Origin of the sequence: Streptomyces sp. NPDC048171 (assembly GCF_043202655.1) — a bacterium.
GTDB lineage: Bacteria > Actinomycetota > Actinomycetes > Streptomycetales > Streptomycetaceae > Streptomyces.
This window is the reverse complement of the sequence record NZ_JBIDAU010000001.1, coordinates 554,938-612,353: the sequence shown is the minus strand read 5'-3', so window position 1 is coordinate 612,353 and position 57,416 is coordinate 554,938. Positions and strand designations below refer to the sequence as shown.

The window sequence follows — 57,416 nt, the reverse complement described above, 5'->3', positions numbered from 1 at the left end:
GAGCATCGGGTTCTGCTCGTGCAGGCGGTGCACGGCCTGGAGGAGGCGCAGTTCGTTCTCGTGCGGCTCCTGCCGGGACTCGGCCAGCGCCACGCGGACCGACAGCTCGGTGATGTCGGGCAGGAACTCGTGCAGCGGCGGGTCCAGGAGGCGGACGGTGACCGGGAGTCCGTCCATCGACTCGAAGAGCTGGACGAAGTCCTGCTTCTGGAGCGGCAGCAGCTCCTTCAGGGACTCCTCGCGCACGGCCTCCGTGTCGGCCAGGATGAGCCGCTCCACCAGCTCGCGCCGGTCACCGAGGAACATGTGCTCGGTGCGGCACAGGCCGATGCCCTGGGCGCCGAAGCGGCGGGCCCGCAGCGCGTCCTCGGCGTTGTCGGCGTTGGCCCGCACCCGCAGCCGGCGCTTGCGGTCGGCGAAGGCCATGATCCGGTGCACGGCCTCGACCAGTTCGTCGGCGTCCTCGGCGCCCGCGTGCATACGGCCCTCGAAGTACTCCACGACCGGGGAGGGCACGACCGGGACCTCGCCCAGGTAGACCTTGCCGGAGGAGCCGTCGATGGAGATGACGTCGCCCTCCTCGACGACGTGCCCGCCGGGCACGGTCATCCGGCGGCGCTTGGTGTCGACCTCCAGCTCCTCGGCGCCGCAGACGCAGGTCTTGCCCATGCCGCGCGCGACCACGGCCGCGTGGGAGGTCTTGCCGCCGCGCGAGGTCAGGATGCCCTCGGCGGCGATCATGCCGTCCAGGTCGTCGGGGTTGGTCTCGCGGCGCACCAGGATGACCTTCTCGCCCGACCGGGACCACTTGACGGCGGTGTACGAGTCGAAGACCGCCTTGCCGACCGCCGCGCCCGGCGAGGCGGCGATGCCCCGGCCGACCTTCTCGACCTTGGCGTCCTCGTCGAAGCGCGGGAACATCAGCTGCGCGAGCTGGGCGCCGTTGACGCGCTGGAGGGCCTCGGCCTCGTCGATCAGGCCCTGGTCGACGAGCTGGGTGGCGATGCGGAAGGCGGCGCCCGCCGTGCGCTTGCCGACGCGGGTCTGGAGCATCCACAGCTGGCCGCGCTCGATGGTGAACTCGATGTCGCAGAGGTCCAGGTAGTGGTTCTCCAGCGTCTCCATGATCCGCATCAGCTCGTCGTACGACTTCTTGTCGATCGACTCGAGCTCGGCGAGGGCGACGGTGTTGCGGATGCCCGCGACGACGTCCTCGCCCTGCGCGTTCTGGAGGTAGTCGCCGTAGACGCCCTGGTGGCCGGAGGCGGGGTCGCGGGTGAAGGCGACTCCGGTGCCGGAGTCGGGGCCGAGGTTGCCGAAGACCATGGAGCAGACGTTGACCGCGGTGCCGAGGTCGTGCGGGATGCGCTCCTGGCGGCGGTAGAGCTTGGCGCGCTCGCCGTTCCAGGAGTCGAAGACGGCCTTGATGGCGAGGTCCATCTGCTCGCGCGGGTCCTGCGGGAAGTCCCGGCCCGCCTCGGTCTTGACGATCTTCTTGAACTTGGTGACGAGCTTCTTGAGGTCGGCGGCCTCCAGCTCGGTGTCGACCGCGACCTTCTTGGCCGCCTTGGCCGCCTCCAGCGCCTCCTCGAAGAGGTCGCCGTCGACGCCGAGGACGGTCTTGCCGAACATCTGGATCAGGCGGCGGTAGGAGTCCCAGGCGAAGCGGTCGTCGCCGGCCTGCTTGGCCAGGCCCTGCACCGACTTGTCGGAGAGGCCGATGTTGAGGACCGTGTCCATCATGCCGGGCATGGAGAACTTGGCTCCGGAGCGGACCGACACGAGGAGCGGGTCGTCCGCCTGGCCGAGCTTCTTGCCCATCTTCACTTCGAGGGCGTCGAGGTGCGCACTCACCTCGTCACGCAGTGCCGCCGGCTCCTCGCCGCTGTCGAGGTAGGTCTTGCAGGCCTCGGTGGTGATCGTGAAGCCGGGAGGGACCGGAAGGCCCAGGTTGGTCATCTCGGCGAGGTTCGCGCCCTTGCCACCGAGGAGGTCCTTGAGGTCCTTGTTGCCCTCGGTGAAGTCGTAAACGAACTTCGTCGCGTTCGTTACCTGAGGTTCTTTGTTTTCCGACACGGGTCTCGACTCCTCGAGGACGCGGTGGCTGCCCTGACGGCGAGGAATCTACCCAGATCAAAGGCCCCTGGGTACGTCCACTTGTGCGTCATACGCCTGTAACCACCCGTCCGCCAGCGGATCGAAAGTCAAGGCTTGGCAAGCGACCGACCGCTTGTGTTTTCACTTCTTGAACGAATGAACCCTCCAGGGCCCTGCGTTACGCTCACATGAGCGGCAATCTTCACGTCTGAGTTCGATCGATGAACGATCAAGAGGTGGCACTGAGTGCCACACCTTGGAGAAGTGGAGTCGCCCAAGATCCGCTCATCTGAGCGCCACCGCTATCAGAGGTGGCGAGAATCACGCTGCCACAGGCCGCGGTTTTTCACCATGCGGACGGGTGAACGGACCGCCCGCCGCGGACGTACGTCACTGCGGCGGGTCCGGCCCCCTCGCCGGGCCCGCCGTCCACCGGGATTCGTACGGAAGGACCTCCGGGTGCCCGTCTTCACGCGCTTTCGTCAGCCACCGACCCCGGCCGATGAGCCGCACGAGGACGACGAGGCACACGAGCTCACCGAGTCGCACGAGCCGGACGAACCGCGCGAGCCCGACGTGGTCGAGCCCGACGACCCCGGGGAGGCCATCGAAGCCACCGACGGCACCGAAGCCGCCACCGGGGCCGACACCGGCACCGAAGCCGCCCCCGGCGCGCAGCCCGCCGCCGAGCCCGGGCCGGCCGCCCGCACGTCCCGCCTCGCCCACTGGCGGGCCTGGCGCACCCGTCACCCCCGTGCCGCGCTCGTCCTGCGCCGGACGACGACCGTCGTCGCCGCCGTGCTGGTGCTCGGGGCCCTGCTGCTGCCGAACACCTTCGTCGCGCTGGAGCCCAGCCGGTTCGCGCGGATTCCGGCGGAGGCGGTCATCGCGGCGGTGCTGCTGCTCTGCCTGCCGCGCGCCGCACGGCTGGTGGCGGCGGCGCTCTTCGGTGTCGGCCTGGGCGTGCTGACCGTGCTGAACCTGCTCGACATGGGCTTCACCGAGTACCTGGGGCGGGGCTTCAACGTGGTCCTCGACTGGGGGCTGCTGGACGACGCCCAGTCGTACGTGGCGGACTCGATGGGCGGCGCGGCGGCGGCCTGGGCGGCCGTGGGCGCGGTGCTGCTCGTCCTGCTGCTGCTGGTGGTGATGGCCCTGGCGGCGGTCCGGCTCGGGGAACTGCTCGCCGCGCACCGGGAGCGGGCGGCCCGGGGCGCGCTGATGGCGGCCACCGTGTGGATGACCTGTGTGGCGCTGGGTGTGCAGACCTTCGGCGTGCCGGTCGCCACCCGGAGCGCCTCCGGGGCGCTGGAGGCGCAGGCCCACCGGGTGGTGGACACGCTGCGCGACGAGGCGGCGTTCGCGAAGGAGGCGAAGGCGGACCGGTTCGGGGCCACGCCCGGCGCGCAGCTGGTGCCCGACCTGCGCGGCAAGGACATGATCTTCACGTTCATCGAGAGCTACGGCCGCAGCGCCATCGAGGACCCGGTGATGGCGCCCGGCGTCGACCGGACCCTGGACGAGGGCACGAAGGCGCTCGCCGAGGCGGGCTTCAGGGCGAAGAGCGGCTGGCTGACGTCGGCGACGTACGGCGGCAGCAGCTGGCTCGGCCACTCCACGTTCATGTCGGGCCTGTGGGTGGACAACCAGCAGCGGTACCGCACCGTCAGCGCGGGCGACCACCTCACCCTCACCAAGGCGTTCCAGAAGACCGGCGACTGGGACACGGTCGGTGTGATGCCGGGCGTGCAGAAGGCGTGGCCGGAGTCGGAGTGGTTCGGCCTCGACAAGGTCTACGACGCCTTCGACGTGGGCTACCGCGGGCCGAAGTTCAGCTGGTCCACCATGCCGGACCAGTACGCGCTGGAGGCGTTCCAGCGTCTGGAGCACGGCAGGGAGCGGGACCGGCCGCTGATGGCGGAGGTCGTCCTGACCTCCAGCCACCAGCCGTGGGCGCCGCTGCCCAGGATGGTGGACTGGGACGAGGTCGGCGACGGATCGGTCTACGACGGCATCGAGGCGTCCGGAGTCGAGGCGTCGGACATCATCGCCGACTCCACCCGCTCCAAGGAGGAGTACGGCAAGTCGATCGAGTACTCGGTGACCAGCCTCACCCAGTGGCTGGAGCGCTACGGCACCGACGACACGGTCCTCGTCTTCCTCGGCGACCACCAGCCGCTCGCCCGGGTCAGCGGGGACAAGGCGAGCCGGGACGTGCCGGTGTCGGTCGTCGCCAAGGACCCGAAGGTGCTCGACGCCATCGACGACTGGAACTGGACGGAGGGGCTGAAGCCCGCCGAGGACGCGCCGGTGTGGCGGATGAGTTCGTTCCGCGACCGCTTCCTGACGGCGTACGGCTCCACCCCGCACCCGACCACGGGCTGATCAGCCGCCGGAGGTGTCCAGCTCCGCGTCCTCGCCGACGCCGGCGCAGTCGTACGGGTCCTTCAGCCAGCCGTCCGGCAGGACCACCCGGTTGTTGCCGGAGGTGCGGCCGCGCGGGCCGTCGGCGCCGGTGGGCCAGGGCTGGTCCAGGTCGAGTTCGTCGAGGCCCGCGCGCAGCGCCTCCAGGGAGGAGGTGATCGCGAGGCGCTTGCGCATCTCGGAGCCGACCGCGAAGCCCTTGAGGTACCAGGCGACGTGCTTGCGGAAGTCGATGACGCCGCGCGCCTCGTCGCCGATCCACTCCCCCAGCAGCGTGGCGTGCCGGACCATGACGTCGGCGACCTCGCGCAGGGCGGGCCGGGCGAAGGAGTCGGTGCGGCCCTCGAAGGCGGCGACCAGGTCGGCGAAGAGCCACGGCCGCCCGAGACAGCCGCGCCCGACGACGACGCCGTCGCAGCCGGTCTCGCGGACCATGCGCAGCGCGTCCTCGGCGGACCAGATGTCGCCGTTGCCGAGCACCGGGATCTCCGGGACGTGCTCTTTGAGCCGGGCGATGGCGTCCCAGTCGGCGGTGCCGCCGTAGTGCTGGGCGGTGGTGCGGCCGTGCAGGGCGATGGCGGTCACGCCCTCCTCGACGGCGATGCGGCCGGCGTCGAGGAAGGTGAGGTGGTCGTCGTCGATGCCCTTGCGCATCTTCATGGTGACGGGCAGGTCGCCGGCGCCGGTGACGGCCTCGCGGACGATGGCGCGCAGCAGGTTCCGCTTGTACGGGAGGGCCGAGCCGCCGCCCTTGCGGGTCACCTTGGGCACGGGGCAGCCGAAGTTCAGGTCGATGTGGTCGGCGAGACCCTCCTCCGCGATCATGCGGACGGCCCTGCCGACGGTCACCGGGTCCACGCCGTACAGCTGGATCGAGCGCGGCTTCTCGGTCGCGTCGAAGTGGATGAGCTGCATGGTCTTCTCGTTGCGCTCGACCAGCGCCCGGGTCGTGATCATCTCGCTCACGAACAGGCCCTTGCCGCCGCTGAACTCACGGCACAGCGTGCGGAACGGCGCGTTCGTGATCCCGGCCATCGGTGCGAGCACCACGGGCGGTGCGACGGTGTGCGGGCCGATCCGCAGGGGTGCGGCGGTGGTGCCGGGGGCGGGCGTGGTGAGCGTGGACATTCCTCCATTGTCACGTACGCCGGGCAGTGCTCGGCGGGGCCTCGGACCGGGGATCATGTATTGGTCATTAGTTAGCCGCACTATCGAAACGGGCGTACGATGGCGGTCATGCCGGAGCTCACCCACCGCCGACGCATGCTCGTGCTCGCCATCTGCTGCATGAGCCTGCTGATCGTGAGCATCGACAACACCATCCTCAACGTGGCCCTGCCCTCCATGCAGCGCGACTTCGGCGCGAGCACGTCGGGGCTCCAGTGGGCGGTCGACGCGTACACGCTCGTGCTGGCCGCGCTGCTGATGCTGGCCGGCTCCACCGCGGACCGGATCGGCCGCAAGCGGGTCTTCATGACCGGGCTTGTGGTCTTCACCCTCGGCTCGCTGCTGTGCTCCCTGGCGCCCGACCTGTCCTCTCTGGTCGTCTTCCGGATGATCCAGGCGGTGGGCGGTTCGATGCTCAACCCGGTCGCCATGTCGATCATCACCAACACCTTCACCGACCCGCGGGAGCGGGCCCGCGCGATCGGGGTGTGGGGCGCGGTGGTCGGCATCTCCATGGCCGCCGGGCCGCTGGTGGGCGGGGTGCTGGTGGAGTCGGTCGGCTGGCGTTCGATCTTCTGGGTCAACCTCCCGGTGGGCCTCGCCGCGCTGCTGCTCACCCTGCGCTTCATCCCCGAGTCCCGGGCGCCCAGGGCCCGCCGGCCCGACCCGCTGGGCCAGCTGCTGGTGATCGTGCTGTTCGGCTCCCTGACGTACGCGATCATCGAGGCGCCGAACGCCGGGTTCACGGCGGTGCTGCCGTTCGCGGCGCTGGCGCTGGCCGCGCTGGCCGGCCTGCTCGTGCACGAGCCGCGTCGCGCCGAGCCGCTGATCGAGCTGCGCTTCTTCCGGTCGGCTCCGTTCAGCGGCGCCACCGTCATAGCGATCAGCGCGTTCGCGGCGCTGGGCGGCTTCCTGTTCCTGTCCACGCTGTACCTCCAGAACGTGCGGGGACTGAGCGCCCTGGAGGCCGGGTTGTGGATGCTGCCGATGGCCGTCCCGACCTTCCTGTGCGCCCCGCTGTCCGGGCGGCTGGTCGGCAGCCGGGGGCCGCGGCTGCCGCTGCTGATCGCGGGCGGCGCGCTGACCGTGAGCGGGGCGCTGTTCGCCGCCTTCGAGGCCGAGACCTCCGACGTCACCCTCTTCGCCGGCTACGTCCTGTTCGGCATCGGCTTCGGCTTCGTCAACGCGCCCATCACCAACACGGCGGTCTCCGGCATGCCCCGCGCCCAGGCCGGGGTGGCCGCCGCCGTCGCCTCCACCAGCCGCCAGCTGGGCCAGACGCTGGGCGTGGCGGTGGTCGGCGCGGTGCTGGCGACGGGGGTGGGCGCCTCCTCGTACCGGGACACCTTCGTCTCGGCCTCCCGCCCCGGCTGGTGGATCCTGGCCGCCTGCGGCCTCGCGGTCCTCGTCCTGGGCGCCGCCACCACCGGCCGCTGGGCCCGCCACACGGCGGAACGAACCGCCGAGCGACTCAGGTCACCGGAGGCACAGGAGGCGGCGCGGGCGGAGGCCTGACGCGCTCCACAGGGGCGCGGAGAACCGCGCGCCCGGCCCGCACGCCCGTACCCGAGCGAGAGACACAGCACCCCCTCGTCCCCGGCCCTCCTCACGCCCCGAAGGGGCGCGGGGAACTGCGCGACCAGCCCCCACCCACCCGCAGACGGCGACGTACCCGCCCCTCCCCTACCCCCTCCGCACACACCCCCGGCCTCAGCGCAGCGGAATCGGCAACCGCTCCGCCAGCATCGGCCAGTACTTGAGGACCGCCTCCTCCACCTCCGGCAGCGCCCGCTGGCCCGCCAGGGCCAGGACGATCGCCGCCGCCACGCCCGTCCACGCCACCGGGCCCAGCGGCGTGCAGCCGAAGAGGCGGCTCACGCCCGGGGTCTGGACGAGGGCGACCAGCGCGGCCGCCGAACCCAGGGACGTGACCTGGACCAGGCGGCTGTCGCGGCGGTCGGCGAGGGTCTGGGCGAGCTGGGTGCCGACCACGGCGCACAGGGCCATCGTCGTGGAGCGGCGGTCCGTGCCCGGCGTGAAGCGGCCGAAGAGCCAGGCCGCGGTCGCCCCGAGCGCCGTGGTCAGGGCCCGGTGCCGGATCTGCCGCAGCAGGGGCTCGCCCAGCACCGCCGTACCCAGCGGCGCACCCGCGTCGGCGGCCTCCTGCTCGGGATCTCCCGTGCGCGTCACCGCGACCGCCATCGCCGGGAACAGGTCGGTGAAGAGGTTCACCAGCAGCATCTGCCGGGTCGACAGCGGCGAGGAGCCGCTCAGCACCGTGCCGAGGATGCCGAAGCCGACCTCGCCCGCGTTGCCGCCGATCAGGATCGCGATGGCGTCGGCGACGCTGTGCCACAGCGCCCGGCCCTCGCGGACCGCCTCCACCAGCACCAGCAGGTCGTCGCCGGTCACCACCAGGTCGGCGGCGTTGCGGGCGGCGGCCGAGCCGCGGGCGCTGATGCCGACGCCGATGTCGGCGGCGCGGATGGCGGCGGCGTCGTTGGCGCCGTCGCCGACCATGCCGACGACCCGCCCGGCGTCCCGCAGCGACTCGACGACCTGGAGCTTCTGCTCCGGCGCCACCCGGGCCACGACGTCCGCGTCGCGCAGCATCCGGGAGCGCGCCGTACGGTCGGCGGCGGCGAGTTCGTCGCCGGTGACCACGACCGCGTCCTCGGGCCAGCCCAGGTCGACGGCGATGGCGTGGGCGGTCTGCGGGTGGTCGCCGGTCAGCACCACGGGCCGTACGCCCGCCTCGCGCAGCCCGCGCACCAGCGCCGGGGACGTCTCGCGGGGTACGTCGGCCAGCGCCAGCAGCCCCGTGAACTCCAGTTTCGCCGGCTGCTGTTCGAGAACGTCGGCCGCCTTCTCGCCCCGGCGCAGGGGGCGGGAGGCCACCGCGATGATGCGCAGTCCGTCGCGGGCCAGGGCCTGCGCCACCTCCAGGGCGTGCGACGGCAGGTCGGCGCAGGCCGGCAGCACCGTCTCCGGGGCGCCCTTGACCACCAGCGTCTCGGGGCCGCCGGCCCGGTCCCGTCCGACGGCGGCGGCGTAACCGCGCGAGGTCTCGAAGGGCAGACCCTCCACCTGCGTCCACCCCGGGTCGTCACCCGCCGCGTCCAGGACCGCCTCGTCGGTGGCGTGGGTGGGCCGCGCCCCGTCGCCGTTCAGCCGGGGGACGGCGCGCGCGGCGGTCCGTACGGCGTCGGCCGCCTCCGGGTCGCCCACCCTGCGGACCGTGCCGTCGGCGCCCGCGACGCGCGTCAGCCGCAGCCTGTTCTCGGTGAGCGTGCCGGTCTTGTCGAAGCAGATGGTGTCCATCCGGCCCAGCGCCTCCAGCGTGCGCGGGGTGCGCACGAGGACCCCGCGACGGCTCAGCCGCCGGGCCGCCGCGAGCTGCGCCACCGTCGCCACCAGCGGCAGCCCCTCGGGGACGGCGGCCACCGCGACCGACACCCCGCCGGCGACGGCCTGCCGGACCGGCGCCCCGCGCAGCAGCGACAGACCGGTGACCGCGGCCCCGCCCGCCAGGGTGAGCGGCAGCGCCTTGCGGGTCAGTTCCTGGAGCCTGGCCTGCACCCCGGCCGCGGCGGGCGTCCGGGCGGCGAGCGCCACCGCCCGCGCCGCCTCGGTGTGGTCGCCGATGTCCACGACGACGGCGCGGGCACGGCCGGCCACCACGGTCGTGCCCTCGAAGACCATGCAGTACCGCTCGGCCACCGGGGCCCTGGGCGCCGGGTCCACGCTCTTGCCCACCGGCAGCGACTCACCGGTCAGCGCGGACTCGTCCACCTCCAGACCGTCCTCCCACAGCAGCCGGGCGTCGGCCGGGACGACGTCGTCCGTCTTCAGTTCGATCACGTACCCCGGGTGCAGCCGGGACGCGTCCATGATGCGTGGCAGCCCGCCCTCCCGTTCGGGCTCATCGGTGACCCGGGCCTTCTGCGTCTGCTCGGCCAGCAGCCCGGACAGCGCCCGCTCGGCGCGAAGCCGCTGGAACCCGCCGACCAGTGCGTTCAGGTCGAGCGCCCCGACCACCAGCAGGGCGTCCACGACCGACCCGAGGATCGCGGAGGCCGCCGAGCCGACCGCGAGCACCGGGGTGAGCGGATCGTCCAGCTCCCCGCGGACCGCCCGGGCCAGCTCCCACGACCAGAACGCCGGGACCAGCACCGGCACCCGGCCCGCCCGGTCGGCGACCGCGCGCAGCCGGGCCGCGGCCTGCTCGACGACGGTCGCGGCGGGCTCGCCCTCCCGTTCCAGACGGTCCCGTACGGCGTCCAGGTCCAGCGCGTGCCACGCCACCCGGGCCCGGGGATGCGGGGCGCGGGCCATCGCCACGCCGACCGCCGCACGCGTCCCGGACAGCAGGGCCGCCGCCGCGCTCGCGTCGACCGGCGCGTGCCGCAGCCCGGACAGCGCGATGAAGCTCGGCCTGCCCCGGCGCCGGCCGCGCGCCTCGCCGACCGCCACCAGCAGCCCGGACAGCGCGGCGCCGGACCGGGCCAGCGTCTGCGAGCGCCGCCCGATGGCACGGGCCGCGGGCACCGCCCGCAGCAGCCGCCACACGTCGGCGAGCCCCTGCGGAGCGATCACGTCCGCGCCCCACGCCACCGGGGAGTCCGCGTCGGCCAGGGCGACCGCCACGTCCCCGGCGAGCAGCCCGGCCAGCACCGAGTCGTCGTCCTCGGGCCGCGGGCGTACGACCGTGACGACGCCGCCCTCGGGGCGCAGTTCGGCCACGACGTCGGCGAGCGGGCGCCGCGCGTCGACGACCTGGTCCGCGAGGCCGGTGAAGTCGGCCAGCGCCGGGTCCTGGACCATCACCACGCGCAGGCCGGCCCGCCGGGCCGCGTCCAGCACGTCCTCGGTCCACGGGTCGGCGCCGTCGTCCGGCAGCCTCAGCGCGCTCGGGTGCAGCACGACCGTGCGGGCCATCTCCAGCTGCCGCAGCCGTCCCGGGTCGCGCACCAGCACACCGGTACGGGAAAGGGCCGCGCTCAGTACGGCGCGGAAGGCGGCGGGACCGTACCGCGCGGCCTTGGGCGAGCCGGCCAGCACGGCCTCGGCCGCCTCGGCCACGTCGTGCTTGACCAGCAGCGTCGCCGCGGCGCCCGCGACGCTGCCGGCCGAGGCGTGGGCGGCGTAGTCCTGGGCCGGGGAGGTGCGCGGCGCCGGGCGCAGGGTGAGGTCGGCGGGCAGGCTGCCGCGGCCGGGGGCGCAGAGCTGGTCGTGCACCACCTCGAAGGCCGCCGTCCGGGCCACCGCCTCCGTCAACTGGCAGGCGCGCAGGGCTCCGTCGAGGACCAGCGAGGTGGGGCTCTGCCCGGCGCCGTGCACGGCGGCGTTGGCGGCGGCCAGCGCCACGTCCATGCGGTGGTCGCCCATCCGCTCGCGCAGCCAGGCGCGGAAGGCCGGGTTCTCGCGCAGCAGTGTCGCAACGGCGGTGATCAGGCGCGGCGAGGGCGGCAGCCGCAGGCGCGCGCCGGTCACGGCGGCGGCGATGCCGAGGAGGTCGGCGCCGAGGGCGGTCGCGGCGACGCGCACCGAGGCCGGGTCGCCGGGGTGGGCCAGTTCGTCCACCTGGTCGCCGATGTCCTCCCGGTCCCGTCCGTCCGTCCGGGTGAGTCCGTGCCGCTCGGCGACTTCGGTGACGCGGTCCACGACCGAGTCGCTCAGCCCCTCCTCGGTCGCGGTCACCACCAGTCTGGCGAGGCCCGTGTCCCAGTAGGCGACCAGCACGTCCGGGTGTTCGGCCACCTCCGCGGCCACCCTTCGCGCGACGCGTTCCGTGCCGCCCGCCAGGCGCACCTCGTCGGACTCTGCCGGGGCGAGGGCGAGGTGGGCCCGGGGTCCGGCCCGCCAGTCCCGGGTGCCGCCGGGCAGCGCGGACCGGGCGACCCGGGCCGCGCGGGCGGCGAAGTCGGCGCCTCGCACACCGGCCCGCGCGGTGCCCGCGACCGCGCCGGCGGCGGCGCCGACGGCGGGTGCGGTGGAGCGGGCGAGCAGCCGGGGGCCGGCCAGTACCAATCCGGTGACGGCGTCCTGGGACCGCGTCAGAAGTGCGCCGACCATGGCCGTGGCTCAGCTCGTCCTGGAGGTGCGCGAGGCGGCCGTCCTGCGGCCGCCGGCCGAGCCCGAGGCGGGGGGACGGCTGGACGACGTCTTCTTTCCCGAGCGGCTCCTGCTCCGCGCGGGTGACGCGGTCTTCTTCGCGGGGGCCTTCCTGGCGGCGGTCTTCTTGGCGGTCGTCTTGCCGGCGGCCGTCTTCTTCGCCGTGGCCTTCTTGGCCGTGGCCTTCTTGGCGGTCGCCTTCGTCGCCGCGGCCGACTTCTTCGTCGCCGCGGTCGCCTTCTTCGCCGCGGCGGACTTCGTGGCCGCCGACTGGGCCGTGGCCTTCTTCGCGGTGGTCTTCTTCGCCGCCGCCTTCTTCGCCGCGGCCGACTTCGAGGCGGCCGACTTCGAGGCGGCCGACTTAGAGGCGGTCGAGTTCGCCGCCGCGGTCTTGGCGGTGCTCTTCCTGGCGGCGGCGCTCTTCCGGGCGGCCTCAGTGGCACCGGTACCACCAGTGCCCCGCCCGGCGACCCCGTTCCCGTTCCGCCGCCGTGACTGCGTCAGCCAGGCCACCGCCGCTCCGGTGAGCGCCACCGGCCACTCCACCAGTCCGGCGACGCCCAGCACCCCCGCACCCGTGTACACGATCACGCGCCGGCCGCGCGGCGACACCGCGCCGATCCGTTCCAGCGCGCCCTCGGCGGCCTTACCGACCGTCGTGGCACCCGGCACCTTCTGTACCGCGGAAGCGGCCGCGTGCAACGGCCGCGGGAGTGTCTGCGCCGACTTCTGCTCAGCCATGACTCTTCGTCCTCGCCCTGTCCGTGCGGTGGGAAACCCTGGGAACATCACCTTCCGCACAACTCCGCGTTCCCGCACCTCGGGCGTCACCCCGACGGCGTCACCGCGCCACCGACGGATCATTTGGTCCAGACCTCTTGACGAAAGGTCTGGACCACACCACTGTCATGCCTACGACAGCCCCACACCTCACCGCACCCCCCACCGGGAGGCCCGGCATGATCCGCCCCAAGGTCCGCCGCAGGATCCGTCTACTGGCCGCCGCGCTGGCGGCCGCCGTCCTGGCCCCGCTGGGGGCCACCACCGCGTCCGCCGCACCCGCGCCCACCCCCACCGCCGCCCCCGCGGCCGACACCTGCGCGGTGAAGTCCAAGCCCGTCGGCAAGGTCCTCCAGGGCTACTGGGAGAACTGGGACGGCGCCGCCAACGGCGTGCACCCGCCCTTCGGCTGGACGCCCATCACCGACTCGCGCATCGGCGCCCACGGCTACAACGTGCTCAACGCCGCCTTCCCGGTGATCCGCTCCGACGGAACGGCCCTGTGGGAGGACGGCATGGACACGGGCGTGAAGGTGGCGACGCCCGCGGAGATGTGCGCGGCCAAGGCGTCCGGGCAGACGATCCTGCTCTCCATCGGCGGCGCGACGGCCGGCATCGACCTCAACTCCACCGCCGTCGCCGACCGTTTCGTCGACACGATCGTGCCGATCCTGAAGAAGTACAACTTCGACGGCATCGACATCGACATCGAGACCGGCCTGACCGGCAGCGGCAGCATCGGCCAACTCTCCACGTCCCAGGCCAACCTGATCCGCATCATCGACGGCGTGCTCGCCCGCATGCCCTCGAACTTCGGCCTCACCATGGCCCCGGAGACCGCCTACGTCACCGGCGGCAGCGTGACCTACGGCTCCATCTGGGGCGCGTACCTCCCCATCGTCAAGAAGTACGCGGACAACGGCCGCCTGTGGTGGCTGAACATGCAGTACTACAACGGCAGCATGTACGGCTGCTCCGGCGACTCCTACTCGGCCGGCACGGTCCAGGGCTTCACCAAGCAGACCGACTGCCTCGACAAGGGCCTGGTCATCCAGGGCACGACGATCCGGGTGCCCTACGACAAGCAGGTACCGGGCCTGCCCGCACAGCCCGGCGCGGGCGGCGGACACATGTCCCCGTCCCTGGTGTCCCAGGCCTGGAACCACTACAACGGCGCCCTCAAGGGCCTGATGACGTGGTCCCTCAACTGGGACGGCTCGAAGAACTGGACCTTCGGCGACAACGTGAAGTCACTGCAGGGCCGCTGAGCCGGGAAGGGCGAGCAGGGAAGCCCGAACCGAGACCCCAGGCCCCCGGAACCGAAACGCCCACCCCCCTCCCGACCGAGTCGGGTGGGGGGTGGGCACAGTCCGGCGGTCAGCAGCCGACGAGCCTCGAAGCGAGGTATCCCTCGATCTGGTCCAGCGACACACGCTCCTGCTTCATGGTGTCCCGCTCCCGCACGGTCACCGCGTTGTCGTCCAGCGTGTCGAAGTCCACCGTCACACAGAACGGCGTCCCGATCTCGTCCTGACGCCGATACCGGCGACCAATCGCGCCCGCGTCGTCGAACTCGATGTTCCAGTTCTGCCGCAGCGCCTGCGCGAGCCCCTTCGCCTTGGGCGACAGCTCGGGGTTGCGGGACAGCGGCAGCACGGCGACCTTCACCGGGGACAGCCGCGGGTCGAGCCGCAGCACGGTGCGCTTCTCCAGCTTGCCCTTGGCGTTGGGCGCCTCGTCCTCGATGTACGCGTCGAGCAGGAAGGCCAGCATGGCCCGGCCGACACCGGCCGCCGGCTCGATGACGTACGGCGTCCAGCGCTCGCCGGCCTCCTGGTCGAAGTAGGAGAGGTCCTGGCCGGAGGCCTTGGAGTGCGAGGAGAGGTCGTAGTCGGTGCGGTTGGCCACACCCTCCAGCTCGCCCCACTCACTGCCGCCGAAGGAGAACCGGTACTCGATGTCGGCGGTGCGCTTGGAGTAGTGGGAGAGCTTCTCGGCCGGGTGCTCGTACCAGCGCATGTTCTCCTCGCGGAGACCCAGGCCCGTGTACCAGTTCCAGCGCTGCTCCATCCAGTACTCCTGCCACTTCTCGTCCTCGCCCGGCTTGACGAAGAACTCCATCTCCATCTGCTCGAACTCGCGGGTCCGGAAGATGAAGTTGCCGGGCGTGATCTCGTTGCGGAAGGACTTGCCCATCTGGGCGATGCCGAACGGCGGCTTGCGGCGCGAGGTGGTCTGCACCTGGGCGAAGTTGGTGAAGATGCCCTGGGCGGTCTCGGGCCGCAGGTAGGCGACGGAGCCGCTGTCCTGGGTCGGGCCGAGGTGGGTGGAGAGCAGACCGGAGAACTGCTTGGGCTCGGTGAAGGTGCCCTTGTTGCCGCAGTTGGGGCAGTTGAGGTCGGCCAGGCCGTTCTCGGGAGCCTTGCCCTTCTTCTCCTCGTAGGCCTCCTCCAGGTGGTCCGCGCGGAACCGCTTGTGGCAGGAGGTGCACTCGGTCAGCGGGTCCGTGAAGGTGGCGACGTGACCGGAGGCCACCCAGACCTCGGGGGCCAGGATCACGGAGGAGTCGAGACCGACGACGTCCTCGCGCGAGGTGACCATGTAGCGCCACCACTGGCGCTTGAGGTTCTCCTTGAGCTCGACACCGAGCGGGCCGTAGTCCCAGGCGGCGCGCTGACCGCCGTAGATCTCACTGCAGGGGAATACGAAGCCACGGCGCTTGCTCAGGCTGACGATGGTGTCGATCTTGTCGGCGGCCACGGTGCTCTCTTCATTACGACGACGGGCGACGAAGCGAGATGCTTCCAGAGAATGCTTCAGGTTACCGGCGTGGACTGCCCCTCAACCAAATCGGGTCCGCGTCCGCCTCCGAAACATCATTGTTGACAACCGTTTCCATATTCGTTGAAAATGGGTGTCATGAACGCTCGACGACGCCGTATATCCGGCATAGCAGTCACCGCGGCCACCGCACTCGGCCTCGGTACCCTCTCCGCCTGCTCCAGCGACAGCTCCGCCGCGGGCAACACCGACAAGTTCGACGTCGTCGCGTCGTTCTACCCCTTGCAGTACCTGGCCGAGCAGATCGGCGGGGACCACGTGAACGTCACCACGCTCACCGAGCCCGGCCAGGAGCCGCACGACCTGGAGCTGAGCGCCAGGCAGACCGCGGAGCTGGGTGAGGCGGACGCCGCGCTCCACCTGACCTCGCTCCAGCCGGCGGTGGACAAGGCCATCGACCAGTCCGACGTCAAGACCAAGATCGACGCGGCCGAACTGACGAAGCTCGAGGACCACGGGAACGTCGAGCACGACCACGGGGGCGAGGAGCACTCCGAGGAGGAGCACTCCGAGGAGGGTCACGCCCTCGACCCGCACGTCTGGCTGGACCCGGTGAAGTACGGCGAGATCGCCGAGGGGGTCGCCAAGGCCTTCGAGAAGGCCGACCCGGACAACGCGGCCGACTACCGGAAGAACGCCGACGCCCTGGCCAAGAAGCTGGCCGGCCTGAACACCGCGTACAAGGACGGCCTGGCCGACACCGACACCAAGGTCTTCTTCACCAACCACGCCGCCTTCGGCTACCTCGCCGAGCGCTACGGGCTGACCCAGGAGGCCATCAGCGGCGTCGATCCGGAGAGCGAGCCCAGCCCGGCGCGGATCAAGGAACTCCAGAAGGAGGCCAAGGCCGACGGCGTCACCACCGTCTTCTACGAGACCCTGGTGTCCGACAAGACCGCCAAGACCCTCGCCAAGGACGCGGGCCTGAAGACCGGCGTCCTGGACCCGCTGGAGGGCATCACGGACAAGTCCAAGGGCGACGACTACGTCGAGGTCATGGAGTCCAACCTCAAGGCGCTCCAGACCGCCCTCGGCGCCAAGTGACCATTCCGACCGATACGGAGGGCACCGTGAGCGACGAGCCCGTCATATCCCTGCGCGGCGTCCGCGCCGAACTCGGCTCCCGCCCCGTCCTGCGCGGCATCGACCTCACCGTGCGCCGCGGTGAGGTCGTGGCCCTGCTCGGCGCCAACGGCTCGGGCAAGTCCACGGCCGTGCGCACCGTCATCGGACAGGTGCCGGTCACGGCCGGGCAGATCGAGCTGTTCGGCACCGCGCGGCGCCGATTCCGCGACTGGGCACGCGTGGGGTACGTCCCGCAGCGCACCACGGCCGCGGGCGGCGTCCCCGCCACGGTGACCGAGGTGGTCTCCTCCGGCCGCCTCTCCCGTACCCGCTTCGGCATCCTGCGCAAGGCCGACCACGAGGCCGTGCGCGGTGCCCTGGAGGTGGTCGGCATGGCCGACCGGGCCAAGGACTCCGTGGACGCGCTCTCCGGCGGCCAGCACCAGCGGGTGCTGATCGCCCGCGCGCTCGCCGCCGGCCCGGAGCTTCTGATCATGGACGAGCCGATGGCCGGCGTCGACCTGGCCAGTCAGGAGATCCTGGCCGAGACGCTCCGGGCACAGGTCTCCGCCGGTGCCACCGTCCTGCTCGTCCTGCACGAACTGGGCCCCCTGGAGCCGCTGATCGACCGGGCGGTGGTCCTGCGGGACGGCTGCGTCGTGCACGACGGCCCACCCCCCGAGGCGGTCGGCCAGCACGCGCTGCCCGGCCACGACCACGTACACCCGCACGCGCCGGCCCACGCCGAGCCTGCCCGCACCGGCCTGCTGAGCTGAGAAGTCCTGATGGAAATCCTGAACTACGCCTTCATGCAGCGGGCCCTGCTGGCCTCCGTCCTGGTCGGCGTCACCGCGCCCGCCATCGGCATCTACCTGGTCCAGCGCCGCCAGGCCCTGATGGGCGACGGCATCGGCCACGTCGCGATGACCGGCGTCGGCCTCGGCTTCCTGCTCTCCTGGTCCCCGGTGTGGATGGCGACCCTGGTCTCGGTGCTCGGCGCGGTCCTGATGGAGCTGATCCGCTGGTACGGCAAGACCCGCGGCGACATCGCCCTCGCGATGCTCTTCTACGGCGGTATGGCCGGCGGCGTGATGTTCATCAACCTCGCGCCGGGCGGGTCCAACGCCAACCTGACCTCCTATCTCTTCGGCTCGCTCTCGACGGTCTCCGAGTCCGACGTCACCGCGATCTGCCTGCTGGCCGCCTTCGTGGTCCTGGTCACCCTGGGCCTGCGCCGGCAGCTGTTCGCGGTCAGTCAGGACGAGGAGTTCGCCCGGGTCACCGGCCTGCCGGTGCGCGCGCTGAACCTGCTGACGGCGGTCACGGCCGCGGTGACGGTGACGGTCGCGATGCGCGTCGTCGGGCTGCTGCTGGTGTCGGCGCTGATGGTGGTGCCGGTGGCCGCCGCACAGCAGCTCACCCGCAGCTTCGCCGCCACCTTCGCGATCGCCGTCGCGCTCGGCGTCACCGTGACGATCGGCGGTACGGTGACTTCGTACTACCAGGACGTGCCGCCCGGCGCGACGATCGTGCTGCTCACCATCGCCGCCTTCATCCTGCTGACCGCTCTGGCCGCCCCGCTGGCCCGCAGACGCGCGCGGACGCCGGCCGCGGTGCCGCGGGACGGAGATCCGGCGGGGTGCGACATTCCGGCCACGAGGGGGGCCGGCGACGCGAACGACCTCTGACGGACGGCCGGGCTGGCACAATGGCCCGGCAAGCCGCAGATGTGAGGAGGAATCCGGTGACGACCGCTGGACCGCCCGTGAAGGGCCGCGCCACCCGGCAGCGGGCCGCCGTCTCGGCGGCTCTCCAGGAGGTCGAGGAGTTCCGCAGCGCACAGGAGCTCCACGACATGCTCAAGCACAAGGGCGACTCGGTGGGGCTCACCACGGTCTACCGCACCCTCCAGTCCCTCGCCGACGCCGGCGAGGTCGACGTCCTGCGTACCGCCGACGGCGAGTCCGTCTACCGCCGCTGCTCCACCGACGACCATCACCACCACCTGGTCTGCCGCGGCTGCGGCAAAGCGGTGGAGGTCGAGGGACCGGCCGTGGAGAAGTGGGCCGAGGCCATCGCCGCCGAGCACGGCTACGTCAACGTCGCCCACACCGTGGAGATCTTCGGCACCTGCGCCGACTGCGCGGCTGCCTCCGGCGGCTGAGCCGCCGGGTCCGGGGCTGCGCCCCGGACCCCCTTTTCCGGCCTGTTTTCCGGCCTGACGGCCTCGTCCTCGATCGCCGGACGGGCTCAGTTCCCTCCGCTCCGGCCCTCCATGGCCAGAAGCTCCTCGTTGGGGATGGCGCCGCCGAACCGACGGTCGCGGGAGGCGAACTCCAGGCACGCCCGCCACAGGTCGCGCCGGTCGAAGTCGGGCCACAGCACGTCCTGGAACACCATCTCGGCGTACGCGCTCTGCCAGAGCAGGTAGTTGGACGTGCGCTGCTCGCCGCTGGGCCGCAGGAACAGGTCCACGTCCGGCATGTCCGGGTAGTACAGGTACTTCGCGAGGGTCTTCTCGTTGACCTTCGACGGGTCGAGCCTCCCGGCCCGCACGTCCTCGGCGAGGGCCTGCGCGGCGTCGGCGATCTCGGCGCGGCCGCCGTAGTTCATGCAGAAGTACAGCGTCAGCCGGTCGTTGTCCTTGGTCTGCTCCTGGGCGACCTGGAGCTCCTTGGCCACGGACTTCCACAGCTTCGGCATCCGGCCCACCCAGCGCACGCGGATCCCCAGCTCGTCGAGCTGGTCGCGGGTCTTGCGGATGAAGTCCCGGTTGAAGTTCATCAGGAAGCGCACCTCGTCCGGCGACCGCTTCCAGTTCTCGGTGGAGAAGGCGTACAGCGAGATGTTCTTCACGCCCATCTCGATCGCGCCCTGGAGCACGTCGAGCACCCGCTCGGCCCCGACCTTGTGCCCCTCGGTCCGCGGCAGCCCGCGGTCCTTGGCCCAGCGCCCGTTGCCGTCCATGACGATCGCCACATGCTCGGGGACCAGCTCACCGAGGCCCGGGGGCCGCGCGCCGGACGGGTGCGGCTCCGGCGTCCTGTACTCCCGGCGCTGCCGCCCAAGGATCCCGCGTACCGCCATGTGTCTCTCGTCTCCTCGTACTGTGTTTCTGCGTGGTTCTGCCTAGGACTTCTCGACGTACCGCAGGGAGCGCAGGCCCCGCTCCAGGTGCCAGTGCAGATAGGCGGACACCAGGCCGCTGCCCTCCCGCACGTACCGCGGCTCGCACGCGTCCGCGGTCCCCCAGTCTCCCGTGAGCAGCGCCCCGAGCAGTTCCAGGGCCTGCGGCGAGGGTACGACGCTGCCGGGCACCCGGCAGTCGGCGCAGACGGAACCGCCCGACCCGACCGAGAAGAACCGGTTCGGACCGGGCAGGCCGCACTTCGCGCAGTCCCCGAAGGTCGGCGCGTACCCGTTCACCGCCAGCGAGCGCAGGAGGAACGCGTCGAGCACGAGGTTCGGCGCGTGCTCGCCCCTCGCGAGGGTGCGCAGCGCGCCGACGAGCAGCAGGTACTGCTGCACCGCCGGCTCGCCCTCGTGGTCGGTGAACCGCTCGGCCGTCTCCAGCATGGCCGTCCCGGCGGTGTAGCGGGCGTAGTCCGTGACGATCCCGCCGCCGTACGGCGCGATGGTCTCGCTCTGCGTGCACAGCGGCAGCCCGCGCCCGACCAGCTCGCTGTTCTTGGCGAAGAACTGCACGTCGACATGTGAGAACGGTTCGAGGCGGGCCCCGAACTTCGACTTCGTCCGCCGCACCCCGCGCGCCACGGCGCGTACGCGTCCGTGACCGCGCGTGAGCAAGGTGATGATCCGGTCCGCCTCACCCAGCTTCTGGGTGCGCAGCACGATGCCGTCGTCGCGGAACAGACTCATGCCGCCCATTCTCGCGCATGCCCCGGGGGGCCTCGCCACGACCGCGGACATCGGGGTGCGCCGCGGAAAACCTGTTGGCGGCCCACGCCGGGCGCTGCTAGTTTCCCGGTGGCCGTGCGACAGAGCGAGGAGGTGGTACCCGTGAACGTTTCGACGTGGGTGCTCCCCTCCGGGGTCACGGTCGGGCGATAGGTCGTCCGGGAGCGCCGTTCAAGCGCACTCCCGAAAGGCACGACCATGCACTTCACTTCCGAACGACGCCTCGACGACGGTGTCGTCGCCCGCGCGTTCACCCTCGGCGAGATCCCCGGCACCCTGTGGACGCCGGAATCCGAGTCCGCCGCACCGGTTCCGCTGGTCCTCATGGCCCACAACAACGGCATGGCCAGGACGGAGCCCCGGCTGGTGGCCCGGGCCCGGCACACCGCGGCGGCCGGCTACGCGGTGGCCTCCATCGACGCCGCCGGATGCGGTGACCGACCCCGTTCCGCGGCCGACGAGCGGGTACGCGCCGACCTCCGCCGGGCGATGCGGGCCGGGGAGCCGGTCGACGAGATCTTCGAGTCGCTGGTCGGCCCGCTGGTCGAGAACGCGGCACCGGAATGGCGGACCACCCTGGACGCCCTCCTCGCGCTGCCCGGGATCGGCGGCCCGGTCGGGTACTCGGGGTGGATGGCCCTCGGCATCCGCCTCGCGGTGGACGAGCCGCGCGTCGCTGCCGCCGGCTTCTTCGCCGGCGGTTTCGTGCCCCGCGCCCAGCGCGAGGAGGCACGGCGGGTCTCCGTTCCGCTGCTGGTCCTGCTGCAGTGGGACGACGAGGGGAACCCCCGGCAGCGGGCCCTGGACCTCTTCGACGCCTTCGGCAGCAAGGAGAAGACGCTGCACGCCAACATGGGCGGGCACACCGGCACCCCGTGGTTCGAGGTGCAGGACGGGGACAGGTTCTTCGGCCGGCACCTGAAGTAGGCCTGCGGCGGGGGTGGTTCCTCGGGTAAACCCCCGTACGAAGAGGGTTGTTGACCGGATGTGGGCGGCTCCGGCGATCCGTGAGGCTCGTCGTATGACGCAGCGCAAGCGAATCGTCCGCGACGCCGCCCTCGTCGGCGTCTCCACCGCACTCCTCGGGATCACCGCGCCGTTCACCGCCTCCGCCGCGACCGCGGACCCGGCCGGGACCCTCACCTGGACGGACTGCGGCGGGGGCGCCGACCCCCGTCAGCAGTGCGCCACGCTCCAGGTGCCCATGGACTACGCCGATCCCGGCGGCCCCCGTATCGACATCGCCGTCTCGCGCATCCGGAGCGAGGATCCGGACGCCCGGCGCGGGACACTGCTCCTCATCCCCGGCGGGCCGGGCGGGTCCAGTCTGGGCGACCCGTCGGGGAAGGGGCAGAAGCTGCCGCGCGAGGTCCGGGACGCCTACGACCTCGTGGGGTTCGCGCCGCGCGGGGTCGCCCCCTCCGCCTCCGTCGACTGCGGGCTTCGGACCGCCGACCTCGCCACCTCCAGGCTCCGCCCCTGGCCCGCCCCCGACGGCTCGATCGACGCGAACCTCGACACCGCCCGGCGCATCACCGGCGCCTGCCTGCGCAACGGCGGCGAACTGATGCGGCACCTCGGCACCGCGAACGAGGCCCGCGACCTCGACCGTCTCCGGGCCGCGCTCGGCGAGCGGAAGATCTCCGCGTGGGGGGTGTCGTACGGGACGTACGTCGGCGCGGTGTACGCGCAGCTCTTCCCGCACCGCACGGACCGCGTCGTGCTGGACAGCAACGACGACCCGGACCCGACCCGCGTCGCCCGGGCCTGGCTGGCCGGGCACGAGCAGGGCGTGGAGGACACCTTCCCGGACTTCGCCGCGTGGGCGTCGCAGCCGGGCAACCCGGACCGCGTGGCACTCCGGGCCGCCGACGTACGGCCTCTGTTCCTGCGGCTCGCCGACCGGTTGGACCGTACGCCGATCCCGTGGCCGGGGGCCAACCCGGAGGAGCTGAACGGCAACGTGCTGCGCCAGACGATGCTGGACAGCCTGTACCGCCCCAGCAGCTATCCCACGCTCGCCAAACTGATGCGGGCCGCGGCGCAGGGCACGGTGCCGCCCGCGCCCCCGACGCCGCCCGAGTCCGTGCTGCAGAACGTCACCGCCGTGGGCGTCGGGACGATCTGCAACGACGTCGCCTGGCCGAAGTCGCCCGCCGTGTACCGCAAGGACGTGGCCGAGAGCCGCGTCAAGTACCCGCTCACCGCCGGGATGCCCCGCAACGCGATGGTGTGCGCCGCCTGGCCCCACCCGCCGCGCGAGGCGCCGGTGCGGATCACCGGCCGGGGGCCGTCCAACGTCCTGCTCGTCCAGAACGAACGGGACGTGGCCACCCCGCTCAGCGGCGCCCGGAAGATGCGGGAGGCGCTCGGCCGGCGCGCGGTCATGGTCACCGTCGACTCCACCGGCCACGATGCCTACCTCGCCAACGGCAACGCCTGCGGCGACCGGACCGTCTCCCGCTTCCTCGCGACGGGTCAGCGGCCCTCCGCCGACCTCTACTGCGAGGGCTGAGACGGGCCCGCCGTCCCGCCGCCGCCGGTGGCCACACCGCCGCGCGGCTCGGGTGCGGCGAAGGGCTGGGTGTCCGGCTCGCACGTCGTCCCGGCCGGCGGGAGGACGCCGTCCACGAGGTAGCGGCTCACGTGATCGCCCACGCAGGCACCGGGGTTGAGCAGCGCGGTGTGTCCGTAGCCGTGGTGGGTGAGCAGCCGGGCGCCGGCCAGCTCCTCGGCCATGGTCTCGGCGTTCGTGAACGGGGTCGACGGATCGTAGGTGGTGCCGACCACGAGCGCCGGGTGCGCCGTCGGACGGTCCCACGGGCCCGTGTAGCGGTCGGGGGAGATCGCGGGCCAGGTGGCGCAGGGTTCCGCGGCCCAGGTCCAGAAGCGCCCCGCGTCGCCCGAGCGTGCGGCGGCCTCCTCCTCCAGCGCGTGCATGCTCGCCGGGTCACGGGGGTTGGGGCTGTCGCCGCAGATGATCGCGGCCGCCTGCTCGTCGCCCTGGTACGGCGTCGGCACGGGCGGCGCCACGGCGGGCGCGGCGGCCGCCTCGGGGGCCTGCCCCTGCCACAGGGCCTGGAGCCGGGCGGCCAGCTCAGCCCAGCCGGGGTCGACGACGTACAGGCTGTTCACGACGTCCCCGATCGTCCTGGCGTACGTCCACGACTCCACCGGCTCGTCGCGCAGGCGCCGCGTCAGGTCCTCGAACTTGTCACGGGTGGCCTGCGCGGTGCCGGCCGAGAACGGGCAGGTCCCGGCGGTCGCGGAGCCGCACAAAGACAGGAACCGCTCCAGCGTCGCCGCCGCCGTGCGGTCCGCGCCGGTGCGCAGGAAGGTGGGGAGCAGGGCCTGCTCCGACCCGTCGTTGGTCCACGCGGAGGGGGCGATGTTGCTGTCGAGCACCAGGGCGCGGACCTTGTCCGGGTACAGGTTGGCGTAGGTGGCGCCGAGGATCGTGCCGTAGGAGATGCCCAGGTAGGTGAGGAGGTCCTCGCCGAGCGCCTCGCGGAGCCGGTCGAGGTCGTGGGCGGTGTCGGCGGTGGAGACGTGGCGCAGCAGCTCGGCGTCGCGGGCCTCGCAGGCCCGGCCCAGCTCCCGGAAGGCGTCGATCCAGGCGTCCCGCTCCGCGTCGCCCACCGGGAACCCGGCGGGGTGGGTCGCGGTCCAGGTCTCGGCGTCCTCCGCGTCGGCGAAGCAGTTCACGGCCGTGCTGTTGCCGACGCCCCGGGGGTCCCAGCTGACGATGTCGAACCGCTCCCGGACCTCGGCGGGGAAGGACTCGTAGTTCTGCGGCATCTGCACGGTGCCCGGTCCGCCGGGGCCGCCGGGGTTGAACAGCAGGGTGCCCACGCGCCGGGCGGCGTCGGTGGCCTTGCGCCGCACCACGGCCAAGTCGATGGTGCGCCCGCCGGGGTTCGCATGGTCCAGCGGCATCTTCGCCGTCGCGCAGTCGTACCGTCCGTCCTCGGGGCAGGGCCGCCAGTCCAGCTCCGGGGCGGAGACCGCGGGTGCCGGGCCGCCGGCCACGGCGAAGGGGGAGCCGGTCAGCACGGTGGAGCAGGTCAGCGCCGCGACGGCGACCGCGGCACACCTCCTGAGGCGGCCGGCTATCGGGCCAGTGAGTCGCATTGCCACGTCCTTTCGCGCTCGAGCGCCCGACGTCGCCCGGACCTGGCTGCCGGCGCGCGTCCGTGACCACCTGACCGCGTCGGTGACCGCCCCGCGAGCCGACCGCGCCCGAACGGGCCGCCGGCAGTCCCCGCCGTAGTGCCGGGCCGGGGCGTGGAAGGCCCGTCGTCCGTCGGTCCACGGCGGGGTGGCGAAGGCCGGCGGTGCCGTGCCGGAGACCGGCCGGCGCCGGAGGTCATCCGACGCCGGGGATCACCAGCCCCGACTCGTAGGCCACGGTGACCAGTTGTGCGCGGTCCCGCACCCTCGGCAGGGATCGGCGGTCAGGACGTGGGCGGCGACCGCGGTCTGCACGCCGATGAGGGTGATGCCGTGCGCGAGTTGCCCGGCACTGCCCCGGGTGACGTGCGGGCGCCGTTACTCCCCCGGGAGTACCGAGGGGGCGGTCAGGCCTGGTCGACCATCCAGTTGCCGTCCTCCTCGTCGTCGACGCGCACCTCCAGTTCGCGCAGGCCCATGCCCGCGTCCCAGAGTTCCCGGAAGCGCTTGAGGCGGTCCCGTACGTAGTCCTGGCGCGCGGTGAGGCGGGTCCGCACGTTGACGTCGCGCAGGTCCTGTTCGATCTCGAACGACACCTCCTCGTCGTAGAGGATGAAGTCGTTGGTGGTGCCGCGCTGGAGGTGCGGGGGCAGTTCGGGCAGGACCGCCACGCGGACGTCGATGCGGCGCAGTTCCTGCTCCTCGCACAGCCGCAGCAGCCGGTCGTCGAGTTCGCGGGCGCTCTCCAGCAGGAACAGGCGGCGTACCGTGACGCCCTGTTCGTCGATGGCCGCCTGCTGGGCGTCGAGGTAGCGTCCGGCGGGCTCGCTGTTCCAGAACTGCCGGTCCACGGAGGTGCTGGTGGCGAGGATGGACTGCTCGGCGGCCCGGGTGAGGGTGAGCATCCAGTCGTGGTTCTCGCCGGGGCACTCGGCGCTCAGGTTGGTGAGGTCCGCCATGTGGCCGACCACCCGCTCCATCTCCAGGTGGACGAAGGTGTGCAGGATCGAGGGGCTGGGCAGCAGGACGTCGGCGAAGCCCTTGGCCAGGTCGGGCACGCTGTCGATGCGGACCGGGTCCAGCGGCGTCCCGGACTCGCCGGACCGGTGGTCCCCGTGGGTGACGTGGGTCTCGACGAGCTGCTTGACGTCCTCGGTGTACTGGGTCAGACCGGACTTCAGCTCGTCGTCGTACTGGTTCAGCCCGTCCCGTACGGCGGCGGTGTTCTCGGCGAGGGCGCTCTCCACCCGGCGGGTGTGCTCCTCCAGCCGCTCGTGGGCCGGGCGTGGGGCCAGGCCGAGCACGTACTGGACGAGTACCGCCGCGCCGGCGCAGAGGACGGCGGCCGCGAACTGCCGCAGGGTGCCGTCGTCGGGGCTGAGCAGTGCCGTGACGCTCCAGAAGAGGGCGCCGACCACAAGGGCGACCAGCAGCATGCGCGCCCATGGGGACTCGCCCCTCGGGTCGGCCGGGCCCGGGGTGCGGGCCGTGTCGTCGGGTCGGGGTGACTGTGCCGTGCTCATCTCGCTTCTCCCCCCGTTGGGATGCGCGTCGGATCGGGGTGCGGGGATGTGCGTGGGAGGCTCTGGGTCCGGTCAGGGAGCCGGCTCCACCTCCCGGTGGGGTGCGGGGATGGCATGCAGGGTGAGCTGGTCGCGGATGCGCTGCACCAGCGCCTGCCACTGCCGGGTGAAGCCGGGCCGTTCCTCCAGCGGGTCCCACAGCGGAGCCAGGTCCCGGGTCACCCGGGCCCGTGGCATCCACAGGTGCAGCAGGTGGTCCACGGCCGGACGCAGCGCCCGTACGACGGCGCCGGCGTCCTGCGCGGGTGAGGCGCCGAGCCGGATGCCGTCGAGCATGCGGACGACGGTGGTGAGGAGCCAGTCGTGCAGGGCGAGGTCGTCGCAGAGCGCGGCGAGGTCGGCGCCGTCGGTGCCCTCGGGCACCCGCAGGCGTACGGTGCGCAGTTCGTCCTCGGCGAGGGTGAACCGTTCGAGGGAGGGTGCGTCCCCCGGGTCCGCGGGCAGGGCCACCCAGCGCAGCCGGGTGGGCCGGGAGCGGAAAGGCGGCCGCTGGTCGAGCAGGGGGTGGCGCAGCAGCCGGGTGAGCAGCCCGTCGGCGATCAGGCCGACGTCGAGGTCGCCGTGGCGTCCGCCGCCGAGCACGCCCTGCGCGACCGCCTCGTGCGGGAGCCTGCCGAGCGGTTCGACCACTCCGGGCCGCACCAGGTACTCGCCCCAGGGCCGCCGCTGGTCGGGACCGGCGGCGGGGAGCCGGCAGTGCGCGGAGGTCTGCAGGACCCGCCCCTCGGTGAGCGCGGCGTGGGCGGTGACGGTGCCCACCGCGCGGACCCGGGCGCCGTTGGCGCTGGGCAGCGGGCAGTCGACGCCGGTGAGGGTGTCGGGGGAACGCGCGTAGAGGCCCGGGCGCTCGGAGAGCAGGACGCGTTCGTCGGCGCGCAGGCCGAGGAGCTGTGCGGCGGAGCGGATGTCCAGGGCCTGCCGGGCGGGCAGCAGGCAGGTGCGGATCTCGCCGCAGGCGAGGACGGCGGGCGGGGTGCTCTGCCGCGGCGCCATCTCAGGGCGCCGCGTAGAAGACGTAGGAGACGCGGTCGGCGACCGAGTCGGGGACGGCCGTGCGCTCGTTCCCGGAGCGCTCGGCGACCTGCGCCAGCGCCCCCGGGTCGACCTCGATCTGGTCGAGGATCACGCGCACCGCGTGCTCGACCGGGAGGAAGCGGTTGGGCACGACGGAACAGGTCCGGTAGGCGGAGAAGGGGTCGGCGCGCGGGTTGAGCCGGAGCAGGGAGGGCAGTTCGTCCCAGTCCTCGGGGAAACCGGTGCCGGTGTGCGGCTGCGGGAAGAGGACGGCCTCGCCGGCGTCGCGCAGCAGTCCGAGGCGGGCGAGCTGCCAGACGGCGGCGAGGAAGGGGCAGGACCAGGTGCGGCGCCCGTCGGCGTCGTCGTTCCACAGTTCGACGTCGAGGAAGACGGAGTGGCGGCGGGCGGCGGTCTCCCGGGGCGGCTGCCAGGGAACGGCCCGCTTCATCGCCTGCGGGGCGCGGGCGACCGGGGCCCGTTCGCCGTTGGCGAGCCAGCCGGTCCGCGCGGTGGGCGGGCGCATGCCGTAGCTGCCGGGAGCGGGCGACTCCACGATGCGGCCGGCCACCGCCTCCGCGACGGGCGTCTTGCCGGTGACGGCGCAGCCGGACTCGCGGGCCAGGTAGTCGACGGCGAGCCCGGCGCGTTCGGCCTCCGCGAGGAGCATGGGGACCACCTCGGCCGGGGTGGAGAACCGGCTGAAGTAGTCGTCGATCAGGAAGCAGGTGCTGATCCGGGCCCGCTTGCCGCCGGTCCGCGCGCCGGCCGCGGCCCGCGCCGCCTCCACCCAGGGCCGCACCTCGGCGAAGTGCCGGCGCAGCCGCTCGGGCCCGGCCTCGAAGTCCTCCATGTAGAGATGCCCCAGCTCCAGCGAGAGATGAGCCAGCGGCACCGACTGCGTACGCGCCTCGGCGGCGGTCTCCCGGAACACGGCGTCGCTCACGGCCGCCCCCAGTGCACGTCGTCCGTCAGGCGGCGGGCGATCTCCTCCAAGGCCTCCAGCGTCTCCTTGTTCGCTATCTGGGTGGAGAGGACGTCCTCCTCGGTGATCAGCTGTTCGCGCCACTGGAGTATGGGCTCCAGCGGTACGACGCCGAGGACGACGCTGTCGCCGATGCGGTGCTCGGCGGCGAGCCGGCGCAGTGCCTCGTCGCAGGCCTGCATCCAGGCCGCCTGGGCGGGTGAACCCTGGGACCACAGCGGCGACTCGGGGTCGGGTACGGCGGCCCGTACGAAGCGGATGGCGGCGCGCAGGGCGTCCTCGTCGTGGCCGCGTTCGACGCCGCCGCCGATGATGCCGTGGTCGGCGTGGACCAGTCCGGAGGCGGCGATCACGTGCTGGCGGGTCCAGCGGTGGAAGACCAGCCAGCGGAAGGGGACGTTGCGCATCCGCGGGTGGGCGGTGGCCGCGAGGACCATGTCGACGGCGTAGCTGCGGCCGGCGCTGAGGTCGACGACGGTGACGTCGAACTCGCCGTTGAGTTTCAGCAGCAGGTCGATGCAGCGCTCCAGGGCCTCCTCGCCGGTGGCGAACTCGCCGCCGCCGGCGTCGCCGGGGAACAGCACCAGGCGGCCGGACTGGTTGGGGCGGGCGCGCAGCAGGGGGTGCTCGGTCTGCCGCCAGACGTCGATGCGGACTGGTTCCGCGGTCTCGCCCTCCAGGTAGGAGTGGAGGCCGTGCTCTTCGGTGCCGCGCATGGCGCTGGGCACGTCGAAGACGGCGGCGGCGGTGGGCGAGCCGAAGTCGAAGTCGACGTAGGCCACGTGGTCGCCGGTGAGGGCGCGCTGGTAGGCCAGGTTGGCGCTGGTGACCGAGCGGCCCGTGCCTCCCTTGTCGGAGGCGGCGAAGACGATCACGCTCACACCTCCTGGGCGGCGGCGCCCCGGGCCTGGGCCAGGGTGTCGAGTTCCTGGAGCACGGGCAGGGCCAGGGCGAAGGCGGTGGCGGGCCGGTCGTCGACCAGGCTGCGGGCGTGGTCGAGGCGGCTCTCGATGCTCCGCATGGCGCGGGCCCTGCTTCCGTCGGCGGCGACGGACGCCTCCAGCTGCTCCCTGCCGAACAGGTGGGTGGCCTCGCTGAGCAGTTCGCGGGCGAGTTCGGCGAGTTCGGGGCTGCGGATGGGCTGCTGCTCGTACAGGATGCGGGCGGCGACGAGGCATTCGGTGACGCGCTCGGTGATGCTCCAGGACATCCGCAGCCCCGCCTCGTGGGCCTCGGGGTAGACGGCCTGGACGTTGTCCCAGAGGCCGGCGCCGTCCTCGTCGTCGATGCGGCGGGTCCACAGGTGCTCGAAGGCCTGCTCGGCCAGGCGCAGCAGCCGGTCCTGCGCGCCGATGTTCCGGGAGAGTTCGGCGAGCTGGATGATCCGCTTGAGGAGCTGCGCCGAGAAGTCGGTCATCCGCCACAGCAGTTGTCCGCCGGAGCGCTCGGACCCGGCGAGCGGCATGGTGACGCCGGGCGTGTGCAGCAGGATGGTGGGGTCGTTCCTGGTCATGCGGCTGGTGACTCTGCCGCGGTCGGCGAGGCGTTCCATGATGGCGACGGTTCGGGTGAGGTCGTCGTCGGTCGCCTTCCGGCGGACCAGGTCGTGGACGACGATGGCGGCGACGGTCAGGGAGAAGTACTCGGACTCCAGGCGCAGTCCGGTGGTCTGCCAGGGCAGGTCCTCCAGGGGCCAGCGGTCGGCGCCGAATCGCGCGATCGCGGACCAGTACTGCTGGCTCAGTTCCCAGCGCAGGCGCAGCATCTCGGCGAGCTTCTGCTGGTCCTCGTCGAGCAGACCGAGGGTGAGGGTGCGGTCGGAGAAGAGGTCCTGGATGCCGTCGAGGGCGGTGACGGTGAAGTACACGTAGGGCAGCCGGTCGGCGATGCCGTCGGGCTGGCCGGGTACGGGGAGGCTCAGGTCGGTGATCTTCGGCGCGTCCTTGACGATGCCCCAGGCCCAGCCGCACTCGAAGAGCTGGCTCTCGTCGCGGATGCCCTCGTCGACCTGGATGCCTCTGGAGATGCTCTCGATGATGGTGGCGCGCAGCGGGCGTAACCGGCGGGAGAACTGCTGGAGGACGACGCGGTCGGACTGACCGCCCTGTCCGATGACCTCGATCAGCCGGCTGCCCTGTTCGGACTCGGCGTCGAAGACGTTGACGGTGAAGGAGCGCAGCAGGCTGACCATCGCGGCGGTCAGCCGGGTGTTGGTGGCCTCCCTCAGCTCGCCGACGGCCTTGCGCACCTCGGGGCGGGTCGTGGTGCCCTCGTAGATCTTGAGGAAGCCGAGGGTGGCGAGGCAGAGCGTGACGGACATGGAGTAGGAGTCGACCACGCCGAGCTGGTACTGCTCGTGGGTGATCTGGCCACCGGATTCGGCGGGGCGGAAGTAGTGGCCGCCGGAGAAGGTGGGGCTGTCGTCCGTGCCGGTGTGGGTGCGCATGAACTGGGTCAGCGCGGTGATCAGGTTGGGCGGGATCTCCAGCCGGGTGCCGACGCGGTCGAGGGCGCGCAGGACGTCACGTTCGGTGGTGTCGGGCTGGTCGAGGCGGAAGGCGGGGACCTCGGTGGCCGGATACAGGATGCAGAGCAGGCGTTCGGCGTCGGCGACGCTGCTCAGCCCGTCGGTGTCCCCCCGGACGAGCTTCCCGTCGTCGAACGAGTGACGGGCCATGGCCTGCCAGATTTCCAGCAGGTGCTGCCGTGGCTTGATCTGCATCCCCGCACCCCTCGTACAGATCTCGTTGCCCTGTGTTCAGCATGGTCCCCGTTCCTACGGGGTGGCAATCTCCGGATTGCGCCGTCCCAGGGCGAGGAGCATTCCCTCGTGTCCCGGCCGCACCATGTGGTGCAGATCGTGGATCTCCAGCTCCGCGGTGAAGGGCCCGAGGCTCTCCCTGACCCGGTCCTCGTTCACCCGGTAGGCCGGGTAGTCGTGTGCGCCGACGCGGTAGCCGACGGACTCCTTCATGAAGGCGGCGGCGAACGGGGCTCCGTCACCGAGCGCGTTCATGAAGCAGCGCACGCCCCGCTGGAACTCCTCGGGGCATTCGGACATCGAGTCGGCGACGAAGAACATGGTCCCGAGCCCCCAGCGGCGGTGTCCGTGCTCCAGGTCGAACAGGTTGCCGCGCTCCACCCGGACGATCTCGCCGGCCAGTTCCCTGGGTTCGACGGCGCGGTAGGCCGACTCCTCGCTCAGCACCTTCCAGAACGCGTCCCACGCGGTGTCGTACCCGCCCGGGGAGACCTGCTTCTCCAGGTACTCGACGTTCGGGTGCGCGTACTCCAGCAGGAGCACCTTGTCGCACCAGGGCAGCATGGAGAGCGCGGGGTAGAGGTTGGCGCCGGCTCCGACGTCGATGCCGCGCACCGGGTGCGGGGTGTCGGCGAAGCAGCGGGCGAAGTGGTCGCGCATCAGCCGGACGATGAGGAGGTCGACCTCCAGCGGCGTCCGGTAGTTGTCGTCGACGTACGCCTCGGGATCGAACTTCGACCACGGTGCGTCGGCGTTGCGATCCATAGTCATCCTGCCGCGTTCCATTCGATTTCGGACAAACCCCAGTGTTGTGCACGGTAGGGCACCGGGGCACAGCAAGACAGCAGGGAACTCGCCACTCCGCATCCGCCGGGCGCACGTCAGGCGCATCGTCGCACGCCCGAACTCGCCCTTGCACGGCCGAAGTTGGAAGCTCACTCTAGCCAGAAGAAGTCACCGGCCGCCACACGAAGCTCCATTCCTTCGAGTGGGCCCGAGGTGGCGATGAGTTGACGTCCGCACGTGCTGACTGGGGGCTGCATGACCGCCGAACCGCTGGAACGTTCCCTCGACCGCCACGACCTGCTCCCGGGGGTCACCCCCGACTCGGACGGCCCATCCCTGGCCCTGCGCACCGCGCGGGAGTCCGACCTGCCCGAACTGCGGCGGCTCGACGAGGAGGTGTTCCAGGAGTTCGCCTATCCCGGCTTCCTGCTGCGCCAGCTCTTCGACATGTACCAGGAACACTTCCTGGTGCTCGACGACGGCGCGGGCCGGCTGCGCGGCTACGTGCTGGCCGCCACCCGGGCGCTCGGCACGGACAGCTGGATACTCGGCCTGGGCGTGACCCCGGACCGGCGCCGGCACGGCCTGGGTACGGAGCTGATGACGGAGGTCCTGACCCGGTTGCGCCGGGACGGCATCGACGTCGTGCGGCTGACCGTGGAGCCCGCCAACCTGGCGGCCATCTTCCTCTACCGCTCCCTGGGCTTCCGCCCGGAGGAACCCGACGGCGGTCTGCGTCCGGACTACTTCGGCCCGGGCATGCACCGCCAGATCATGCGGCTGGACCTGCCGGGATAGGCGCGAGCGGCGGTCAGGAGGGCGTGCCCGCCGATTCCATGAGGCGGGTGATGTCGTCGGAGCAGAGGGTCAGGGCCGCCCCGACCGTCGCCAAGGCGTCGCGTTCGGCGGGGGTGTAGGGGCCGTCGGCGAGGGCGATGCGGGCCCCCTGGAGCAGGATCGATTCGCGTCCGACGGTGGCGAGGTGCGGGGCCAGCGGGTCCAGCGCCTCGTGCAGTTCTATGGCGAGGCCCGGCACGCAGGGTTCGCCGTGGACCCGGCCGGTGTCCGCCTCCAGCGCCTCGACGAGCGCGTTCAACTGCTCCTCGGTGCAGTCCTCGAAGCCGGCCGCGCGCACCGCGACGGCCGCCGTCTCCAGCGCGGTGCGGGAGCAGGCGCCGCCGGCGGCGAGGACCGCGAGGGCGACGGTGTGGACGGCGTCGCGGAGCATCGCCGAGAAGCGGGTGGTGGTGGGGTGGTCGAGGACCTCGGTGCCGTAGTGGCGGCGGCAGGCCGCGCACTCCACGGTCGGCGCGGACTCGCCGCGGGGCAGCAGGGGCACGCCGAGCAGGGTGAAGCGGCGCCGTCCGGCGAGCCGCTGGTAGTTGCGGTCGCCGCCGCAGCCGGGGCAGAAGAACTCACCGTCGCCGACCGGCGTCCACGCGGTGCGGGTGCCCAGGATGCGTGGCAGCCGGGCAGCTCGGCCGTTTCGTCCCCGTCCAGGCAGCACGTCGCACCTCCGTAACGGCGCGACAGCATCGTCGCGCTGGCGTGATGTTAGCCACATCACCGACGTGGAGTCAGTACCCAGGACGAGACCTTTCCGTGACCTGCACAGATATATGGCCGGTATATGACGGCGCCCCGCCCGCCGTTCTGCGGCGAGCGGGGCACCAAACCACCGATTCGGCTGGTCAGCGGGTTGCGCGGTTGACGGCGGAGACGACGGCCTTCAGCGAGGCGCGCGTGGTGTTCGCGTCGATTCCGATGCCCCACAGCACCTTGTCGCCGATGGCGCACTCGATGTACGAGGCGGCCTGCGCGGAGGCGCCCTCGCTCATCGTGTGCTCCTGGTAGTCCAGCAGCCGTACGTCGATGCCGACGCCCTGCAGCGCGTGGAAGAACGCCGAGATCGGGCCGTTGCCGGTGCCGACCAGGGTGGTCTCCACGCCGTCGACCGCGGCCTCGACGGTGAGGGTGTCGACGCCGTCGCGGTCGGTCGTGGTCTGGCCGTTGGCCACCTGGATGCGGCCCCAGGGGTTGTCCGGGTTGGGCAGGTACTCGTCCTGGAAGACGTCCCAGATCGCCGTGGGCGTGATCTCGCCGCCCTCGGCGTCCGTCTTGGCCTGGATGATCTTCGAGAACTCGATCTGCATCCGGCGGGGCAGGTCCAGGCTGTGGTCGTTCTTCAGGACGTAGGCGATGCCGCCCTTGCCGGACTGCGAGTTGACGCGGATGACCGCCTCGTAGGAGCGGCCGACGTCCTTCGGGTCGATGGGCAGGTACGGGACGGCCCACTCGATGTCGTCGACGGTGACGCCCTTCGCGGCCGCGTCGGCCTCCATGGCGTCGAAGCCCTTCTTGATGGCGTCCTGGTGGGAGCCGGAGAAGGACGTGTAGACCAGGTCGCCCGCGTAGGGGTGGCGCGGGTGGACCTCCATCTGGTTGCAGTACTCCCACGTGCGACGGATCTCGTCGATGTCGGAGAAGTCGATCTGCGGGTCGACGCCCTGGGAGAACAGGTTCATGCCCAGGGTGACCAGGTCGACGTTGCCGGTGCGCTCGCCCTGTCCGAACAGGCAGCCCTCGATGCGGTCGGCGCCGGCCATCAGCGCCAGTTCGGCCGCCGCAACCGCCGTACCGCGGTCGTTGTGCGGGTGGACGGACAGCACCACGTGCTCGCGGCGGGACAGGTTGCGGCCCATCCACTCGAAGCGGTCCGCGTGCGTGGACGGCGTCGAACGCTCCACGGTGGCGGGCAGGTTGAGGATGATCTCGCGGCCGGGGCCGGGCTGGTAGGTGTCCATCACCGCCTCGCAGACCTCCAGGGCGAAGTCCAGCTCGGTGTCGGTGAAGATCTCCGGCGAGTACTGGTAGCCGAACTCCGTCTCGGGGCCCAGCAGTTTCTCCGCGTACTCCATGACCAGCCGGGTGCCGTCGACGGCGATCTGCTTGATGTCGTCCCGGGAGCCGCGGAAGACGACCCGGCGGAAGACGGGGGCGGTCGCGTTGTACAGGTGGACGGTGGCCCGCCTGGCGCCCTTCAGGGACTCCACCGTGCGCTCGATCAGGTCCTCGCGGGCCTGGGTCAGTACGGAGATCGTGACGTCGTCCGGGATGGCGTCCGGGTCCTCGATGATGGAGCGTACGAAGTCGAAGTCGGTCTGGCCGGAGGCCGGGAAGCCGACCTCGATCTCCTTGTAGCCCATCTTGACCAGCAGATCGAACATCGCGCGCTTGCGGGCGGGCGACATGGGGTCGATCAGCGCCTGGTTGCCGTCGCGCAGGTCGGTGGAGAGCCAGCGGGGGGCGGCGGTGATCCGCCGGTCCGGCCAGGTGCGGTCGGGGATGTCGACCTGCTCGTAGCCGCGGTACTTGACTGTCGGCATGGGGCTGGGCTGCTGGCGGTTGGCCATGATGGCGTGGGCTCCTCGTGAGTTCCGCGGTGTCCGCGTGGTCCGGAAGGACGGCCGACGGCACCACCAAGCTCCGCGGGGAGGGAGTCGGCCTCTTACAGGCCCTCGCCGCGGCAGCTAAGGAGAAGCAGCCCGAAACGCATGATGCCCAGCACCATAGCCGAGTCACGCCGGTCACGCGGGTCCGTATCAGTATGCGGGACCATGGAGGGAACCGGGACAAAAAGTGCCGTATACCACTTGCCGGCGATCACGGGGCGGCCTTGGTGCCGTTTTTCACCAATCGTGGTTGCGGGTGGTGACACCCCGGTCACGCAGTGCGAAGGTGCCGGACATGACGACCCACGGGGGCTTCGAGCCCGTCTTCTGCACCATCGTGCCGCCCCACGTCCTCGACCGGCTGGCCCAGCACGCCGACCCGGTGCTCTCCGGACCGGCCCGCCGCACCCTCCAGCGCGACGCCTACGAGCGCACCCACCGGCGGCTGACCACGGTCATCGGCGCCGCCACGGTCGCCCCGCGCGCCGGTGCCGAGGCCGGGAAGCCGCACCGCACGGTCTTCGACGCCCGGCACGGCACCGACCTGCCCGGCAAGAAGGTGCGCACCGAGGGTGAGGAGCCCGGCCGGGACGCCACCGTGAACCGCGCCTACGCGGGCCTGGGCGCCACCTTCGAGCACTTCCTCGCGGTGTACCGGCGCGACTCCATCGACGGCGCCGGACTGCCGCTGGACGCGACCGTGCACTACGACCGCGAGTACAACAACGCCTTCTGGAACGGCGAGCAGATGGTCTTCGGCGACGGGGACGGGGAGATCTTCCTCGACTTCACCATCGCCCTGGACGTGATCGGCCACGAGCTGACCCACGGCGTCACCCAGCACACCGCCAACCTGACCTACTACGGCCAGCCGGGCGCCCTGAACGAGTCGGTCTCGGACGTCTTCGGGGCCCTCATCAAGCAGTACTCGCTCGGCCAGACCGCCGCCGAGGCCGACTGGCTGATCGGCGCCGGCCTCCTCGCCCCGCGCGTGACGGGCGTGGCGCTGCGTTCCATGAAGGCGCCGGGCACGGCGTACGACGACGACGTGCTCGGCAAGGACCCGCAGCCCGCGACGATGGACGACTTCGTCCGCACCGGCCGCGACAACGGCGGCGTGCACATCAACTCCGGCATCCCCAACCACGCCTTCCACCTGCTCGCCACCGCGCTCGGCGGGCACGCCTGGGAGCGGGCCGGGCAGATCTGGTACGACGTGCTGACCGGCGGCGAGCTGGCGCAGGACGCGCTGTTCGCGGACTTCGCGACGCTCACCCTGAAGGCCGCCCGGGAACGCTACGGCGACGGCGAGGAACTGGAAGCGGTGCGCAAGGCCTGGGAGCAGGTCGGGGTGCGCACGCTGTAGTTCCGTACTAGACACGGTTGCATGCGGATTTTGGTGAGGCGCACAGGAGGCTTCGCGGGCATCGAGCGCCACGCGGAGGTCGATACGGCGGAGCGCCCCGACGCGGCCGAGTGGCACGCGCTGGCCGAGCGGGCGTGCGCCGACGGCCGGGCCACGCCCCCGGTCGGGGTCCCGGACGGGTTCAGCTACCAGATCACCGTGGACGGGAAGACGGTGTACGCCGCCGACCCCCGGCTGACGGACGAGCAGCGCAGGCTGATCTCCCGGGTGCTGAAGGAGGGTGCGTAACGCGGAACACCGTTGACGTGCAAGGGCGTTGACTTCCCGCGCGAGGGGTGCGGATGATCCGCGCATGGCGACTGATCCGAGCACGGGCACGGCCCCGGACCCGCTCCCCCGGTTCCCGGACGGCTTCCTGTGGGGCGTGTCGACCTCGGCCCACCAGATCGAGGGCGCGGCCGGCCTGCGCGAGCGCTCCGTGTGGGACGACTTCACGGACCGGCCGGGCCGGGTGAAGGACGGCTCGACGGCGGCGGTGGCCTGCGACCACTACCACCGCCACCGCGAGGACGTGGCGCTGCTGGCGGACCTCGGCGTGGACGCGTACCGCTTCTCGGTCTCCTGGCCCCGGGTGAACGCGCCGGGCGGCCTCGACTTCTACGACCGCCTGGTGGACGACCTGTGCGCGGCGGGCGTCCGGCCGGTGCCGACGCTCTTCCACTGGGACCTGCCGGCCGGTCTGGACTGGCTGGAGCGGGACACGGCCGCCCGGTTCGCCGCGTACGTGTCGGTCGTCGCCGGCCGGCTGGGCGACCGGGTCGGCAAGTGGATCACCCTCAACGAGCCCGCCGAGCACACTCTGCTCGGCCACGCCCTCGGCACCCACGCCCCCGGCCGCACGCTGCTCTTCGACGCGCTGCCGGTCGCCCACCACCAGCTCCTCGCGCACGGTCTGGCGGTACGGGCGCTGCGCGCGGCGGGCGCCACGGACATCGGCATCGCCAATTCGCACGGGCCCACCTGGCCCGCCTCGGACGACCCGGCCGACCGGGAGGCGGCGGACCTGTACGACGTCCTGCTGAACCGGATGTTCAGCGACCCGCTGCTGACCGGGCGGTACCCGGAGGGCATCGGCGAGCTGATGCCGGGGGACGTGGCGGCCGACCTGGAGGTCGTCGCGGAGCCGCTGGACTTCTACGGGGTGAACTACTACGCGCCGGCCCGGGTGGGCGCCCCGCTGGGCACCGTGACCGGGTCCGGCGGGGTGACCCTCCCGGCCGAGTTGCCCTTCTCGCTGCGCGCCGTCGAGGGCCGCCCGCTGACGGACTTCGGCTGGCCGGTCGTCCCCGAGGGGCTGACCGAGCTGCTCACCGGCCTGCGCGACCGCTACGGCGACCGGCTCCCGCCGGTCGTCATCACCGAGAACGGCTGCTCCTACGAGGGACTGGACGACCGGGACCGCATCGCCTACCTCGACGGGCACGTCCGCGCCCTGCACCGGGCCGTCGAGGCGGGGGTGGACGTGCGCGGCTACTTCGTGTGGTCGCTGCTGGACAACTTCGAGTGGGCCGAGGGGTACGCCCGCCGGTTCGGACTGGTCCACGTGGACTTCACGACGCTGGAGCGCACGCCGAAGGCGTCGTACGGGTGGTTCCGGGACCTGGTCCGCGAGGGGCGGCGGGGCGGGCGGCCGGGCGCCGCCGGACCGCCGCGCATATAAAAACCTCGGCGCTGTCGGCGGGGAGTCGTACGCTGGAGGCAGCAGACCACACCCGTCACGCGGCACGCGCCGCAGAGGAGGACGAGCAGGCCTAGAGCGCCGGCCCATGACTCAGACACCCTCAGCCCACACCCCCGCGCAGGGGCAGGCGAGAGCACAGATCAGCGTCCCCGCCCAGCACCCCATGGTGACCGTCCTGGGCTCCGGAGACTCCCTCCTGCGCGTGATCGAGAAGGCCTTCCCGGCGGCCGACATCCATGTCCGGGGCAATGAGATCAGCGCCGTCGGCGACACCCACGAGGTCGCCCTCATTCAGCGCGTTTTCGACGAGATGATGCTGGTGCTCCGCACGGGGCAGCCGATGACGGAGGACGCAGTGGAACGCTCGATCGCCATGCTCAAGGCGAGCGAGAACGGGGAGAGCGACGGCCAGGAGACCCCGGCCGAGGTGCTCACGCAGAACATCCTGTCCTCGCGCGGCCGCACCATCCGCCCCAAGACGCTGAACCAGAAGCGGTACGTCGACGCGATCGACAAGCACACCATCGTCTTCGGCATCGGCCCGGCGGGCACCGGCAAGACCTACCTGGCGATGGCGAAGGCCGTGCAGGCCCTCCAGTCCAAGCAGGTCAACCGGATCATCCTGACCCGCCCGGCGGTCGAGGCCGGCGAACGGCTCGGCTTCCTGCCGGGCACGCTCTACGAGAAGATCGACCCGTATCTGCGCCCGTTGTACGACGCGCTGCACGACATGCTCGACCCCGACTCGATCCCGCGCCTGATGGCGGCCGGGACGATCGAGGTCGCGCCGCTGGCGTACATGCGCGGCCGCACGCTGAACGACGCCTTCATCATCCTGGACGAGGCCCAGAACACCAGCCCCGAGCAGATGAAGATGTTCCTCACCCGCCTCGGCTTCGAGTCGAAGATCGTCATCACGGGTGACGTGACGCAGGTCGACCTGCCCGGCGGCACCAAGTCCGGTCTGCGGCAGGTCCAGGAGATCCTGGACGGCGTCGAGGACGTGCACTTCTCCCGGCTCACGTCGCAGGACGTGGTCCGGCACAAGCTGGTGGGCCGTATCGTCGACGCCTACGAGTTGTACGACAGCAGGAACGGCACCGAGAACGGCGCCCACAAGGGCGGCCGCGCTCCGAGCAACGGTGCCAAGGCCAAGGGGAAGTAGACCAGCACGACCATGTCGATCGACGTCAACAACGAGTCCGGAACCGAGGTCGACGAGCAGGCGATCCTCGACATCGCCCGCTACGCGCTCGCGCGGATGCGCATCCACCCGCTCTCCGAGCTCTCGGTGATCGTCGTGGACGACGGCGCCATGGAGCAGCTGCACATCCAGTGGATGGACCTGCCCGGTCCGACCGACGTGATGTCCTTCCCGATGGACGAGCTGCGCCCGCCCGCCAAGGAGGAGGACGAGCCGCCGCAGGGGCTGCTCGGCGACATCGTGCTCTGCCCGGAGGTCGCCGCCAAGCAGGGCACCGAGGCGCCGACGCAGCACTCCATGGACGAGGAGCTGCAGCTCCTGACCGTCCACGGGGTGCTGCACCTGCTCGGCTACGACCACGAGGAGCCGGACGAGAAGGCCGAGATGTTCGGTCTCCAGGCCGCCATCGTGGACGGCTGGCGTGCGGAGCGGGGCCTGACCGGCCCGTCTCCGGCCCCGACCGTCTCATGAGCCTCCCCCTGGTCGCGGGCGCCGTGGCCCTGATCGTGGTCGCCTGGCTCGCCGCCTGCGCGGAGGCGGGCCTCGCGCGGGTCTCCAGCTTCCGGGCGGAGGAGGCGGTGCGGTCCGGGCGACGCGGTGGCGAGAAGCTCGCCAAGGTCGCCGCCGACCCGACGCGCTACCTCAACGTGGCGCTGCTGGTCCGCGTCGCCTGCGAGATGGCGGCGGCCGCGCTGGTCGCGTACGCCTGCCTGCAGGAGTTCGCCAACACCACCGAGGCCCTGCTGATCGCCATCGCGGTGATGGTGCTCGTCTCGTACGTCGCCGTCGGGGTCTCCCCGCGCACCATCGGCCGCCAGCACCCGCTGAACACGGCGACGGTCGCGGCGTACGTGCTGGTGCCGCTGGCCCGCGTCATGGGCCCGATCCCGTCGCTGCTCATCCTCATCGGCAACGCGCTCACCCCCGGCAAGGGCTTCCGCCGCGGCCCCTTCGCCTCGGAGGCGGAGCTGCGCGCGCTGGTCGACTACGCCGAGAAGGAGTCCCTGATCGAGGCCGAGGAGCGCCGCATGGTGCACTCGGTGTTCGAGCTGGGCGACACCCTCGTCCGCGAGGTCATGGTCCCGCGCACCGACCTCGTGGTCATCGAGCGCTACAAGACCATCCGGCAGGCGCTCACCCTCGCCCTGCGCTCGGGCTTCTCGCGCATCCCGGTCACCGGGGACAGCGAGGACGACATCGTCGGCATCGTGTACCTGAAGGACCTGGTCCGCAGGACGCACATCAGCCGGGAGGCGGAGAGCGACCTGGTCTCCACCGCGATGCGCCCGGCGACCTTCGTGCCCGACACCAAGAACGCCGGTGACCTGCTGCGCGAGATGCAGAAGGAGCGCAGCCACGTCGCCGTCGTCATCGACGAGTACGGCGGCACGGCCGGCATCGTCACCATCGAGGACATCCTGGAGGAGATCGTCGGCGAGATCACCGACGAGTACGACCGGGAGCTGCCGCCGGTCGAGGAGCTGGGCGGGGACCGCTTCCGGGTCACCGCGCGCCTCGACATCGGCGACCTGGGCGAGCTGTACGGCCTGGAGGCGTTCGACGACGAGGACGTGGAGACGGTGGGCGGTCTGCTGGCGAAGGCGCTGGGCAGGGTGCCGATCGCCGGTGCCTCCTCGATCGTGGAGCTGCCCGACGGGCGGGAACTGCGGCTGACCGCGGAGGCCGCGGCGGGCCGCCGGAACAAGATCGTGACGGTGCTGGCGGAGCCGGTGGGCGCCGCGGAGGCCCCGAAGGAGGCGGCGGCGGAGTGAGTCCCGAGGAGCTGCGCGACTTCTGCCTGTCCTTCAACGCCTCGCTGGAGGACTTCCCCTTCAACCCGGAGACCTCGGTCTTCAAGGTGCTGGGGAAGATGTTCGCGCTGTCCTCGCTGAACGGGCACCCGCTCACGGTCAACCTCAAGTGCGACCCGGACGAGGCGGTGCGGCTGCGCGGCGAGTACCCGGGGCTGGTCGTCCCGGGCTGGCACATGAACAAGCGGCACTGGAACACGGTGACCGCCGACGGCGGACTCCCGGACCGTGTGGTCCGGGAGCTGGTCGAGGACTCGTACGACCTGGTGGTCGCCGGTCTGCCGCGCGCCGACCGCCTCCGCCTCGACCGTCCCTGAGCCCGCTCCCGATCACTGAACGTATGCTCGGTCCATGACCGAGACTCCCGCCCTCGACCCCGAGGACCGCAAGATCGTCACCCTGGCCCGTTCCGCCCGGGCCCGCAACGGTGTGGCCGAGGGGGCGGCCGTGCGCGACGAGACCGGACGCACCTACGTCGCCGGGACCGTGGCCCTGGACTCGCTGCAGCTGAGCGCGCTGCGTACCGCGGTGGCGATGGCGGTGGCGTCCGGCGCGAAGTCCCTGGAGGCGGCGGCCGTGGTGACCGAGGCAGAGGCGGCGTCGGCGGAGGACCGGGCGGCGGTGCGGGACCTGGGCGGTCCCGGGACGCCGGTGCTGGTCGCCTCGCCGGACGGAACGGTCCGCTCCACGGTGAGCGCGGGCTGAGGGCGGCCCTGCCGTCGACCTTGGTACGGCGGGGCTCCGGGGATCAGGGACAATGGGCGCCATGAGCGTTCGTACCCAGTCATCCGAAGAACCGGCCGAGACTGTTCACCGGGCCGGCTTCGCCTGCTTCGTGGGCCGCCCCAACGCGGGCAAGTCCACCCTCACGAACGCTCTGGTCGGGCAGAAGGTGGCGATCACCTCGAACCGTCCGCAGACCACGCGGCACACCGTGCGGGGCATCGTGCACCGTGAGGAGGCCCAGCTGATCCTGGTGGACACCCCTGGGCTGCACAAGCCGCGCACGCTGCTGGGCGAGCGGCTGAACGACGTGGTGCGCACGACGTGGGCCGAGGTGGACGTCATCGGTTTCTGTCTGCCGGCCGACGAGAAGCTGGGCCCCGGTGACCGCTTCATCGCCAAGGAGCTGGCGGGGATCCGGAAGACGCCGAAGGTCGCGATCGTCACGAAGACCGACCTGGTGGACGGCAAGACCCTGGCCGAGCAGCTGATCGCGATCGACCGGCTCGGCGAGGAACTGGGCATCACCTGGGCGGAGATCGTCCCGGTGTCGGCGACCGGGAACAAGCAGGTCGACCTGCTCGCGGACCTGCTGACCCCGCTGCTGCCCGAGGGCCCCGCGCTCTACCCCGAGGGCGACCTGACCGACGAGCCCGAGCAGGTCATGGTCGCCGAGCTGATCCGGGAGGCCGCGCTGGAGGGCGTACGGGACGAGCTGCCGCACTCCATCGCGGTGGTCGTCGAGGAGATGCTCCCGCGCGAGGACCGCCCCGCCGACAAGCCGCTGCTGGACATCCACGCCAACGTCTTCATCGAACGCCCCAGCCAGAAGGGCATCATCATCGGCCCCAAGGGCAAGCGCCTGAAGGACGTCGGCATCAAGTCCCGCAAGCAGATCGAGGCCCTCCTCGGCACTCCTGTCTTCCTGGACCTGCACGTGAAGGTCGCCAAGGACTGGCAGCGCGACCCCAAGCAGCTGCGGCGGCTGGGGTTCTGAGCCGGTCGCCGGGTGGTCAGGACGGGGGGCGGAAGCCGATCGTCGGGACGGCCCGGCGCAGGGGCCAGGCCGCGGGTGGGTCGTCGGGGAGCAGGGCGGCGAGGAACGCGTAGCGGCGCAGGGCCGTGGGGTCCTGGCCCCGGACCGACTGGACCTTGCGCCACCAAGTGGCGATCTCGCCCCAGCCGGGCGCCGACAGGGAGCCGCCGAACTCCTGGACCGAGAGGGCGGCGGTCAGACCGGCGAAGGCGAGCCGGTCGGCCAGGGGCCAGCCGGCCAGGGTGCCGGTGACGAAGCCGGCGACGAAGACGTCCCCCGCACCGGTCGGGTCCAGGGCCTCCACCTCGATCGCCGGGACCTCGGCGCTCTCCCCCGTCCGCCGGTCCACCGCGTACGCGCCCTCCGCGCCGAGGGTGACCACGGCGAGCGGCACGTGCTCGGTGAGGGCGTGCGCGGCGGCCCGCGGACAGGTGGCGCCGGTGTAGCGCATGGCCTCCTCCGCGTTGGGCAGGAAGGCCTCGCAGTGCGCGAGGTCGGGCAGCCCGGCCAGGTCCCAGGCGCCGGTGTCGTCCCAGCCGACGTCGGCGAAGACGCGGGTGCCGCGGGCGGCGGCCTGGGCGATCCAGGGGGCGCTCACGCCGGGTGTGAGGGAGGCGACGGCGGCACGCGCACGCGGCGGGCAGTCGGGCGACGGCTCCTCCGGCGGCGGCTCGTGGCCGTGGGAGACCATCGTGCGCTCCCCCTCGTACGCCATCGAGACCGTCACCGGCGAGTGCCAGCCCGGAACGGTGCGCGAGGAGCCGAGGTCGATGCCCTCGCCCTGGGCCAGCGCGTCCCAGCAGTAGTCGCCGTAGTGGTCGTCGCCGAAGGCCGCGGCGAGCGAGGTGCGCAGGCCGAGGCGGGCCAGCGCGGTCGCCATGTTGGCGATGCCGCCGGGGCTCGACCCCATCCCGCGGGCCCAGGACTCGGTCCCGCGCACCGGTGCGGAGTCGAGCCCGGTGAAGACGACGTCGAGGAAGACGGTGCCGGTCAGGTACACGTCCCAGGGCGGGTCCTGCGGGCCGCGCAGCGCGGCGAGAGGATCGACCCTGGACCGGCGGTGCGCTTCCTCGTCCTGGGCGTGGCGATGGGTTCTCGCGTCGGCCGGCATGGCGGGCATGGCAGGCACGTCGGACGCGGTGGACACGGTGGACGCTGTCACGGTGCGCTCCCTGGCATGGTGCGGATCCCGCCAGTGTGCACCACGCCGCCGACAATCCCCTCGCCCTACCAGCGCGGCACGGAAGGGGTGACCCAGTCCGGGTCCGCCACGCGCATCGCGGCGGCGTCGTCGCGGTCGCGCAGGGTGCCGTCGTCGTCGAGCCAGCGCCGGTGCAGGAACGCGAGGCGGTCGCGGTCGAGTTCGACACCGAGGCCGGGCGCGTCGGAGACGGTGACGCGGCCGCCGTCGAAGACGAGCCGTTCGGTGAGCACGTCCTCGGACTGCCAGGGGTAGTGGGAGTCACAGGCGTGGTGCAGGTCGGGGACGGTGGCCGCGACGTGGGTCATGGCGGCGAGGCTGATCCCGAGGTGGGTGTTGGAGTGCATGGACACGCCGACGCCGAAGGTGCGGCAGACGGCGGCGAGCTGCTGGGTGTTGCGCAGCCCGCCCCAGTAGTGGTGGTCGGAGAGCACGACCTGGACGGCGCCCTTGGTGAACGCCTCCCGGATCTCGGCGAACGTCGTCACGCACATGTTGGTGGCGAGCGGCACCCCGGTCTTCGCGGCGACCTCGGCCATGGCCGGCGTGCCGAGCGCGGGGTCCTCCAGGTACTCCAGGACGTCCCCGAGTTCCTCGGCGACCCTGAGCGAGGTCTCCACGGACCAGGCGCCGTTGGGGTCCAGGCGCAGCGGGTGTCCGGGGAAGGCGTCGGCGAGCGCCCTGATCGCGGCGATCTCCTCGTCGGGCGGGAAGACACCGCCCTTGAGCTTGAAGGAGGTGAAGCCGTACCGCTCGGTGAAGGCGCGGGCCTGGGCGACCACACCGGCCGGGTCGAGGGCGGCGCCCCAGTCGTCCCGTTCGGCGGCGACGCCCTCGGGGTGGGCGGCCCACTTGTAGAAGAGGTAGGCGCTGTACTCGACACAATCGCGGACCTTGCCGCCCAGCAGCGCGTGCACGGGCAGGCCGAGCGCCTTGCCGAGGGCGTCCAGGCAGGCGACCTCGAAGCCGGAGACGACGGACAGGCGCAGCTTGTCGGCGGTCTGGACGCCGCGCAGCCCGCCGACGTCGACCTGGTCGGAGACCCGGGAGCCGTCGACGGCGACCTCGTCGGCGAGGGTGAACAAGCCGTTCAGATCGCTGACCTGACGGCCGACCAGCTTCTCGGCGAAGAGCCTGGCCGGTTCCAGATACTTGGCGTCGCCGTAGGTCTCGCCGATGCCGGTGACCCCGTCGGCGGTCTCGACCTCGATGATCAGGCGGGGCGTGTACGGCTGGTGCACGCCCTGCGTGTTGAGCAGCGGAGGGTCCGCCACGAGGATCGGCGTGAGGTGGACGGCCGTAATGGTGAGGTCGGCGGTCACGGGGCGACTCCTCGTCTCTGTATGTAAACGGCATCCACGTATGGAGATCGAGACTAGGGAGCGCGACCCCGGGGCGTCAATGGCGCGACCGGGGCGGAGGGCGGCGGACGGCACCGGTCTGACGCCTGGTCAGCCGGGGTGGCGAGCGCTGCTACCCAGTACCGAAACCTCCAAACTCAAGTGTGACCCAGCTCATACCCCCTCGGTTGTTTGCGGCGTTCCCGCTCTTGATACAAATTGCCCGCGCGCTCCCGTCGATCGACGGCCGTCGCCCCCCTCCTCTTCCCGAGTCCCTTTCGCATGCCCTGGGAACGCCCGTGCTCGCCCTCCGCACCACCCCCTGGCCCCTCGTCGCCGTTTTCACGGCCGGGTACCTTCCTCCGTATCTGCTGCCCACCACCGTCGGCAGACTCGACACCGGTCTTCCGCTGAGCGCCACGCAGGCAGGCGCCGTCGGCAGCGCGCTGCTGCTGAGTTCGGCGAGCGCGGGCTTCCTGCTCGCCTCCCGCGTGGAGCGGGCCGGCGCCCGCACCCTGGCCCGGTTCGGACTGGCCCTGGCCTTCCTGGGCTACGGCGCCGCCTCGCTCACCACCGCCGTCCCCGCCGTCGTCGCCGGCGCGGTCCTCGGCGGGTTCGGATCCGGTACGGCCACCACGGTCGCCGCAACCCGGATCGCCGCCGAGCGTGACCCCCACCGCGCCTCCACGGCGGGACTGCTGAGCGTGTCCGCGCTGGCCGGTGCCGTGTATCTGACGGTGCCCCACCTCGGCGGGTCGCACGGCCTGCCGCTGGCCGCGATCGCGCTGACCGCCCTCGCGGTGTGGCCGCTGACCGGCCGCCTCCCGGCCGGGACCGGCACGTCGCCGGCCGCGCGGACCGCCTCGGGGCCGCTCCCCCACCGTCGTTCGGGTCTCGTCCTGGCGGTCACCGTGCTGTGCTGGTCCCTCGCCCAGAACTCCCTGTGGGGCGTCAGCGGCAGGATCGGGCTGACCCAGGCGGGCCTCGGCGACGCCGCCCTCGGGCTGGTCTTCGCCGTCGCGCTGGGGGCGGGACTGATGGGCGTGCTGGTGGCCGGCGCGCTCGGGCCGCGGCTCGGCCGGGCCATGCCGGTCGGGGCGGGCACCGCGCTCATCGCGGGCTGCATCGTGGTGAGTGCGTCCGCGACCACGCCCACGGCGTTCGCGACCGGGGAGATCGCCTGGAACACGCTGTACCCGGTGGTGCTGTCGTACCTGATCGGTCTCGCCGCCTCGCTCGACGCGCGCGGGCGCTGGGCGGTGCTCGTCGGCTCGGCGTCGTCGCTGGGCACGGCGGCCGGGCCGCTGGCGGGCAGCGTGCTGTCCGCGCAGGCCGGCTACGCGGGCATGGGCCTCGTCCTGGCCGGGGGTCTGCTGCTGGTCGCCGTGCCGATGACGGCCGTCGCCCTGCACACCGGCGGGCGTCCGCTGCTGCCCGGCACGATCCGCCGTCGCGGCGGCACCCCGGCCGCGCTGGTCGCCGCCGCCACCGGCACGCCGAGCGGTGCGGTGCCCGAGGTCGGCGCCACGGAGCAGCCGGTCGTGGAGATCGACGTGGACGCGCCGGCCCTGGCCGTCCGCGGCGCCTACGGCACGGCCGGGCCTCGGCAGGCCGCGGCCGCACCGGGGCCCGGCCCGGGCTGAGTCAGGCCGCCGGGAAGGTGTACTCCGCCACCTCGGCCAGACAGCGTGCCCGCAGTTCCTCGTCGTCCTCCAGGAAGGAGGCGAGGAACGAGTTGCGGGCCAGTTCCCGAAGCCGCTCCTCGGTGAGGCCGAGGGCCAGGCGCACGGCGTCGAAGTTGTCGCCCGCGTAGCCGCCGAAGTAGGCCGGGTCGTCGGAGTTGACGGTGCACATGAGGCCCGCTTCGAGCATCGCCGGCAGAGGGTGGTCGGCGAGGGTGTCGACCGTGCGCAGCCGGACGTTGGACAGCGGGCACAGGGTCAGCGGGACGCGGTCGCGCACCAGCCGCGCCACCAGCTCCGGGTCCTCCAGCGAGCGCAGGCCGTGGTCGACGCGCTCGACGCCCAGGACGTCCAGGGCCTCGGTGACGTACTCCGGCGGCCCCTCCTCGCCCGCGTGCGCGACCCGGCGCAGCCCGAGCGCGGCGGCGGCCTCGTACACCTCACGGAACTTGACCGGCGGGTGGCCGACCTCGGCGGAGTCCAGGCCGACGCCGGTGATCCGGTCGAGGTACGGCTTCGCGGCGTCCAGCGTCGCGAGGGCCGACTCGGCGGACTCGTCGCGCAGGAAGCACATGATCAGCCGGGTGGAGACCCCGTGGTTCTCCCGGCTGCGGCCCAGCGCCCGCCACAGCCCCTCCACCACCGTGCCCATCTCCACGCCCCGGGCGAGGTGGGCCTGCGGGTCGAAGAAGATCTCCGCGTGCCGGACGCCCTGCGCGGCGGCACGGGCGAGGTAGGCGTTGGCGAGGTCCTCGAAGTCCCGCTCGGTGCGCAGGACGGCCATCAGTTCGTAGTACAGGTTGAGGAAGGACTGGAGGTCCTCGAACCGGTACGCCTCGCGCAGCGCGTCCTCGTCGGCGTACGGCAGGGGCACGCTGTTGCGGGCGGCCAGCTCGAAGGCCAGCTCCGGCTCCAGGGTGCCTTCGATGTGGAGGTGCAGTTCAGCTTTGGGCAGGGACATCAGAGCATCGTACGGCGGTTTCACCGACGTTTCGGAACCGGGATCCGGGTGAGATCGCGGGCCACGGTCAGCCCGCCATCGAATCCGGCGGCCCGCGCCTGCCGTTCGAACTCCTCCGGGTCGGAGTAGCGCTGGCTGAAGTGGGTGAGAACCAGGTGCCGTACGCCCGCGTCCCGGGCGACCCGCGCGGCCTGGCCTGCGGTCAGGTGGCCGTGGTCGGTGGCGAGCGCCTCGTCCTCGTCGAGGAAGGTGGACTCGATGACCAGCAGGTCGCAGTCCTCGGCGAGCGCGTGCACCCCGGGGCAGAGCCGGGTGTCCATGACGAACGCGAACCGCTGGCCGCGGCGGACCTCGCTGACCTCGTCGAGCGGGACGCCGTTCAGCGAGCCCTCCCGCTGGAGGCGGCCGACGTCGGGGCCCGTGATGCCGTGTGCGGCCAGGCGGTCGGGGAGCATGCGGCGGCCGTCGGGTTCGGTGAGGCGGTAGCCGTAGGACTCGACGGGGTGGGACAGCTTGTGGGCGTCCAGGGTGTAGGCCGGGGTGACCGCCAGCGGCCCGTCCGTGTCCACCGGCGACTCGGTGAGCGCGACCGTCTCGCGGTAGGCGGTGGCATACCGCAGCCGCTCGAAGAAGCGGCGTCCGGAGCGCGGGTAGTGGGCGGTGATCTCGTGCGGGACCCGGTCGAGGTTGATGCGCTGGATGACACCGGCCAGGCCCAGGCTGTGGTCGCCGTGGAAGTGCGTGACGCAGATCCGGTTCAGGTCGTGGGCGGCGACCCCGGCACGGAGCATCTGGCGCTGCGTGCCCTCGCCGGGGTCGAACAGGATGCCCTCGCCGTCCCAGCGCAGCAGGTACCCGTTGTGGTTGCGGTGCCGGGTCGGGACCTGGCTGGCGGTGCCGAGGACGACCAGTTCACGTACGGACATCGTGGGCTATCCGGGGGGCCATTCGAGGCCGCGGCCGCCGAGGACGTGGGCGTGCGCGTGCCAGACGGTCTGCCCGGCGCCGGTGCCGGTGTTGAAGACGGTCCGGTAGCTGTCCAGTTTCTCCTGGTCGGCGACCGCCTGCGTCTCGCGCAGGACGTCCGCGGCGAGGTCCGGGGCACCGGCGGCGAGCGCGGCGGCGTCGCGGTAGTGCGCCTTGGGGATCACCAGGACGTGCGTGGGGGCCTGGGGGTTTATGTCGCGGAAGGCGACGGTGGTGTCCGTCTCGCGGACGATCGTCGCCGGGATCTGGCCTGCGACGATCTTGCAGAACAGGCAGTCGTCCTGGGGCTCGCCCGCCATGGGGCCTCCTCACGCCGGAAAGGGAGCACCGGGTCACCGGTGATCTTCTGCGGGCATCGTATCGACCGGGTGCGTCAGTCGGTCCCCGGTGGCTCGGGCAGCACCGGCGGGGTCTTCGCCGGGGTCTCCTCCAGGGCGGCCAGCGCCAGCCCGATCGCCTCGTCCAGTTGCGGGTCGCGGCCCGCCGCGTGGTCCTGGGGGCGCTGCCAGACCTCCACGTCCGGGTCGACGCCGTGGTTCTCCACGCCCCAGCCGTAACCCTCCAGCCAGAAGGCGTACTTGGGCTGGGTGATCAGGGTGCCGTCGACCAGGCGGTAGCGGCTGTCGATGCCGATGACGCCGCCCCAGGTGCGGGTGCCGACGACGGGGCCGATGCCGAGTGCCTTGATGGCGGCGTTGACGATGTCGCCGTCGGAGCCGGAGAACTCGTTGGCGACGGCGACGACCGGGCCGCGGGGCGCGTCCAGCGGGTAACTGGAGGGGCGCATCCCGCGGGGCAGGTCCCAGCCGACGACGCGCCTGGCCAGCTTCTCCACGACCAGCTGGGAGGTGTGCCCGCCGCGGTTCTCGCGGACGTCGACGACCAGGCCCTCGCGGGCCACCTCGACGCGCAGGTCGCGGTGGATCTGGGCCCAGCCGGGCGCCTGCATGTCGGGAACGTGCAGGTAGCCGAGCCGGCCGCCGGACTTCTCGTGGACGTGCGCGCGGCGGTCGGCGACCCACGCGTGGTAGCGCAGCGGCTCCTCGTCGGCGAGGGGGACGACGACGGCGTGCCGCAGTTCGCCGCCGCCGGACGGGGAGACGGTCAGCTCGACGGCCTTGCCCGCCGTGCCGACCAGCAGCGGGCCGGGTCCGGTGACCCGGTCCACGGGCTGCCCGGCGACCGCGACGATCGCGTCCCCCGCGCGCACGGCGACGCCGGGCGCTGCGAGCGGGGAGCGGGCGTCGGGGTCGGAGGTCTCCGAGGGCAGGACGCGGTCGATGCGCCAGGTGCCGTCCTCGTGCCGGGAGAGGTCGGCGCCGAGCAGGCCCTGCCGGGCACCGGAGCCGTGGCCACCACGCGGGGTGACGTAGGCGTGCGAGGTGCCGAGTTCGCCCTGCACCTCCCAGAGGAGGTCGACCAGGTCGTCGTGGGTGGCGAGGCGGTCCAGGACGGGCCGGTAGCGGTCGAGGACGCCGTCCCAGTCGACGCCGTTCATGTCGGCCCGCCAGAAGTGGTCCCGCATGATGCGGCCGGTCTCGTCGAACATCTGGCGCCACTCGGCGGCCGGGTCGACGGTCTGCCGTACCCGGCCCAGGTCGACACCGATGTTGGTGTCGCTGTCCTCGTCGGCGGAGGCCCGCCGGTCACTGGGCACGACCTTGAGCCGTCCGTCGGTCCACAGCAGCACCCGCTTGCCGTCGCCGCTGACCTCGAAGTGGTCGGCGTCGCCCGCGAGATGCTCGACGCGCTGCTGGGCGAGGTCGTAACGCTCCAGCTCGGTGTTCGGGTCGGGGGCGTCCGGGGTGGCGCGGGAGGCGCCGAGGACGCCGGTGAGCGGGTGGCGCAGCCACAGGACGCCGTCCTTGGCGGCGCGCAGCCCGGAGTAGCGGGCGGCCGCGACCGGGAAGGGCACGATGCGGTCGGCGAGGCCCTCGATGTCGATCCGGGTGGTCGGGGTGCCCTCGCTGTCGGGGGTCTCCTCCCGGTCCGGGGTCTCGAAGGGGCGGCCGTGGCGCTGCGGACCGAAGGGCGAGGGGGTGGTCGCGGCGAGCGTGATCAGGTACGGCCGGGCGCCCTCGATGAAGGCCAGGTCGAAGACGTGTTCGTCGTAGACGGGGTCGAAGGAGCGGGTGGAGAGGAAGGCGAGGTGCTTGCCGTCCTGGGTGAAGGCCGGCGCGTAGTCCTTGAAGCGCAGCGGCGTCGCCTCGCTCACCGACAGGTCGGTGGTGTTGGCGAGCTTGAGCTGGCGCAGCGGGTCGGGACCGGGGTGGGACCAGGCGAGCCAGGCGGAGTCGGGCGAGAAGACCAGCCCGGACGCGTCGCCGTCCTCGCTGCGGTCGACCTCGCGGACCTCGCCGCTCTCGCGCTCGACGAGCAGGACCCGCCCGTCGTGCGAGGCGACGGCGGCCCGGCTGCCGTCGGGGGCCATGGCGAGGTGCAGCACCCGGCCGAGCCGTCCGGCGGCCAGGCGCCGCGCGGTGGTGCCGGGCGCGAGTCCGGTGGCGGGCGCGAACTCCAGGGCGTCGTCGCCCTCGGCGTCCGTCACCCACACCACCCACTCCTCGCCGTCGGCGCGGAAGGTGCGGGGCAGCCGGGTGCGGACCCCGACCGTCGCCGCGAGCGCGCGGGCCGGTCCGGCACGGTGGGTGACCCAGTGCACGGCGCCCCGGACGGCGACGGCACTGCCGCGTGCCGTGTGGTCGGGGGAGGCCGAGCCGAACCAGCGGGCGGCGTTCAGCGGGTAGGACTGGAGGTCGACGCGGGCGCCGCCGAGCCGGATGTCCAGCCGGCGGGGCTCGGCGCCGTCGAGGTCGTCGAGGGTCCACAGCTCACCGGCGCTGGAGTAGACGACGCGGGCGCCGTCGGTCGCCGCGTGCCGGGCGTAGAAACCGTCGAGGGGGGTGTGGCGGCGCAGGTCGGAGCCGTCGGCGAGGGAGGAGTAGACGGCGCCGGTGCCCTCGTGGTCGGAGAGGAAGGCGATCCGGTCGCCGACCCAGAAGGGGTACTCGATGTTGCCGTCGAGGCCGTCGTGGAGGCGTACGAACTCGCCGTCGTCCTCGCGGTCGATCCACAGCTTGCCCGCCGTACCGCCCCGGTAGCGCTTCCACCAGGCGGCCTCGCGGCCCATCGGCGCGGACAGCAGCACGGTGTGCGGCCCGTCCGCGACGTCGCCGACGGGGCCGTACGGCAGGGTGGCGGCCGGTCCGCCGTCGAGCGGGACGGCGCGGGCCCAGCTGCGGCGCAGGCTGGCCTGCCCGTAGGTGCTGAGGGCGAGGACCCGGCCGTCCGGGGTCCAGCCGCGTACCTGGGTCCTGATGCTGCCCCAGTGGGTGAGGCGCTCGGCGCGGCCGCCGTCGACGGGCGCGACGTGCACCTCGGGGGCGCCGTCCCGGGTGGAGGTCCAGGCGACGGTGGTGCCGTCGGGCGAGATGCGCGGGTGGTTCACCGGCACGTTGTCGGCGCTGACCCGCCAGGCCCGGCCGCCGTCGAGCGGGGCGAGCCACACGTCGTCCTCGGCGGTGAAGGCGACCAACTCGCCGTGCGGGTGCGGAAAGCGGAGGTAGGCAGGCGCTGCGGGCTGTGTCACCCCCTCACCCTATGCAGCGGCGCGGTCCGCCGACAGAGGTTTGGATCACTTGCCGGTCGCCGGCCCGGCGGACTATTTGCCCTCGACCGGGCGGCAGTGCGGGTCGTCCGGGCACCAGATGGTCCGGGTGACGGTCACGGTGGGCCCGGGCTGCTGCTGGGAAGGTCTGTCCGCGGGCGGGCCGCTGGTGGCGTCGCAGTTGCCCAGCCCCTTGACCCGGAACCACTCCTTGCCGTCCACCTCGGCCTTGAGGTCGCCGCGCACACAGGCGCCGTTGACGACGCGGGTCACCTTGCCGTCGACGGTGATCTTCTTGCCGTCGTCGGTCTCCCCGTCGCAGTCGACGGAGGCGACGGTCTCCTCGCTCGGCGACGCGGTGGAGCCGTCGCCCTCGGTGTTCGCCGTGCAGGTGAGCCACCGCACGTCGGCCTTCTGCCGCTCCAGTTCACGCGTCATGGTCCGGTCGGTCGTGTACGCCACGGTCGCGGAACTGAGCCCGCCCGGTTCGCACGCGACCACACCTCCGACGGCGACGACCGCGCCGACGGCCACCGGAGCCACACGCCAAATCCGCCTCAATGCCCCCATGGAGGGCAGCCTCCCACCGGTCCGGGGCGGGCGGTAGGGGGCATACGGCCACGGTGGCGGCGGGCGCCGTCAGGACCAGCGGCCGGTGCGGGTCAGCAGGGCGGCGGTCGCCGCGGTGCCCGCGGTGGAGGTGCGCAGGACGCTGCGGCCCAGGCGGTAGGGCCGGGCTCCGGCCTCGGCGAAGAGGGCCAACTCCTCGGGCGAGACACCGCCTTCGGGGCCGACCACCAGCACGATGTCGCCGGAGGCGGGGAGTTCGGCGGCGGCCAGCGGTTCGTCGCCGCTCTCGTGGAGTACGGCGGCGAAGCCGGCGGTGGCCAGAAGTGAGGCAACCTGCTTGCTGGTCGCCGCGTCCGCGACGTCGGGGAAGCGGACCCGGCGGGACTGCTTGCCGGCCTCGCGGGCCGTCGCCCGCCACTTGCCGAGCGCCTTCTGGCCGCGCTCGCCCCTCCACTGCGTGATGCAGCGGGACGCCGCCCAGGGCACGATCGCGTCGACGCCGACCTCGGTCATCGTCTCCACGGCCAGCTCGCCCCGGTCGCCCTTGGGCAGGGCCTGGACGACGGTGATCCGGGGCTGCTCCGGCGGTTCCTCGTGGACCGTCCCCAGGTCCGTGACGACGAGGCGGTCCTTGCCCTCGGCGGCCTTCACCACGCCCTCGGCCCAGTGTCCGCGGCCGTCGGTGAGGACGACGTCCTCGCCGGGCCGCAGCCGCTTCACGGAGACGGCGTGCCGTCCCTCGGGTCCGTCGAGGACGTACTCCCCCGCCGTCAGGTCCTCCGGGCCGAGGGAGTCGACCACGAACACCGGTGCCGTCATCGGCCCGCGCCTCCCGTCGCATAGTGCGACAACGCTGTCCCGGCGGCGGCGAGTTCGGCCACCAGGACCTCCACCAGCTGTCCGGCGGGCAGCTCGCGAGCCATCCGGTGGCCCTGCCCGGCCCAGAGCGCCATGCCCTGCGCGTCGCCCGCCTTCGCCGCGGCCTTGCGCAGCGGGGCGGTGAGGTGGTGCACGTCCGGGTAGGCGGCGGGGGCGTAGGGGCCGTGCTCGCGCAGGAAGCGGTTGACCAGGCCGCGGGCCGGCCGGCCGGAGAAGGCGCGGGTCAGTTCGGTGCGCACGAACAGGGGGTTGGTCAGCGCCTGCTTGTGCAGTTCGTGCGCGCCGGACTCGGGGGTGGCGAGGAAGGCGGTGCCCAGCTGGGCCGCGCTCGCGCCGGCCGCGAGGACCGAGGCGATCTGACCGCCGCGCATGATGCCGCCGGCGGCGACGATGGGCAGGCTCACCGCCTCCCGGACCTGGGCGACCAGCGACAGCAGTCCGGTGCCGGCGCCGCCGGTCTCCGGGTTGTCCCGGTGGGTGCCCTGGTGGCCGCCCGCCTCGGCGCCCTGCGCGATCACCGCGTCGGCACCGGACCGCTCCACCGCGCGGGCCTCGTCCGCGGTGGTCGCCGCGACCAGGGCGAAGGTGCCGACGCGGTGCAGGGAGTCGACGACCTCGGTGCTCGGGACGCCGAAGTGGAAGGAGACCACCGGCACGGGGTTGTCCAGCAGCACCGCGAGCTTGGTGTCGTAGCCGTCGTCCCGGCCGCTGTCGGGGTCGCCGAGTTCCGTCTCGTACCAGGCGGCCTCGCCGGCCAGCTGGTGGGCGTACACGCCGACGGCCGCCGGGTCGGGGGTCTCCGGGTGCGGCATGAAGAGGTTGACGCCGAAGGGGCGTGCGGTCAGCCCCCGCAGCTCCTTGATCTCCTGGTACATCCCGTCCGCGGTCTTGTACCCGGCGGCCAGGAATCCCAGCCCGCCCGCCTCGCAGACCGCGGCGGCGAGCCGCGGCACGGAGACGCCGCCCGCCATCGGCGCCTGCACGATCGGGTAGGGGAAGAGATCGGTCAGTGCGGAGGACATGACGGCATGTTGTCACGTCCTCCGAACAAGTCCGAATCCGGGCTTCCGTCGGCATACGCCAGAAGCATCCGCATCCCGACCGGCCCACGGCCGCCCGCCTCAGCGCCCGTTGAACGCGTCCTTCAACCGGGAGAACAGACCCTGCTGCCCAGGCTGGAACTGGCCCTGCGGGCGCTCCTCGCCGCGCAGGGCGGCCAGTTCGCGCAGGACGCGCTCCTGCTCGGGGTCGAGCTTGGTCGGGGTGGTCACCTCGACGTGGACGATGAGGTCGCCCCGGCCGCCGCCGCGCAGGTGGGTGACGCCCCTGCCGTGCAGCGGGACCGACTGGCCGGACTGGGTGCCCGGGCGGATGTCGATCTCCTCCATGCCGTCGAGCGTCTCCAGCGGCACCTTCGTGCCGAGGGCCGCCGCCGTCATCGGGATGGTGACCGTGCAGTGCAGGTCGTCGCCGCGGCGCTGGAAAGTGGAGTGCGGCAGCTCGTGAATCTCGACGTACAGGTCGCCGGCCGGGCCGCCGCCGGGGCCGACCTCGCCCTCGCCCGCGAGCTGGATCCGGGTGCCGTTGTCCACACCGGCCGGGATCTTCACGGTGAGGGTGCGCCGGGAACGGATGCGGCCGTCGCCAGCGCACTCGGGGCACGGGGTCGGGACCACGGTGCCGAAGCCCTGGCACTGCGGGCAGGGCCGCGAGGTCATGACCTGGCCCAGGAAGGACCGGGTGACCTGCGAGACCTCACCGCGGCCGCGGCACATGTCGCACGTCTGGGCCGACGTTCCGGGCGCCGCGCCCTCGCCGTTGCAGGTGTTGCAGACGACGGCCGTGTCGACCTGGATGTCCTTGGTCGTGCCGAAGGCCGCCTCGTCCAGCTCGACCTCGATGCGGATCATCGCGTCCTGGCCGCGGCGGGTGCGCGAGCGCGGCCCGCGCTGCGACGCCGTACCGAAGAACGCGTCCATGATGTCCGAGAAGTTCCCGAAGCCACCCGCGCCGAAGCCGCCCGCGCCACCGCCGGCGGCCTGCGAGAGGGGGTCGCCGCCGAGGTCGTAGACCTGCTTCTTCTGCGGGTCCGACAGCACCTCGTAGGCGGCGTTGATCTCCTTGAACCGCTCCTGGGTCTTCGGATCGGGGTTGACGTCCGGGTGCAGCTCGCGGGCGAGCCTCCGGAACGCCTTCTTGATCTCGTCCTGGGACGCGTCGCGGCGCACGCCGAGTACGGCGTAGTAGTCCGTGGCCACCTACGACTCCGCCAGGATCTGTCCGACGTACCGTGCCACTGCGCGTACCGCTCCCATCGTTCCCGGGTAGTCCATGCGGGTCGGTCCGACCACGCCGAGCTTGGCAACCGCCTCGCCGCCCGAACCGTAGCCCACCGACACGACGGACGTGGAGTTGAGTCCCTCATGGGCGTTCTCATGACCGATTCGCACGGTCACGCCCGGATCCTTCGCCTCGCCGAGCAGCTTGAGGAGCACGACCTGCTCCTCGAGCGCCTCCAGCACCGGCCGGATCACCAGGGGGAAGTCGTGCCCGAAGCGGGTCAGATTGGCGGTGCCGCCGATCATCAGCCGCTCCTCGTTCTCCTCGACCAGCGTCTCCAGGAGAGTGGAGAGCACGGTGGAGACCGTACCGCGATCCTCGGCCTCGAAGGCATCCGGCAGTTCCTCGACCAGACCCGGCACGTCGGAGAAACGACGGCCCGCGACCCGGCTGTTGAGCCGCGCGCGCAGATCCGCGAGGGACGCCTCGCCGAACGGCGCCGGGCAGTCGACCATCCGCTGCTCGACCCGGCCGGTGTCCGTGATCAGCACGAGCATCAGGCGCGCGGGCGCGAGGGCCAGCAACTCCACGTGCCGCACGGTCGAGCGGGTCAGCGAGGGGTACTGCACGACGGCGACCTGCCGGGTCAGCTGCGCGAGCAGCCGCACCGTGCGGGCCACCACGTCGTCGAGGTCGACGGCGCCCTCCAGGAAGTTCTGGATGGCGCGCCGCTCGGGCGCGGTCATGGGCTTGACGCCGGCCAGCTTGTCGACGAACAGGCGGTAGCCCTTGTCGGTCGGGATGCGCCCGGCGCTGGTGTGCGGCTGGGCGATGAACCCCTCGTCCTCCAGGGCCGCCATGTCATTGCGCA

The 57,416-nt window shown here is 72.4% G+C and carries 47 protein-coding genes (2 of these 47 only partly in view); 20 read left to right on the top strand and 27 right to left on the bottom strand.

The window, feature by feature from the left end; translation table 11 throughout:
* Positions 1-2,076: the 5' portion of a pyruvate, phosphate dikinase gene (gene ppdK, locus ACGF3J_RS02715; protein ID WP_161327184.1), read on the bottom strand. The gene continues 654 nt to the left of window position 1, outside the view; 2,076 of the gene's 2,730 nt are visible here — the first part of the coding sequence; it begins with the start codon at positions 2,074-2,076; the stop codon falls past the left edge of the window.
* A 480-nt stretch (positions 2,077-2,556) separates the two neighbouring features.
* On the opposite strand from ppdK, the gene ACGF3J_RS02710 reads away from it, so the two are divergent.
* Complete coding sequence (locus tag ACGF3J_RS02710; protein ID WP_393853419.1) at positions 2,557-4,482, top strand: CDP-alcohol phosphatidyltransferase; 1,926 nt, start codon at positions 2,557-2,559, stop codon at positions 4,480-4,482.
* On the opposite strand, the gene dusB is transcribed toward ACGF3J_RS02710, so the two are convergent.
* The gene (dusB, locus tag ACGF3J_RS02705; protein WP_161327183.1) at positions 4,483-5,649 is read right to left on the bottom strand and encodes a tRNA dihydrouridine synthase DusB; all 1,167 of its coding nucleotides are present in this window, start codon (positions 5,647-5,649) and stop codon (positions 4,483-4,485) included.
* A 108-nt stretch (positions 5,650-5,757) separates the two neighbouring features.
* On the opposite strand from dusB, the gene ACGF3J_RS02700 reads away from it, so the two are divergent.
* Positions 5,758-7,203 carry an MFS transporter gene (locus ACGF3J_RS02700; protein ID WP_161327182.1) on the top strand — a complete coding sequence of 482 codons (1,446 nt, stop codon included), beginning with the start codon at positions 5,758-5,760 and terminating at the stop codon, positions 7,201-7,203.
* 195 nt (positions 7,204-7,398) lie between these two features.
* Here the strand turns inward: ACGF3J_RS02700 and ACGF3J_RS02695 are convergent, their stop codons facing one another.
* Positions 7,399-11,763, bottom strand: a complete 4,365-nt coding sequence (locus tag ACGF3J_RS02695) for an HAD-IC family P-type ATPase (RefSeq protein ID WP_393853418.1) — start codon at positions 11,761-11,763, stop codon at positions 7,399-7,401.
* Positions 11,764-11,772: 9 nt separating this feature from the next.
* The gene (locus tag ACGF3J_RS02690) at positions 11,773-12,543 is read right to left on the bottom strand and encodes a histone H1-like repetitive region-containing protein (protein ID WP_346346145.1); all 771 of its coding nucleotides are present in this window, start codon (positions 12,541-12,543) and stop codon (positions 11,773-11,775) included.
* 218 nt (positions 12,544-12,761) lie between these two features.
* Here ACGF3J_RS02690 and ACGF3J_RS02685 point away from each other — a divergent pair, with 218 nt between their 5' ends.
* Positions 12,762-13,850: a chitinase gene (locus ACGF3J_RS02685; protein WP_161329508.1), complete on the top strand. Its 1,089-nt coding sequence runs from the start codon at positions 12,762-12,764 to the stop codon at positions 13,848-13,850.
* A gap of 109 nt (positions 13,851-13,959) precedes the next feature.
* Here ACGF3J_RS02685 and ACGF3J_RS02680 read toward each other — a convergent pair whose 3' ends face one another.
* Positions 13,960-15,342 carry a glycine--tRNA ligase gene (locus ACGF3J_RS02680; protein ID WP_122620202.1) on the bottom strand — a complete coding sequence of 461 codons (1,383 nt, stop codon included), beginning with the start codon at positions 15,340-15,342 and terminating at the stop codon, positions 13,960-13,962.
* A gap of 159 nt (positions 15,343-15,501) precedes the next feature.
* Between ACGF3J_RS02680 and ACGF3J_RS02675 the strand changes: the two genes are divergently transcribed.
* The 4 genes from ACGF3J_RS02675 to ACGF3J_RS02660 are packed head-to-tail and all read left to right on the top strand — an operon-like array spanning position 15,502 to position 18,652.
* Positions 15,502-16,467, top strand: coding sequence for a zinc ABC transporter substrate-binding protein (locus ACGF3J_RS02675; RefSeq protein WP_161329507.1), 966 nt, complete (start codon positions 15,502-15,504; stop codon positions 16,465-16,467).
* A gap of 26 nt (positions 16,468-16,493) precedes the next feature.
* Positions 16,494-17,264, top strand: a complete 771-nt coding sequence (locus ACGF3J_RS02670) for a metal ABC transporter ATP-binding protein (protein WP_161329506.1) — start codon at positions 16,494-16,496, stop codon at positions 17,262-17,264.
* Positions 17,265-17,273: 9 nt separating this feature from the next.
* The gene (locus tag ACGF3J_RS02665) at positions 17,274-18,176 is read left to right on the top strand and encodes a metal ABC transporter permease (protein WP_161329505.1); all 903 of its coding nucleotides are present in this window, start codon (positions 17,274-17,276) and stop codon (positions 18,174-18,176) included.
* 56 nt (positions 18,177-18,232) lie between these two features.
* A complete protein-coding gene (locus tag ACGF3J_RS02660; protein ID WP_161329504.1) occupies positions 18,233-18,652 on the top strand; it encodes a Fur family transcriptional regulator in 420 nt (139 codons plus the stop codon).
* Positions 18,653-18,738: 86 nt separating this feature from the next.
* On the opposite strand, the gene ACGF3J_RS02655 is transcribed toward ACGF3J_RS02660, so the two are convergent.
* The gene (locus tag ACGF3J_RS02655) at positions 18,739-19,575 is read right to left on the bottom strand and encodes an isoprenyl transferase (protein WP_161329503.1); all 837 of its coding nucleotides are present in this window, start codon (positions 19,573-19,575) and stop codon (positions 18,739-18,741) included.
* 42 nt (positions 19,576-19,617) lie between these two features.
* Positions 19,618-20,367 carry a DNA repair protein RecO gene (gene recO, locus ACGF3J_RS02650; RefSeq protein WP_161329502.1) on the bottom strand — a complete coding sequence of 250 codons (750 nt, stop codon included), beginning with the start codon at positions 20,365-20,367 and terminating at the stop codon, positions 19,618-19,620.
* Positions 20,368-20,604: 237 nt separating this feature from the next.
* Here recO and ACGF3J_RS02645 point away from each other — a divergent pair, with 237 nt between their 5' ends.
* Both ACGF3J_RS02645 and ACGF3J_RS02640 read left to right on the top strand, forming a co-directional pair.
* Positions 20,605-21,333, top strand: coding sequence for an alpha/beta hydrolase (locus tag ACGF3J_RS02645; RefSeq protein WP_161329501.1), 729 nt, complete (start codon positions 20,605-20,607; stop codon positions 21,331-21,333).
* A 94-nt stretch (positions 21,334-21,427) separates the two neighbouring features.
* Positions 21,428-22,921, top strand: coding sequence for an alpha/beta hydrolase (locus tag ACGF3J_RS02640; protein WP_161329500.1), 1,494 nt, complete (start codon positions 21,428-21,430; stop codon positions 22,919-22,921).
* Here the strand turns inward: ACGF3J_RS02640 and ACGF3J_RS02635 are convergent.
* The 7 genes from ACGF3J_RS02635 to ACGF3J_RS02605 all read right to left on the bottom strand — a co-directional run bounded on the left by ACGF3J_RS02635 (position 22,906) and on the right by ACGF3J_RS02605 (position 31,690).
* Positions 22,906-24,537, bottom strand: a complete 1,632-nt coding sequence (locus ACGF3J_RS02635; protein ID WP_161329499.1) for an alpha/beta hydrolase — start codon at positions 24,535-24,537, stop codon at positions 22,906-22,908. The genes ACGF3J_RS02640 and ACGF3J_RS02635 overlap by 16 nt on opposite strands.
* Before the next feature lie 446 nt (positions 24,538-24,983).
* Positions 24,984-26,099, bottom strand: a complete 1,116-nt coding sequence (locus ACGF3J_RS02630; protein WP_161329498.1) for a hypothetical protein — start codon at positions 26,097-26,099, stop codon at positions 24,984-24,986.
* A gap of 72 nt (positions 26,100-26,171) precedes the next feature.
* Complete coding sequence (locus ACGF3J_RS02625; RefSeq protein WP_161329497.1) at positions 26,172-27,152, bottom strand: SCO2521 family protein; 981 nt, start codon at positions 27,150-27,152, stop codon at positions 26,172-26,174.
* Between the two features lies 1 nt (position 27,153).
* Positions 27,154-28,119 carry an SCO2522 family protein gene (locus tag ACGF3J_RS02620; protein ID WP_161329496.1) on the bottom strand — a complete coding sequence of 322 codons (966 nt, stop codon included), beginning with the start codon at positions 28,117-28,119 and terminating at the stop codon, positions 27,154-27,156.
* Positions 28,116-29,033: an SCO2523 family variant P-loop protein gene (locus ACGF3J_RS02615; RefSeq protein ID WP_161329509.1), complete on the bottom strand. Its 918-nt coding sequence runs from the start codon at positions 29,031-29,033 to the stop codon at positions 28,116-28,118. The genes ACGF3J_RS02620 and ACGF3J_RS02615 overlap by 4 nt, the downstream gene beginning before the upstream one ends.
* A 2-nt stretch (positions 29,034-29,035) precedes the next feature.
* A complete protein-coding gene (locus ACGF3J_RS02610) occupies positions 29,036-30,880 on the bottom strand; it encodes an SCO2524 family protein (protein ID WP_161329495.1) in 1,845 nt (614 codons plus the stop codon).
* Between the two features lie 54 nt (positions 30,881-30,934).
* The gene (locus tag ACGF3J_RS02605; RefSeq protein WP_237552580.1) at positions 30,935-31,690 is read right to left on the bottom strand and encodes an SCO2525 family SAM-dependent methyltransferase; all 756 of its coding nucleotides are present in this window, start codon (positions 31,688-31,690) and stop codon (positions 30,935-30,937) included.
* 270 nt (positions 31,691-31,960) lie between these two features.
* Here ACGF3J_RS02605 and ACGF3J_RS02600 point away from each other — a divergent pair, with 270 nt between their 5' ends.
* Entirely contained in the window at positions 31,961-32,503 is a 543-nt protein-coding gene (locus tag ACGF3J_RS02600) for an N-acetyltransferase (protein ID WP_161329493.1), read from the top strand.
* Positions 32,504-32,516: 13 nt separating this feature from the next.
* On the opposite strand, the gene ACGF3J_RS02595 is transcribed toward ACGF3J_RS02600, so the two are convergent.
* Both ACGF3J_RS02595 and leuA read right to left on the bottom strand, forming a co-directional pair.
* Positions 32,517-33,212 carry a TerB family tellurite resistance protein gene (locus ACGF3J_RS02595; RefSeq protein WP_161329492.1) on the bottom strand — a complete coding sequence of 232 codons (696 nt, stop codon included), beginning with the start codon at positions 33,210-33,212 and terminating at the stop codon, positions 32,517-32,519.
* A gap of 184 nt (positions 33,213-33,396) precedes the next feature.
* A complete protein-coding gene (gene leuA / locus ACGF3J_RS02590; protein ID WP_161329491.1) occupies positions 33,397-35,118 on the bottom strand; it encodes a 2-isopropylmalate synthase in 1,722 nt (573 codons plus the stop codon).
* Between the two features lie 334 nt (positions 35,119-35,452).
* Here leuA and ACGF3J_RS02585 point away from each other — a divergent pair, with 334 nt between their 5' ends.
* From ACGF3J_RS02585 to era, 9 genes are all read left to right on the top strand, one after another.
* Positions 35,453-36,523: a M4 family metallopeptidase gene (locus ACGF3J_RS02585; protein ID WP_161329490.1), complete on the top strand. Its 1,071-nt coding sequence runs from the start codon at positions 35,453-35,455 to the stop codon at positions 36,521-36,523.
* A 21-nt stretch (positions 36,524-36,544) separates the two neighbouring features.
* The gene (locus ACGF3J_RS02580; RefSeq protein ID WP_125491726.1) at positions 36,545-36,811 is read left to right on the top strand and encodes a protealysin inhibitor emfourin; all 267 of its coding nucleotides are present in this window, start codon (positions 36,545-36,547) and stop codon (positions 36,809-36,811) included.
* A 64-nt stretch (positions 36,812-36,875) separates the two neighbouring features.
* Positions 36,876-38,243, top strand: coding sequence for a GH1 family beta-glucosidase (locus ACGF3J_RS02575; protein WP_161329489.1), 1,368 nt, complete (start codon positions 36,876-36,878; stop codon positions 38,241-38,243).
* A 106-nt stretch (positions 38,244-38,349) separates the two neighbouring features.
* Positions 38,350-39,429 (top strand): PhoH family protein, encoded by a 1,080-nt coding sequence (locus tag ACGF3J_RS02570; protein ID WP_079163501.1) that lies wholly within the window; start codon positions 38,350-38,352, stop codon positions 39,427-39,429.
* A gap of 12 nt (positions 39,430-39,441) precedes the next feature.
* On the top strand, positions 39,442-39,939 hold the full coding sequence (gene ybeY / locus ACGF3J_RS02565; RefSeq protein ID WP_161329487.1) for an rRNA maturation RNase YbeY: 498 nt from the start codon (positions 39,442-39,444) through the stop codon (positions 39,937-39,939).
* A complete protein-coding gene (locus tag ACGF3J_RS02560; protein WP_161329486.1) occupies positions 39,936-41,240 on the top strand; it encodes a hemolysin family protein in 1,305 nt (434 codons plus the stop codon). The genes ybeY and ACGF3J_RS02560 overlap by 4 nt, the downstream gene beginning before the upstream one ends.
* Entirely contained in the window at positions 41,237-41,596 is a 360-nt protein-coding gene (locus ACGF3J_RS02555) for an MmcQ/YjbR family DNA-binding protein (RefSeq protein ID WP_161329485.1), read from the top strand. Before ACGF3J_RS02560 ends, ACGF3J_RS02555 begins: the two co-directional genes overlap by 4 nt.
* Before the next feature lie 34 nt (positions 41,597-41,630).
* Positions 41,631-41,984 carry a cytidine deaminase gene (locus ACGF3J_RS02550; RefSeq protein WP_161329484.1) on the top strand — a complete coding sequence of 118 codons (354 nt, stop codon included), beginning with the start codon at positions 41,631-41,633 and terminating at the stop codon, positions 41,982-41,984.
* Positions 41,985-42,045: 61 nt separating this feature from the next.
* Entirely contained in the window at positions 42,046-42,999 is a 954-nt protein-coding gene (gene era / locus ACGF3J_RS02545) for a GTPase Era (protein WP_161329483.1), read from the top strand.
* A gap of 16 nt (positions 43,000-43,015) precedes the next feature.
* On the opposite strand, the gene ACGF3J_RS02540 is transcribed toward era, so the two are convergent.
* Together ACGF3J_RS02540 and ACGF3J_RS02535 are read right to left on the bottom strand one after the other, a co-directional pair.
* Positions 43,016-44,149: a carbohydrate kinase family protein gene (locus ACGF3J_RS02540; protein ID WP_202558309.1), complete on the bottom strand. Its 1,134-nt coding sequence runs from the start codon at positions 44,147-44,149 to the stop codon at positions 43,016-43,018.
* Positions 44,150-44,265: 116 nt separating this feature from the next.
* The gene (locus ACGF3J_RS02535) at positions 44,266-45,561 is read right to left on the bottom strand and encodes a glucarate dehydratase family protein (protein WP_161329481.1); all 1,296 of its coding nucleotides are present in this window, start codon (positions 45,559-45,561) and stop codon (positions 44,266-44,268) included.
* Positions 45,562-45,878: 317 nt separating this feature from the next.
* On the opposite strand from ACGF3J_RS02535, the gene ACGF3J_RS02530 reads away from it, so the two are divergent.
* Positions 45,879-47,222: an MFS transporter gene (locus tag ACGF3J_RS02530; protein ID WP_161329480.1), complete on the top strand. Its 1,344-nt coding sequence runs from the start codon at positions 45,879-45,881 to the stop codon at positions 47,220-47,222.
* A gap of 1 nt (position 47,223) precedes the next feature.
* Here ACGF3J_RS02530 and ACGF3J_RS02525 read toward each other — a convergent pair whose 3' ends face one another.
* The 9 genes from ACGF3J_RS02525 to hrcA form a co-directional block, all read right to left on the bottom strand.
* A complete protein-coding gene (locus tag ACGF3J_RS02525; protein WP_161329479.1) occupies positions 47,224-48,222 on the bottom strand; it encodes an adenosine deaminase in 999 nt (332 codons plus the stop codon).
* Positions 48,223-48,242: 20 nt separating this feature from the next.
* On the bottom strand, positions 48,243-49,148 hold the full coding sequence (locus ACGF3J_RS02520) for a ribonuclease Z (RefSeq protein ID WP_161329478.1): 906 nt from the start codon (positions 49,146-49,148) through the stop codon (positions 48,243-48,245).
* Between the two features lie 6 nt (positions 49,149-49,154).
* Positions 49,155-49,508, bottom strand: a complete 354-nt coding sequence (locus ACGF3J_RS02515; RefSeq protein WP_161329477.1) for a histidine triad nucleotide-binding protein — start codon at positions 49,506-49,508, stop codon at positions 49,155-49,157.
* A 74-nt stretch (positions 49,509-49,582) separates the two neighbouring features.
* Positions 49,583-52,798, bottom strand: a complete 3,216-nt coding sequence (locus ACGF3J_RS02510; RefSeq protein ID WP_161329476.1) for a S41 family peptidase — start codon at positions 52,796-52,798, stop codon at positions 49,583-49,585.
* 72 nt (positions 52,799-52,870) lie between these two features.
* Positions 52,871-53,386, bottom strand: coding sequence for a hypothetical protein (locus ACGF3J_RS02505; protein WP_202558300.1), 516 nt, complete (start codon positions 53,384-53,386; stop codon positions 52,871-52,873).
* A 69-nt stretch (positions 53,387-53,455) separates the two neighbouring features.
* Positions 53,456-54,205: a 16S rRNA (uracil(1498)-N(3))-methyltransferase gene (locus ACGF3J_RS02500; protein ID WP_161329474.1), complete on the bottom strand. Its 750-nt coding sequence runs from the start codon at positions 54,203-54,205 to the stop codon at positions 53,456-53,458.
* Complete coding sequence (locus ACGF3J_RS02495) at positions 54,202-55,287, bottom strand: nitronate monooxygenase (protein WP_161329473.1); 1,086 nt, start codon at positions 55,285-55,287, stop codon at positions 54,202-54,204. The genes ACGF3J_RS02500 and ACGF3J_RS02495 overlap by 4 nt, the downstream gene beginning before the upstream one ends.
* A 99-nt stretch (positions 55,288-55,386) precedes the next feature.
* Entirely contained in the window at positions 55,387-56,523 is a 1,137-nt protein-coding gene (gene dnaJ / locus ACGF3J_RS02490) for a molecular chaperone DnaJ (protein WP_114530671.1), read from the bottom strand.
* On the bottom strand, positions 56,524-57,416 hold the 3' portion of the coding sequence (gene hrcA, locus ACGF3J_RS02485) for a heat-inducible transcriptional repressor HrcA (RefSeq protein WP_161329472.1). The gene runs 124 nt beyond the window's last position; only the last 893 of its 1,017 coding nucleotides appear in the window; its start codon lies off the right edge, out of view; its stop codon occupies positions 56,524-56,526.

What these genes read in the sequence shown, in the direction of transcription:
- dusB (WP_161327183.1), bottom strand. Translation starts at nt 5,649, where the DNA reads ATGTCCACGCTCACCACGCCCGCCCCCGGCACCACCGCCGCACCCCTG.
- ACGF3J_RS02700 (WP_161327182.1), top strand. Translation starts at nt 5,758, where the DNA reads ATGCCGGAGCTCACCCACCGCCGACGCATGCTCGTGCTCGCCATCTGC.
- ACGF3J_RS02695 (WP_393853418.1), bottom strand. Translation starts at nt 11,763, where the DNA reads ATGGTCGGCGCACTTCTGACGCGGTCCCAGGACGCCGTCACCGGATTG.
- ACGF3J_RS02690 (WP_346346145.1), bottom strand. Translation starts at nt 12,543, where the DNA reads ATGGCTGAGCAGAAGTCGGCGCAGACACTCCCGCGGCCGTTGCACGCG.
- ACGF3J_RS02685 (WP_161329508.1), top strand. Translation starts at nt 12,762, where the DNA reads ATGATCCGCCCCAAGGTCCGCCGCAGGATCCGTCTACTGGCCGCCGCG.
- ACGF3J_RS02675 (WP_161329507.1), top strand. Translation starts at nt 15,502, where the DNA reads ATGAACGCTCGACGACGCCGTATATCCGGCATAGCAGTCACCGCGGCC.
- ACGF3J_RS02665 (WP_161329505.1), top strand. Translation starts at nt 17,274, where the DNA reads ATGGAAATCCTGAACTACGCCTTCATGCAGCGGGCCCTGCTGGCCTCC.
- ACGF3J_RS02655 (WP_161329503.1), bottom strand. Translation starts at nt 19,575, where the DNA reads ATGGCGGTACGCGGGATCCTTGGGCGGCAGCGCCGGGAGTACAGGACG.
- recO (WP_161329502.1), bottom strand. Translation starts at nt 20,367, where the DNA reads ATGAGTCTGTTCCGCGACGACGGCATCGTGCTGCGCACCCAGAAGCTG.
- ACGF3J_RS02645 (WP_161329501.1), top strand. Translation starts at nt 20,605, where the DNA reads ATGCACTTCACTTCCGAACGACGCCTCGACGACGGTGTCGTCGCCCGC.
- ACGF3J_RS02640 (WP_161329500.1), top strand. Translation starts at nt 21,428, where the DNA reads ATGACGCAGCGCAAGCGAATCGTCCGCGACGCCGCCCTCGTCGGCGTC.
- ACGF3J_RS02635 (WP_161329499.1), bottom strand. Translation starts at nt 24,537, where the DNA reads ATGCGACTCACTGGCCCGATAGCCGGCCGCCTCAGGAGGTGTGCCGCG.
- ACGF3J_RS02630 (WP_161329498.1), bottom strand. Translation starts at nt 26,099, where the DNA reads ATGAGCACGGCACAGTCACCCCGACCCGACGACACGGCCCGCACCCCG.
- ACGF3J_RS02625 (WP_161329497.1), bottom strand. Translation starts at nt 27,152, where the DNA reads ATGGCGCCGCGGCAGAGCACCCCGCCCGCCGTCCTCGCCTGCGGCGAG.
- ACGF3J_RS02610 (WP_161329495.1), bottom strand. Translation starts at nt 30,880, where the DNA reads ATGCAGATCAAGCCACGGCAGCACCTGCTGGAAATCTGGCAGGCCATG.
- ACGF3J_RS02605 (WP_237552580.1), bottom strand. Translation starts at nt 31,690, where the DNA reads ATGACTATGGATCGCAACGCCGACGCACCGTGGTCGAAGTTCGATCCC.
- ACGF3J_RS02600 (WP_161329493.1), top strand. Translation starts at nt 31,961, where the DNA reads ATGACCGCCGAACCGCTGGAACGTTCCCTCGACCGCCACGACCTGCTC.
- leuA (WP_161329491.1), bottom strand. Translation starts at nt 35,118, where the DNA reads ATGGCCAACCGCCAGCAGCCCAGCCCCATGCCGACAGTCAAGTACCGC.
- ACGF3J_RS02585 (WP_161329490.1), top strand. Translation starts at nt 35,453, where the DNA reads ATGACGACCCACGGGGGCTTCGAGCCCGTCTTCTGCACCATCGTGCCG.
- ACGF3J_RS02580 (WP_125491726.1), top strand. Translation starts at nt 36,545, where the DNA reads ATGCGGATTTTGGTGAGGCGCACAGGAGGCTTCGCGGGCATCGAGCGC.
- ACGF3J_RS02575 (WP_161329489.1), top strand. Translation starts at nt 36,876, where the DNA reads ATGGCGACTGATCCGAGCACGGGCACGGCCCCGGACCCGCTCCCCCGG.
- ACGF3J_RS02570 (WP_079163501.1), top strand. Translation starts at nt 38,350, where the DNA reads ATGACTCAGACACCCTCAGCCCACACCCCCGCGCAGGGGCAGGCGAGA.
- ybeY (WP_161329487.1), top strand. Translation starts at nt 39,442, where the DNA reads ATGTCGATCGACGTCAACAACGAGTCCGGAACCGAGGTCGACGAGCAG.
- ACGF3J_RS02560 (WP_161329486.1), top strand. Translation starts at nt 39,936, where the DNA reads ATGAGCCTCCCCCTGGTCGCGGGCGCCGTGGCCCTGATCGTGGTCGCC.
- ACGF3J_RS02550 (WP_161329484.1), top strand. Translation starts at nt 41,631, where the DNA reads ATGACCGAGACTCCCGCCCTCGACCCCGAGGACCGCAAGATCGTCACC.
- era (WP_161329483.1), top strand. Translation starts at nt 42,046, where the DNA reads ATGAGCGTTCGTACCCAGTCATCCGAAGAACCGGCCGAGACTGTTCAC.
- ACGF3J_RS02540 (WP_202558309.1), bottom strand. Translation starts at nt 44,149, where the DNA reads ATGCCGGCCGACGCGAGAACCCATCGCCACGCCCAGGACGAGGAAGCG.
- ACGF3J_RS02525 (WP_161329479.1), bottom strand. Translation starts at nt 48,222, where the DNA reads ATGTCCCTGCCCAAAGCTGAACTGCACCTCCACATCGAAGGCACCCTG.
- ACGF3J_RS02520 (WP_161329478.1), bottom strand. Translation starts at nt 49,148, where the DNA reads ATGTCCGTACGTGAACTGGTCGTCCTCGGCACCGCCAGCCAGGTCCCG.
- ACGF3J_RS02515 (WP_161329477.1), bottom strand. Translation starts at nt 49,508, where the DNA reads ATGGCGGGCGAGCCCCAGGACGACTGCCTGTTCTGCAAGATCGTCGCA.
- ACGF3J_RS02505 (WP_202558300.1), bottom strand. Translation starts at nt 53,386, where the DNA reads ATGGGGGCATTGAGGCGGATTTGGCGTGTGGCTCCGGTGGCCGTCGGC.
- ACGF3J_RS02500 (WP_161329474.1), bottom strand. Translation starts at nt 54,205, where the DNA reads ATGACGGCACCGGTGTTCGTGGTCGACTCCCTCGGCCCGGAGGACCTG.
- ACGF3J_RS02495 (WP_161329473.1), bottom strand. Translation starts at nt 55,287, where the DNA reads ATGTCCTCCGCACTGACCGATCTCTTCCCCTACCCGATCGTGCAGGCG.